Origin of the sequence: Lentzea sp. CA-135723, assembly GCF_050936595.1 — a bacterium.
Classification (GTDB): Bacteria; Actinomycetota; Actinomycetes; order Mycobacteriales; family Pseudonocardiaceae; genus Lentzea.
In genome coordinates this window covers 4,485,567-4,540,542 of the sequence record NZ_JBNJMK010000001.1, presented here as the reverse complement: position 1 = coordinate 4,540,542, position 54,976 = coordinate 4,485,567, and the positions used below count along the sequence as shown (strand labels likewise).

General features: G+C 69.4%; 58 protein-coding genes and 1 riboswitch (2 of these 59 only partly in view). Of the genes, 37 read left to right on the top strand and 21 right to left on the bottom strand.

The features are described from left to right. Positions 1-183 carry the beginning of a creatininase family protein gene (locus ACQEU1_RS20390; protein WP_433203879.1) on the bottom strand. Its footprint begins 510 nt before the window's first position, so the window shows 183 of its 693 coding nt (coding positions 1-183); it begins with the start codon at positions 181-183; its stop codon lies off the left edge, out of view. After that, a complete protein-coding gene (locus tag ACQEU1_RS20385) occupies positions 170-1,147 on the bottom strand; it encodes a zinc-dependent alcohol dehydrogenase (protein WP_433203876.1) in 978 nt (325 codons plus the stop codon). Before ACQEU1_RS20385 ends, ACQEU1_RS20390 begins: the two co-directional genes overlap by 14 nt. Positions 1,148-1,188: 41 nt before the next feature. Between ACQEU1_RS20385 and ACQEU1_RS20380 the strand changes: the two genes are divergently transcribed. Further along, a complete protein-coding gene (locus ACQEU1_RS20380) occupies positions 1,189-1,923 on the top strand; it encodes a CDP-alcohol phosphatidyltransferase family protein (RefSeq protein WP_433203873.1) in 735 nt (244 codons plus the stop codon). After that, entirely contained in the window at positions 1,916-2,317 is a 402-nt protein-coding gene (locus ACQEU1_RS20375; protein WP_433203870.1) for a DoxX family protein, read from the top strand. The genes ACQEU1_RS20380 and ACQEU1_RS20375 overlap by 8 nt, the downstream gene beginning before the upstream one ends. Here ACQEU1_RS20375 and ACQEU1_RS20370 read toward each other — a convergent pair. Continuing rightward, entirely contained in the window at positions 2,298-2,960 is a 663-nt protein-coding gene (locus tag ACQEU1_RS20370) for a RibD family protein (protein WP_433203867.1), read from the bottom strand. The two genes, ACQEU1_RS20375 and ACQEU1_RS20370, sit on opposite strands and share 20 nt — an antisense overlap. Positions 2,961-3,044: 84 nt before the next feature. Here ACQEU1_RS20370 and ACQEU1_RS20365 point away from each other — a divergent pair, with 84 nt between their 5' ends. Beyond that, positions 3,045-4,619, top strand: coding sequence for a sulfatase-like hydrolase/transferase (locus tag ACQEU1_RS20365; protein WP_433211614.1), 1,575 nt, complete (start codon positions 3,045-3,047; stop codon positions 4,617-4,619). Here ACQEU1_RS20365 and ACQEU1_RS20360 read toward each other — a convergent pair. Together ACQEU1_RS20360 and ACQEU1_RS20355 are read right to left on the bottom strand one after the other, a co-directional pair. Next, the gene (locus ACQEU1_RS20360) at positions 4,616-5,134 is read right to left on the bottom strand and encodes a DinB family protein (RefSeq protein ID WP_433203864.1); all 519 of its coding nucleotides are present in this window, start codon (positions 5,132-5,134) and stop codon (positions 4,616-4,618) included. The two genes, ACQEU1_RS20365 and ACQEU1_RS20360, sit on opposite strands and share 4 nt — an antisense overlap. A gap of 131 nt (positions 5,135-5,265) precedes the next feature. Further along, positions 5,266-6,234, bottom strand: a complete 969-nt coding sequence (locus ACQEU1_RS20355) for a peptidase (RefSeq protein WP_433203861.1) — start codon at positions 6,232-6,234, stop codon at positions 5,266-5,268. Between the two features lie 49 nt (positions 6,235-6,283). Here ACQEU1_RS20355 and ACQEU1_RS20350 point away from each other — a divergent pair, with 49 nt between their 5' ends. From ACQEU1_RS20350 to ACQEU1_RS20335, 4 genes are all read left to right on the top strand, one after another. After that, complete coding sequence (locus tag ACQEU1_RS20350) at positions 6,284-6,823, top strand: DinB family protein (RefSeq protein WP_433203858.1); 540 nt, start codon at positions 6,284-6,286, stop codon at positions 6,821-6,823. Positions 6,824-6,904: 81 nt separating this feature from the next. Further along, a complete protein-coding gene (locus ACQEU1_RS20345; protein WP_433203855.1) occupies positions 6,905-7,393 on the top strand; it encodes a phosphatase PAP2 family protein in 489 nt (162 codons plus the stop codon). After that, positions 7,390-8,871, top strand: coding sequence for a sensor histidine kinase (locus tag ACQEU1_RS20340; RefSeq protein ID WP_433203852.1), 1,482 nt, complete (start codon positions 7,390-7,392; stop codon positions 8,869-8,871). The genes ACQEU1_RS20345 and ACQEU1_RS20340 overlap by 4 nt, the downstream gene beginning before the upstream one ends. After that, a complete protein-coding gene (locus ACQEU1_RS20335) occupies positions 8,868-9,518 on the top strand; it encodes a response regulator (protein WP_433203849.1) in 651 nt (216 codons plus the stop codon). The genes ACQEU1_RS20340 and ACQEU1_RS20335 overlap by 4 nt, the downstream gene beginning before the upstream one ends. Positions 9,519-10,595: 1,077 nt before the next feature. On the opposite strand, the gene ACQEU1_RS20330 is transcribed toward ACQEU1_RS20335, so the two are convergent. Next, on the bottom strand, positions 10,596-12,176 hold the full coding sequence (locus ACQEU1_RS20330; RefSeq protein ID WP_433203846.1) for a solute symporter family protein: 1,581 nt from the start codon (positions 12,174-12,176) through the stop codon (positions 10,596-10,598). 3 nt (positions 12,177-12,179) lie between these two features. Beyond that, on the bottom strand, positions 12,180-12,596 hold the full coding sequence (locus ACQEU1_RS20325) for a DUF485 domain-containing protein (RefSeq protein ID WP_433203843.1): 417 nt from the start codon (positions 12,594-12,596) through the stop codon (positions 12,180-12,182). 299 nt (positions 12,597-12,895) lie between these two features. On the opposite strand from ACQEU1_RS20325, the gene ACQEU1_RS20320 reads away from it, so the two are divergent. The 11 genes from ACQEU1_RS20320 (at position 12,896) to ACQEU1_RS20270 (ending at position 27,489) form a co-directional block, all read left to right on the top strand. Next, on the top strand, positions 12,896-14,329 hold the full coding sequence (locus ACQEU1_RS20320) for an OFA family MFS transporter (RefSeq protein WP_433203840.1): 1,434 nt from the start codon (positions 12,896-12,898) through the stop codon (positions 14,327-14,329). Beyond that, positions 14,326-14,436 carry an MFS transporter small subunit gene (locus ACQEU1_RS20315; RefSeq protein ID WP_433203837.1) on the top strand — a complete coding sequence of 37 codons (111 nt, stop codon included), beginning with the start codon at positions 14,326-14,328 and terminating at the stop codon, positions 14,434-14,436. Before ACQEU1_RS20320 ends, ACQEU1_RS20315 begins: the two co-directional genes overlap by 4 nt. Beyond that, on the top strand, positions 14,436-16,523 hold the full coding sequence (locus tag ACQEU1_RS20310; RefSeq protein WP_433203834.1) for a sensor histidine kinase: 2,088 nt from the start codon (positions 14,436-14,438) through the stop codon (positions 16,521-16,523). Before ACQEU1_RS20315 ends, ACQEU1_RS20310 begins: the two co-directional genes overlap by 1 nt. Further along, positions 16,520-16,918, top strand: coding sequence for a roadblock/LC7 domain-containing protein (locus ACQEU1_RS20305; RefSeq protein ID WP_433203831.1), 399 nt, complete (start codon positions 16,520-16,522; stop codon positions 16,916-16,918). Before ACQEU1_RS20310 ends, ACQEU1_RS20305 begins: the two co-directional genes overlap by 4 nt. Continuing rightward, the gene (locus ACQEU1_RS20300) at positions 16,915-17,457 is read left to right on the top strand and encodes a DUF742 domain-containing protein (RefSeq protein ID WP_433203828.1); all 543 of its coding nucleotides are present in this window, start codon (positions 16,915-16,917) and stop codon (positions 17,455-17,457) included. The genes ACQEU1_RS20305 and ACQEU1_RS20300 overlap by 4 nt, the downstream gene beginning before the upstream one ends. A 64-nt stretch (positions 17,458-17,521) precedes the next feature. Then, positions 17,522-18,109 (top strand): nitroreductase family protein, encoded by a 588-nt coding sequence (locus ACQEU1_RS20295; RefSeq protein ID WP_433203825.1) that lies wholly within the window; start codon positions 17,522-17,524, stop codon positions 18,107-18,109. Next, the gene (locus ACQEU1_RS20290; RefSeq protein WP_433203822.1) at positions 18,106-21,015 is read left to right on the top strand and encodes a BTAD domain-containing putative transcriptional regulator; all 2,910 of its coding nucleotides are present in this window, start codon (positions 18,106-18,108) and stop codon (positions 21,013-21,015) included. The genes ACQEU1_RS20295 and ACQEU1_RS20290 overlap by 4 nt, the downstream gene beginning before the upstream one ends. Positions 21,016-21,425: 410 nt before the next feature. After that, a complete protein-coding gene (locus ACQEU1_RS20285; protein ID WP_433203819.1) occupies positions 21,426-23,105 on the top strand; it encodes a BTAD domain-containing putative transcriptional regulator in 1,680 nt (559 codons plus the stop codon). A 411-nt stretch (positions 23,106-23,516) separates the two neighbouring features. Continuing rightward, complete coding sequence (locus tag ACQEU1_RS20280) at positions 23,517-24,065, top strand: Uma2 family endonuclease (protein ID WP_433203816.1); 549 nt, start codon at positions 23,517-23,519, stop codon at positions 24,063-24,065. 129 nt (positions 24,066-24,194) lie between these two features. Beyond that, positions 24,195-26,327: a terpene synthase family protein gene (locus tag ACQEU1_RS20275; protein WP_433203813.1), complete on the top strand. Its 2,133-nt coding sequence runs from the start codon at positions 24,195-24,197 to the stop codon at positions 26,325-26,327. A gap of 73 nt (positions 26,328-26,400) precedes the next feature. Further along, positions 26,401-27,489: an FAD-dependent monooxygenase gene (locus tag ACQEU1_RS20270; RefSeq protein ID WP_433203810.1), complete on the top strand. Its 1,089-nt coding sequence runs from the start codon at positions 26,401-26,403 to the stop codon at positions 27,487-27,489. Here ACQEU1_RS20270 and ACQEU1_RS20265 read toward each other — a convergent pair. Then, entirely contained in the window at positions 27,483-29,033 is a 1,551-nt protein-coding gene (locus ACQEU1_RS20265; RefSeq protein ID WP_433203807.1) for a DUF6461 domain-containing protein, read from the bottom strand. The two genes, ACQEU1_RS20270 and ACQEU1_RS20265, sit on opposite strands and share 7 nt — an antisense overlap. A 99-nt stretch (positions 29,034-29,132) precedes the next feature. After that, a riboswitch (adenosylcobalamin-variant (AdoCbl-variant) riboswitch) is annotated at positions 29,133-29,204 on the top strand. A gap of 47 nt (positions 29,205-29,251) precedes the next feature. Here ACQEU1_RS20265 and ACQEU1_RS20260 point away from each other — a divergent pair. The 9 genes from ACQEU1_RS20260 (at position 29,252) to surE (ending at position 38,577) form a co-directional block, all read left to right on the top strand. Further along, positions 29,252-30,439 (top strand): LPXTG cell wall anchor domain-containing protein, encoded by a 1,188-nt coding sequence (locus ACQEU1_RS20260; protein WP_433203804.1) that lies wholly within the window; start codon positions 29,252-29,254, stop codon positions 30,437-30,439. Next, entirely contained in the window at positions 30,439-30,852 is a 414-nt protein-coding gene (locus ACQEU1_RS20255; protein ID WP_433203801.1) for a hypothetical protein, read from the top strand. Before ACQEU1_RS20260 ends, ACQEU1_RS20255 begins: the two co-directional genes overlap by 1 nt. Continuing rightward, the gene (locus ACQEU1_RS20250) at positions 30,849-31,613 is read left to right on the top strand and encodes a hypothetical protein (RefSeq protein ID WP_433203799.1); all 765 of its coding nucleotides are present in this window, start codon (positions 30,849-30,851) and stop codon (positions 31,611-31,613) included. Before ACQEU1_RS20255 ends, ACQEU1_RS20250 begins: the two co-directional genes overlap by 4 nt. A gap of 76 nt (positions 31,614-31,689) precedes the next feature. After that, entirely contained in the window at positions 31,690-32,721 is a 1,032-nt protein-coding gene (locus ACQEU1_RS20245; RefSeq protein ID WP_433203796.1) for a CbiQ family ECF transporter T component, read from the top strand. Further along, positions 32,718-34,274: an ABC transporter ATP-binding protein gene (locus ACQEU1_RS20240; RefSeq protein WP_433203793.1), complete on the top strand. Its 1,557-nt coding sequence runs from the start codon at positions 32,718-32,720 to the stop codon at positions 34,272-34,274. The genes ACQEU1_RS20245 and ACQEU1_RS20240 overlap by 4 nt, the downstream gene beginning before the upstream one ends. Further along, entirely contained in the window at positions 34,271-35,080 is an 810-nt protein-coding gene (locus ACQEU1_RS20235) for an ECF transporter S component (RefSeq protein WP_433203790.1), read from the top strand. The genes ACQEU1_RS20240 and ACQEU1_RS20235 overlap by 4 nt, the downstream gene beginning before the upstream one ends. A 46-nt stretch (positions 35,081-35,126) precedes the next feature. Then, the gene (locus ACQEU1_RS20230; protein ID WP_433203787.1) at positions 35,127-36,857 is read left to right on the top strand and encodes a family 20 glycosylhydrolase; all 1,731 of its coding nucleotides are present in this window, start codon (positions 35,127-35,129) and stop codon (positions 36,855-36,857) included. 54 nt (positions 36,858-36,911) lie between these two features. Next, positions 36,912-37,817: a 1-phosphofructokinase family hexose kinase gene (locus tag ACQEU1_RS20225; protein WP_433203784.1), complete on the top strand. Its 906-nt coding sequence runs from the start codon at positions 36,912-36,914 to the stop codon at positions 37,815-37,817. Positions 37,818-37,821: 4 nt separating this feature from the next. Further along, positions 37,822-38,577, top strand: coding sequence for a 5'/3'-nucleotidase SurE (surE, locus tag ACQEU1_RS20220; RefSeq protein ID WP_433203781.1), 756 nt, complete (start codon positions 37,822-37,824; stop codon positions 38,575-38,577). On the opposite strand, the gene ACQEU1_RS20215 is transcribed toward surE, so the two are convergent. From ACQEU1_RS20215 to ACQEU1_RS20180, 8 genes are all read right to left on the bottom strand, one after another. Continuing rightward, positions 38,540-38,869, bottom strand: coding sequence for a hypothetical protein (locus ACQEU1_RS20215; protein ID WP_433203778.1), 330 nt, complete (start codon positions 38,867-38,869; stop codon positions 38,540-38,542). The genes surE and ACQEU1_RS20215 overlap by 38 nt on opposite strands. 6 nt (positions 38,870-38,875) lie before the next feature. Next, entirely contained in the window at positions 38,876-39,277 is a 402-nt protein-coding gene (locus ACQEU1_RS20210) for a DUF5313 family protein (RefSeq protein ID WP_433203775.1), read from the bottom strand. Next, the gene (locus tag ACQEU1_RS20205; RefSeq protein WP_394613479.1) at positions 39,274-39,723 is read right to left on the bottom strand and encodes a MarR family winged helix-turn-helix transcriptional regulator; all 450 of its coding nucleotides are present in this window, start codon (positions 39,721-39,723) and stop codon (positions 39,274-39,276) included. The genes ACQEU1_RS20210 and ACQEU1_RS20205 overlap by 4 nt, the downstream gene beginning before the upstream one ends. Before the next feature lie 123 nt (positions 39,724-39,846). Next, positions 39,847-40,671 carry an alpha/beta fold hydrolase gene (locus ACQEU1_RS20200; protein WP_433203771.1) on the bottom strand — a complete coding sequence of 275 codons (825 nt, stop codon included), beginning with the start codon at positions 40,669-40,671 and terminating at the stop codon, positions 39,847-39,849. 11 nt (positions 40,672-40,682) lie between these two features. Beyond that, positions 40,683-42,005, bottom strand: coding sequence for an FAD-binding oxidoreductase (locus tag ACQEU1_RS20195; protein WP_433203768.1), 1,323 nt, complete (start codon positions 42,003-42,005; stop codon positions 40,683-40,685). A gap of 95 nt (positions 42,006-42,100) precedes the next feature. Further along, complete coding sequence (locus tag ACQEU1_RS20190) at positions 42,101-43,177, bottom strand: PLP-dependent aminotransferase family protein (protein ID WP_433203765.1); 1,077 nt, start codon at positions 43,175-43,177, stop codon at positions 42,101-42,103. 30 nt (positions 43,178-43,207) lie between these two features. Then, positions 43,208-44,404, bottom strand: a complete 1,197-nt coding sequence (locus ACQEU1_RS20185; protein WP_433203762.1) for a PI-PLC domain-containing protein — start codon at positions 44,402-44,404, stop codon at positions 43,208-43,210. An 812-nt stretch (positions 44,405-45,216) separates the two neighbouring features. Beyond that, the gene (locus ACQEU1_RS20180) at positions 45,217-45,441 is read right to left on the bottom strand and encodes a hypothetical protein (protein ID WP_433203759.1); all 225 of its coding nucleotides are present in this window, start codon (positions 45,439-45,441) and stop codon (positions 45,217-45,219) included. Between the two features lie 316 nt (positions 45,442-45,757). Here ACQEU1_RS20180 and ACQEU1_RS20175 point away from each other — a divergent pair, with 316 nt between their 5' ends. Next, positions 45,758-46,231: a hypothetical protein gene (locus ACQEU1_RS20175; protein ID WP_433203756.1), complete on the top strand. Its 474-nt coding sequence runs from the start codon at positions 45,758-45,760 to the stop codon at positions 46,229-46,231. Positions 46,232-46,237: 6 nt separating this feature from the next. On the opposite strand, the gene ACQEU1_RS20170 is transcribed toward ACQEU1_RS20175, so the two are convergent. Then, on the bottom strand, positions 46,238-46,441 hold the full coding sequence (locus tag ACQEU1_RS20170) for a cold-shock protein (RefSeq protein ID WP_285637992.1): 204 nt from the start codon (positions 46,439-46,441) through the stop codon (positions 46,238-46,240). A gap of 140 nt (positions 46,442-46,581) precedes the next feature. Here ACQEU1_RS20170 and ACQEU1_RS20165 point away from each other — a divergent pair, with 140 nt between their 5' ends. From ACQEU1_RS20165 to ACQEU1_RS20135, 7 genes are all read left to right on the top strand, one after another. Continuing rightward, positions 46,582-47,682 (top strand): acyl-CoA dehydrogenase family protein, encoded by a 1,101-nt coding sequence (locus ACQEU1_RS20165; RefSeq protein ID WP_433203752.1) that lies wholly within the window; start codon positions 46,582-46,584, stop codon positions 47,680-47,682. After that, positions 47,682-48,683: a s-methyl-5-thioribose-1-phosphate isomerase gene (locus ACQEU1_RS20160; RefSeq protein WP_433203749.1), complete on the top strand. Its 1,002-nt coding sequence runs from the start codon at positions 47,682-47,684 to the stop codon at positions 48,681-48,683. Before ACQEU1_RS20165 ends, ACQEU1_RS20160 begins: the two co-directional genes overlap by 1 nt. After that, entirely contained in the window at positions 48,680-49,336 is a 657-nt protein-coding gene (gene mtnC, locus ACQEU1_RS20155) for an acireductone synthase (protein WP_433203746.1), read from the top strand. Before ACQEU1_RS20160 ends, mtnC begins: the two co-directional genes overlap by 4 nt. Continuing rightward, the gene (gene mtnB / locus ACQEU1_RS20150) at positions 49,333-49,923 is read left to right on the top strand and encodes a methylthioribulose 1-phosphate dehydratase (protein WP_433203743.1); all 591 of its coding nucleotides are present in this window, start codon (positions 49,333-49,335) and stop codon (positions 49,921-49,923) included. The genes mtnC and mtnB overlap by 4 nt, the downstream gene beginning before the upstream one ends. Continuing rightward, complete coding sequence (locus tag ACQEU1_RS20145; protein WP_433203740.1) at positions 49,920-50,483, top strand: 1,2-dihydroxy-3-keto-5-methylthiopentene dioxygenase; 564 nt, start codon at positions 49,920-49,922, stop codon at positions 50,481-50,483. Before mtnB ends, ACQEU1_RS20145 begins: the two co-directional genes overlap by 4 nt. Before the next feature lie 143 nt (positions 50,484-50,626). Then, positions 50,627-51,271: a polysaccharide lyase family 7 protein gene (locus tag ACQEU1_RS20140; protein WP_433203737.1), complete on the top strand. Its 645-nt coding sequence runs from the start codon at positions 50,627-50,629 to the stop codon at positions 51,269-51,271. Between the two features lie 91 nt (positions 51,272-51,362). Beyond that, the gene (locus ACQEU1_RS20135) at positions 51,363-52,010 is read left to right on the top strand and encodes a hypothetical protein (protein WP_433203735.1); all 648 of its coding nucleotides are present in this window, start codon (positions 51,363-51,365) and stop codon (positions 52,008-52,010) included. On the opposite strand, the gene ACQEU1_RS20130 is transcribed toward ACQEU1_RS20135, so the two are convergent. Continuing rightward, a complete protein-coding gene (locus tag ACQEU1_RS20130) occupies positions 51,995-52,483 on the bottom strand; it encodes a GNAT family N-acetyltransferase (RefSeq protein ID WP_433203732.1) in 489 nt (162 codons plus the stop codon). The two genes, ACQEU1_RS20135 and ACQEU1_RS20130, sit on opposite strands and share 16 nt — an antisense overlap. 24 nt (positions 52,484-52,507) lie before the next feature. Here ACQEU1_RS20130 and ACQEU1_RS20125 point away from each other — a divergent pair, with 24 nt between their 5' ends. Then, positions 52,508-53,443: an asparaginase gene (locus ACQEU1_RS20125; RefSeq protein WP_433203730.1), complete on the top strand. Its 936-nt coding sequence runs from the start codon at positions 52,508-52,510 to the stop codon at positions 53,441-53,443. A gap of 25 nt (positions 53,444-53,468) precedes the next feature. Here ACQEU1_RS20125 and ACQEU1_RS20120 read toward each other — a convergent pair whose 3' ends face one another. After that, positions 53,469-53,633, bottom strand: coding sequence for a hypothetical protein (locus tag ACQEU1_RS20120; RefSeq protein WP_433203728.1), 165 nt, complete (start codon positions 53,631-53,633; stop codon positions 53,469-53,471). Between the two features lie 42 nt (positions 53,634-53,675). On the opposite strand from ACQEU1_RS20120, the gene ACQEU1_RS20115 reads away from it, so the two are divergent. Then, positions 53,676-53,963, top strand: coding sequence for a DUF397 domain-containing protein (locus tag ACQEU1_RS20115; protein ID WP_433203725.1), 288 nt, complete (start codon positions 53,676-53,678; stop codon positions 53,961-53,963). On the opposite strand, the gene ACQEU1_RS20110 is transcribed toward ACQEU1_RS20115, so the two are convergent. Continuing rightward, on the bottom strand, positions 53,950-54,495 hold the full coding sequence (locus ACQEU1_RS20110) for a hypothetical protein (protein WP_433203722.1): 546 nt from the start codon (positions 54,493-54,495) through the stop codon (positions 53,950-53,952). The two genes, ACQEU1_RS20115 and ACQEU1_RS20110, sit on opposite strands and share 14 nt — an antisense overlap. 71 nt (positions 54,496-54,566) lie before the next feature. Next, positions 54,567-54,976: the 3' portion of a response regulator gene (locus ACQEU1_RS20105; protein ID WP_433203719.1), read on the bottom strand. The gene runs 235 nt beyond the window's last position; only the last 410 of its 645 coding nucleotides appear in the window; its start codon lies off the right edge, out of view — the gene reads right to left on this strand; it ends in the stop codon at positions 54,567-54,569.

Genomic DNA, 54,976 nt, shown 5'->3' with positions numbered 1-54,976 from the left:
GAACTGGATCGGCGGCAGCAGCCGGACGGCCGGGTACCTCGCGGCGATCGCGGACGCGACGGTCCAGGCGATCACCGAGTCCGTCGCCAGCGGCAGGTGCGGGCCGTGCTGCTCGGTGCTGCCGACCGGGAGCACGGCCACGCGCTTACCGCGCACGTCGACGGTGGTGTCACTCGGGAACATGGGCCTGACCGTAGTCAACGCGGTGGCACAGCGCCGGGATCTCGCCGTCGGCCAGCTTCGGCATGACCTCTGGCAGGTCCTCGAACGGGCTGTGGCCGGTGATCAGCGCGTCGAACCTGGTGTCGGCCAGCAGGTCGAGCGCGACGGCCATGCGTTCGCCGTAGGTGCGGTCCGGGCGGCCGACCACGCCGACCTGGCTGCTGCGGATCGTGAGCCGCCGCGAGTGGAAGAACTCGCCCAGCGGCACGGAGATCAACCGGTCGCCGTACCAGCTCAGCTCGATCACCCTGCCCTCCGGCGCGAGCAGGTTCAGCGCGGTGGTGAGACCGGCCTCGGTCGCACTGGCGTGGAAGACCAGGTCGCATCCGTCCAGAGCGTTGCCCGGAAGCGCGAAGCCGACGCCGAGCTTTCGGGCAACCTCCTCGCGGGCGGGGTCGGCGTCCACGAGCTCGACGCGGGCTCCGGGGAACGTCGCCAGCACCGCCGCGATGCTCGACCCGACCATGCCGCCACCGACCACGGCGATCCGGTCACCGATCAACGGCCGTGCGTCCCACACGGCGTTCACCGCGGTCTCGATGGTGCCCGCCAGCACCGCGCGTTCGGCCGGAACCGCCTCCGGCACGAGTGTGACCGCCGCTTCCGGGACGACGTAACGGGTCTGATGTGGATAGAGGCAGAACACGGTGCGGCCCTTGAGGTCCCCGTTCTGCACGACGCCCACGTTGAGGTAGCCGTACTTCACCGGCCACGGGAAGTCGCCCTCCTGGAACGGCGCCCGCATCACCGCGTGCTGGTTCTCCGGCACGCCACCGCGGAACACGAGGGTCTCCGTGCCGCGGCTCACCCCCGAGAACAGTGTGCGCACCTCGACCTCGCCGGGACCGGGCTCGGCCAGCGCGACCTGCCGAACTTCCCCTTTTCCCGATTCATTGAGCCAAAAGGCACTCGCCGTACGTGTCACTCACAACACCTCCGCCGCACGAAGTTCGTTAGGGGCACCTGATGATCACACTTCAGCACACCAGGACGGCACCCGTCCTGCGGGAGCCTGCCATCTGGGCCGGGTTCCAGGTCCTCGCGCTGGCCGTGGTCGGTGCCACCGCCGGGCTCGGCCCGCTCGGCTGGGCCGCCGGTCTCGCCTACGGGTTCGCCACCTGGGCGTTCCTCGGCTACGGCATGCAACGGCACCGCACGTCTGCTTTGGGTCCCGCCGACCGCGTCACGCTCGCCCGCGGCCTGATGGTCGGCGCTGTGACGGCTCTGGTCGCCGATCGCGCAGGTCAGGACGTTCCGGTCGCGCTGGTCGTGACTCTTGCCGCCGTGGCGTTGTCACTCGACTGGGTGGATGGTCAGGTCGCTCGCCGCACGGGCACCTCGACCGCGTTGGGCGCGCGGTTCGACATGGAGGTCGACGCGTTCCTGATCCTCGTGCTGAGCGCGTACGTGGCCGTCCACCTGGGCCCGTGGGTGCTCGCGATCGGCTTGATGCGGTACGTGTTCGTGGCCGCGTCGTGGCGTCTGCGCTGGATGAACGCTCCGCTGCCGGCCAGCTACGCGCGCAAGGTCGTCGCCGCGGTGCAAGGGATCTTCCTCGTCGTGGCGGCGTCCGGGCTGCTGCCGTTCGCGGGCGTGCTCGTTGGTCTCGCGTTGGCATCGTTGGTGTGGTCGTTCGGTCGCGATGTGTTGTGGCTCTACAACAACGCGCCCGTTTCGGTGGGAGGATCCCGCCATGTCTGAGCAGACCTCAACCGCGGCGAAGATCGGCAACGTCGTCGTCTGGATCCTGCAGATCGTGCTCGCCGTGGAGTTCGTGCGGAACGGCTACTCGCTGTTCACCGACCAGTTCGTCGCGAAGTTCGACGACATCGGGTTCGGCCAGTGGTTCCGCTACCTCACCGGCACGCTGGAGATCGCGGCCGCGATCGGCCTGCTCATCCCGCGCATCTGCGGGCTGGCGGCGCTGGCGCTCGCGGGCATCATGGCCGGCGCGGCGTTCACCGAGGTGTTCCTGGTGACCAACGGCGGCTTCAAGGGCGCGATGATGCCGTTGATCTACGTCGTGTGGGCGCTGGTGATCGCCGTGTACCGCCGCGAGCAGATCCTCGGGGTGCTCAAGCTGGTGCGGAAGTGACTTTCGGGAAGTAGCGGAGCACCGCGACGTCCCCGACTTTCGTGACGTCCTCCAGGTGGAATCGGCGTGCCGGTCCACCGGGGAATTCGGCGGGATTCACGAAACGCGGGGCCGTCGCCTGTCCGATCAGCATCGGCGCCACCGCGACCCTGATCTCGTCGGCCAGTCCGGCCTTGAGGAACGCCGTGTGAATGCTGGTGCCGCCTTCGACCATGAGCTTTCGCACGCCGCGTGCGCCGAGGTCGTCGAGAATCTCTGAGAATTCGCTGAAGGTTCTGGTTTCGGTGAGGTGGTCGACGGTCGTCCGCTGGCTCTTCGAGTAGACGAGACTGGCGCCACCGCAGTGCCAAAACCGCAGCTCAGGGTCGAAGTCACCACTCCTGGTGACGGTGACCCGCAGCGGGAGTTCCGGTTTGCCGTCGGCTATTCTCCGCGCACGCCGTTCGTCGCTGTAGACGAGCAGTCGCGCGTTGTCGCGGCGCAACGTCTCGGCCCCGGCCAGAATCGCGTCCGACTCCGCACGCATCCGGTCTACGTGGTCGAAGTCCTCCGCGTTCGAAAGCGGAAACCTCTCGGTGCCGCGGTCGTCGATGTGGCCGTCGAGGCTGACGGCGACGCTCAGCAGAACGTGCGGGCGGGTCACGAACCCGATGGTAGAGCAGTTGAACCGGTCACGGGCCGAGCCGCGTTTACCTCATAGGGTCCGGAAAGGGGAGTCTCGGTGAGGATGTTGCTGCGGCGAGCGGTCACGGTGCTGGCGGGGCTGTTCGTGTTGTTCGTGCTCATCGCGCCGAGCGACCTGGAGAAGTTCTCGTTCGAGGCGTTCCTCCGCGTACCGCTCGAAGGCCTCGTCGGCGTGATGCTGCTGGTGCTGCTGCCGGACCGGTTCCGCAAGCCGTTCGCCATCGCCGGCGGTGTCGCGCTGGGCGTGTTCACCGTCGTGAAGATCATGGACATCGGCTTCGACATGGTGCTGTACCGGCCGTTCGACCTCGTGCTGGACTGGCCGTTGCTGGTGCCCGCCATCGACTTCGTGGACGTCACCTTCGGCCGCTTCGCCTCCGTGCTGGCCGTGGGCCTCGCCGTCGCCCTGGTCGTCGGCATCGTGTGGCTGGCCGCGCTTTCCGTGCTGCGCCTCAGTTCCGTTGCCGCCGGTCGTCGTCCCGTCGCGATCCGCGCGGTGGCCCTCGTCGCCGTGGCGTGCGTTTCCCTTGCCGTTCCCGGGATCCCTGTCTACTCCGACGCGGCCGCGACCTCGTTGGTCGACCACGCGCGCCGGGTTCAGGCCGGCCTGCACGACCAGGAGGCGTTCGCGGCGGAGGCCTCGGTCGACGCGTTCCGCGGGCACTCCGGCCTGCTGTCCTCGTTGCAGGGCAAGGACGTCGTCTTCACGTTCGTGGAGAGCTACGGCAAGTCCGCGCTCGACATGCCCGGCGTGGCCGCGAAACTGGCCGCCGGCGACGACCGGCTGAAGGCGGCAGGCTACTCGTCCCGCTCGGCCTACCTGACCTCGCCGACCGCCGGTGGTGGCAGCTGGATGGCACAGGCGACGTTGCTGTCCGGCCTGTGGATCGACAACCAGCAGCGCTACCGCAACCTGGTGGCCTCCGACCGGCTCACGCTGCCGCGCGCGTTCCGCGAGGCCTCCTGGCGTTCGGTGGGCGTCGTGCCCGGCATCACGCAGGCGTGGCCGGAGGGCGACTTCTTCCACTACGACAAGATCTACGCCGCCCAGGACCTCGGCTACCAGGGCCCGCGCTTCGGTTACGCGACGACGCCCGACCAGTTCACCTTGGAGTCGTTCCAACGCAACGAGCGCTCGAAGGCGGCCGGTCCCGTGATGGCCGCGATCCCGATGGTGTCCTCGCACGCGCCGTGGTCGCCGACGCCGGACTCCGTCGACTGGGACCAGCTGGGTGACGGCTCGATCTACTCGAAGATGCCCGCCTCGAACGACCCGCCGGAGTCCATCTTCGGCCGCGACCCCAACGCCGTCCGCGCCGACTACGCGCACTCGATCTCGTACTCGCTGGAGTCGGTGATCTCGTACCTGGAGAAGTACGGCGACGAGAACCTCGTGATGGTGTTCCTGGGCGACCACCAGCCGGCGCAGATGGTGACCGGCGAGGGAGCCTCGCGGGACGTGCCGATCACCATCGTCGCCAAGGACCCGGCCGTGATGGAGCGGGTCGCCGACTGGAAGTGGGACGACGGCATCAAGCCGGGAGGGACGGCCCCGGTGTCGCGGATGAGCGACTTCCGGGACCAGTTCCTCTCGGCCTTCTCGCCCCCGAAGCCCTAGCCCATCGTCTTCTGGCCGTCGATGGTCTCGCGGATGATGTCCGCGTGCCCGGCGTGCTGCGACGTCTCCGCGACGATGTGCACGAACACCCGCCGAGCCGACCACGTCTTGCCCTCGGGGAACCAGGGCGCGGACGGCAGCGCGTGCGAGAGGTCCATGTCGACCGTCTCGACCAGCTTGTCGGTGTAGGCCGCGACCTCGTTGTACCGGGCGATGATGCTCTCCAGCGTCTCGCCCGGCTCCATCCGGAAGTTCGCCTCGTGGTTCTCGTAGTCCTTCGACTCGGGGTCGGACTCCATCGCCGACGTGCCCTGCTCGATGAACTTGACCCAGTTCTCCTCGACCGACGCGACGTGCTTGATCAGGCCGCCGATGCACAGCGCGCTCGCCGTCGGGCTCGACGCCGCCTGCTCGTCGCTCAGGCCCTGCGCGGTGAACGTCAGGAACCAGCGGTGCTGCCGGAGCGTCTCGAGGAGGTCCGCGCGCTCGCCGGTGAGGATCTCGGTGGTGGTCATCGCTTCTGTCCTTCGTTCGTTTGTCCCGACATGAAGGACTCTAGGACCACTTGAGGTCAGCTAGTGTCCTAGACGAACGGTCGCTCCAGCGGAACTTGAGCGGGATTCGAGCGATTCGGCGTTGACCTGGATCAGCACGAAAGAGTGGGTGCGCCGTCCGGTCCGCCGCTGCGCAGCGTGGTGAGGTTGGCGCCCGTCAGACCCAGCACGGCCTGAGCCGTCGCGCGCGGTGCGTTGGCGGGGTCGAAGCCGGACGCGTCGAACGCGATCGCACCCTTGTTCGTCGCGTCGGAGCACCCGACCTGCACCGACTTCAGGTACCTGCGCGCCTTCAACTGGGCACTGCCGTGCACGACCTGGGCCACCAGACCCGTGCTGTTGGCGTTCGAGACACCGGCGGCACTCGGGAACCCGCCGTCGGCCTGCTGCTTGGACGTCAACCAGGTCACCGCACGGCCCGCTGGCTTGCCTTGCGCGCGTAGTGCCTGCACGGCGATAGCGGTCGCATCGACGTCGCTCACGCACGGCGAGGTCTCGAACGTCACGGGGAAGCCGCCGTCCGCGCACTGGCTCGCGGCGAGGTAGCCGGCGCCCTTCGCGTCGCGGCCGAGCGCGACCAGGGCGTAGGACTGCGTGAACGCGTTGGAGAAGTCGCCGAACGCCGAGCGGTCGGAGAAGCGGCCGGACGGCGCCTGCAACGCCTTGAGGCCCGCGATCAGGTCGATGCCGCCGAACGCGCGTGGGTTCTTGCCCTTCACCCGCGCGGCCACGGCCAGTTTCGCGTGCGCGCCCGCGTACGACTCGCCGTCGGCACCCAGGTAGCCGCTGGAGATCTCGGGCTTCGCGAGCCACGCGATGGCGCGGTCGGAGTAGTCGTCGGCGGTGCGGGCCGCGGCGAACGCGAAGATCGCGTCGATGGTCAGGCCCTGGTCGGGGTACTTGACGCCGCCGAACTCGGTCTCCAGGCGTTCGCCGTCCGCCATCTGTCTGGCGAGCCACCCGGCGGCGGCGTCGGCGCGGTCGACCCCACCGGCTGAGGCGGGGACGGCGGTGGTCACGAGGGAAGCGCCGAGCAGGGCGGCGACGAGGAGTTTCTGCACGGGATCGAGGCTCTCAGAACTGTCAGACCCCGGCGCTAGGGTCGGAAGAATGATTGCCGATGACCTCCGCCACTACCTCCAGGAGTGCCGCGACTCGGTGGTCGGCTCGCTGGAGGGGCTCAGCGAGTTCGACGCCCGCCGCCCGCTCGTGCCCAGCGGTACCAACCTGCTGGGGCTGGTCAAACACCTCGCCGGGATCGAGTTCGGCTACCTCGGCGCCAGCGCGGGGCGTCCGGCGCCACTGCTGCCCTGGGTCGAGGACGGTTCGATCTGGCAGAACGGCGATCTGTGGGCCAAGCCGGAGGAGAGCCGGGAGTACCTATTAGGCCTCTACCGGGCAGCGTGGAAGCACTCGGACGAGTCGATCGCGGAGTTACCGCTCGACGCGCCGGCCTCGGTGGCGTGGTGGCCGGAGCACCGCAGGGTGACCACGTTCGGGCACCTGCTCGCGCGGGTCACGGCCGAAACGGCGCAGCACGCGGGCCACTGCGACCTCGTGCGGGAACTGATCGACGGCCGCTCGGGCGCGGACAACCCGGAGGGTTATTACGACCTCGTGCTGAGCATGGCGAGCGCGGTGCCGGAATAGCGCATTCCTTGTCGAAAGTAAGGAGGAACCGGTTCCGATGGGCAGGGGCGCTCACGCCGCCGCCTTCGTAGTTTCGGCTGGGTGACTTGGCTGACTGTGGGCACCGACGCGGTGCTCGGTGTGTTCGCGGTGATGTTCCTGGTGCTCTGGTTCCGGCACAAGCTGCGGGCGTTCCTCGCCGGCGCCGGGGTGGTGGTGGCGTACGCGGTCAGCGAGGTGATCAAGCTGGTCGTGCAGGAGGACAGGCCGTGCCGGACCAGGCCGTCGATCGCGGTGTGCCCCGAGCCGGGTGACTGGTCGTTCCCCAGCAACCACTCGGTGATCGCGGGCGCGTCCGCGATGGCGATCTGGTTGCTGCACAGGACTTACGGCTGGATCGCTGCGGTGTGTGCGATCGCGGCGGCTGCCTCGCGCGTCGTCGTGGGTGTCCACTACGTGCACGACGTGCTGGCCGGGCTCGCGCTCGGAGCGGTGGTGTCGTGGGGAATCGCGTTGCTGCTCAAGAAGAAGCTGGAGGTGGAGGTGCCGGCGGCGGAGGCACCGACCGTGGTGATGCAGCGACTGCGATGATGAACGCCGTGTGGGTGCGGCTGGTTCTGTGGGGGAGCTCGGGTCTGCTGGTCGTCGCCGCGGCGGTGACGTCCAGGGCGGGACGGCTGGCCGTGTGGGAAGTCCTGCTGTACCTGGCGATCTTCGCGGCCGCGTTCCTGGTCGTGCCGCGCAGGCCCGCGGTGGCGTTGGCGCTCGGGCTGGGCGCGTGGCTCGTCTGCTACCTGATGCGGGTCGAGTTCGACAGCGCCACCGGAGTGCTCGCGCCGGCACCGGCCTTGGCCCTGGTGAGCTTCCTGGCCGGACGGCACGCGCACGACCCGCGCGCGACCGCGATCACGCTGACCCTGGTGGAGATCGCCGGAGTGGTCGTGGCGCTGACCGAACGCGGCGGCTCGGACACCGCGCTGGCCGTCACGTCCGGCATCGGTGTGCTGGGCGTGGTGCCGTGGGCGATCGGCCGCTTCCGCCGCCGTTACGCGGAACTCCAGGGCGTCGGCTGGGAACATGCCGCCCTGCTGGAACGCAGCGTGGACAACGCCCGCAACGCCGAACGCGCCCGCCTGGCAGGAGAAATGCACGACCTGGTGGGCCACGAACTCGCACGCGCCGCGCTGCTGACCGGCGCCCTCGAACTGGAACCCACCCTCACCGCCGACCAACGCGAGGCCGCGAAGACTGCCCGCGCGAGCGTCACGGCCGCAGCCGAACGCCTGGCCGACGTCATGCAGGTGCTGCGCGCCGACGAGGACGAACCGGTGGCCACGCTGGAAGAACTGGTGGCCAGGAGCGGCCTGAACGTGGCGCTGACCAACAACCGCAAGACCGCGATCGACGGCATCATCGCCAGAACCGTGCACCGCGTCACCGCCGAAGCCCTGACGAACGTCATCAAGCACGCCCCCGGCGCCGAGGTGACCGTGACCCTCACCGCCAACCTGGAACTCCGCATCACCAACGGCCCGGCCCCGAGAACACCTGCGGTGGGCAGCGGCAAGGGCCTGATGGGCCTGGCCGAACGAGTGGCCCTGGTAGGCGGCTGGTTCGAAGCGGCCCCGTCCGACGACGGAGGCTTCGAGGTGAGAGCCAAACTCCCAGAGCGCCCACGCGCCAGCACCACCCCCACCCACGTGCGCCGAGAACGAACAGAAGAAGAGATCCGCAAGAGCGCGCGCAGAACAGTCCTCATCACCACAGCCGTGTGCGCGGGAATCGCCATCGGCGTCCCGGGCTACATGGTCTTCGACGCCGCGACGTCCGTCCTGACCCCGACCCAGTTCGAACGGGCACAACTCGGGCAGGACGAGGACACCCTGGACCTCCCGCTCCGCACCAGAGTGGACAACCCGCTGGGCGTCACCGCACCCCCGAACACCGAGTGCCACTACTACAGCACGCACCCCAACCCGTTCGACGGCGACCGCCACGACCTGCACCAACTCTGCTTCCAACGCGACCGCCTGGTGTTCAAGCAGTGGCTGGCCAGGAGGAGCGCATGATCAGGGTCGTACTGGCAGACGACGAACCAGTCGTCAGGTTCGGCGTAAAAGCAGTACTGGCCACAGCAGCAGACGTAGAAGTGGTGGCGGAAGCAGAGAACGGCAGCAAAGCCGTAGACCTGGTAGCCCGCCACCGCCCCGACGTAGCAGTGCTGGACATCCGCATGCCCGTCTTCGACGGCCTGGACGCCGCCAAGGTGATCCGCGAATGCCACCCGAGCACCAAAACCCTGATGCTCACCACCTTCGCCGACGACGCCTACATCACCAGAGCCCTGGGCGAGGGAGCAGCAGGCTTCGTCCTGAAAACGGGCGACCCGCAGGAAATCATCACGGGAGTCCGAGCCGTAGCGACCGGCGGCGCCTTCCTCTCCCCGCTGGTGGCCAAGCGAGTGGTCGACCAACTCTCCAGAACCCACCCACGTCCACAAGCGACACAACGAATCGAAGTCCTGACCTACCGAGAACGCGAAGTGCTGGGCCTGGTAGGCGCAGGCCTCTCGAACGCGGAGATTGCAGCACGCCTCTACGTGGTGGAGGGCACCGTGAAGGTGTACGTGAGCACGATCTTCCGCCAGCTGGGCGTCCGAAACAGGGTGCAGGCGGCGATCATCGCCCACGAGTCGGGCATCATCCCGACCCCCTAGCCCCGCGACGGCAGGCTGACGCAGGGGTCCCCTCGGAAGTCGGCTCCCCCGCGACCCAACGTACCGAGAGGGTCTGACAGTCCGGCTAGGTGAGGAAAGCGGCAGAGAGTGGCGGCGTGTGAGGGCGGGGCAGAGACGAGGCGGGGAAGAAGCGGGCGGGGGCGAGGCGGGGGAAGGCGAGGCTGGGGGAGAGGCGGGCGGGAGAGAAGCGGGCGGAGGGGAAGGCCGGCTGGGGAGAGGCGGGGGAAGGCGAGACGGGGGAAGGCGAGACGGGGGAAGGCGAGACGGGGGGAGAGGCGGGTTGAGGGAGAGGCGGGGGCTGAGGGAGAGGCGGGCTGAGGGAGAGGCGGGCTGAGGGGAAGGCGGGCTGGGGAGAGGCGGGGGGAGAAGGCGAGGCGGGGGAAGGCGAGGCTGGGGGAGAGGCAGACGGGGAAGAGGCGGGCTGGGGAGAGGCGGGCTGGGGAGAGGCGGGCTGAGGGATAGGCGGGCTGAGGGATAGGCGGGCCGAGGGGAAGGCGAGGAGGAAGCGGGCGAGGAGAAGGGGAAGCGCGCCCGCAACCGCAGTCGTCAACGCAGGCCGACCACGCACACAGGCCCGGCGCGCGCCCGCCACCGCAGTCGTCAACACAGCCCCACCACGCAGGCAGGTCCAGCGCGCTCTCTCAACTGCAGTCGTCAACGCAGCCCAACCACCGTCTCGGCCCGGCGCGCGGTGCCAACCGGACAGCCGTCGACGCACCCCAACCACCTACGAGGCCTGGTACGCGATGCCGCAGGCGAGCCCGAACGGGCTGATGCCCGGCTGGTCAGCGGTACAACCCACCGACTGCGATTGGGGCTTGACTTTGGGTGCGAGGTGCTACCACTAGTGGCTCGGCCGGGCCTCTTCTCAGCCCGGCCTTTTCCGGTCCGACAAGCGCCTCGCAAGGGCCCCGAAGTCAAGCCCCAATCGCCACCCCGCTCTTCGGCAGGACCCGCGCGAACACCCTCGCAACCGCAGCCCAACCAACAAAACGCGACCCACCCCGCTGGAACGCGACGCACCTACGGAACAGGAACCAGCGAACCAGCCAGAAACTAGGTACGGGCACCGATCCCGGAGATCGCCCGAACCTCCATCTCAGCCGCCCGCCCGTCCAACTCCGGCTCCCGCTTGGACAACACAGTCGCCAGGAACCCGCAGAGGAACGAGAACGGGATGGAAACCAGCCCGGGGTTCCCCAACGGGAACCAGGCGAAGTCGACGTCGGGGAAGATCGAGGTGGAAGCCCCGGACATCACCGGCGAGAAGATGATCAGCACCAGGCAGGACCCCAGCCCGCCGTAGATGCTCCACAACGTCCCGAGGGTGTTGAACCGCCGCCAGAAGATCGTGTACAGGATCGTCGACAGGTTGGCGGAAGCCGCCAACGCCAGTGCCAGCGAAACCAGGAACGCCACGTTCTGCCCGTTGGCCGCGATCCCGCCGATGATCGACAGAACACCGACCACCACGGCGGTCAACCGGGCCACCCGGATCTCCCGCCGGGGTTCGGCGTTCCCGCGCTTGATCACGTTCGCGTACACGTCGTGCGCGAACGAAGCGGACGCGGCAAGGGTCAGACCCGCCACCACGGCGAGGATCGTCGCGAACGCCACCGCCGACACGATGCCGAGCAATACCGCCCCGCCGATCTCGAACGCCAGCAGCGGCGCGGCGGAGTTCTCGCCGCCGGGCGCGGCGGCGATCTTGTCGGTGCCGACCAGGGCCATCGCGCCGAAACCGATGACCAGCGTGCACAGGTAGAAGATGACCATCGTCCAGGTGGCCCACACCACGGACCGGCGGGCCTCGGACGCGTTCGGCACGGTGTAGAAGCGCATCAACACGTGCGGCAGGGATGCGATGCCCAGCACCAAGGACAAAGCCAGCGACACGAAGTCCAGTTTGGACATGGCGCTGAAGCCGTACTTGGCGCCAGGGTCCAGGACCGCGTCGCCGAGCTTGTTGTTGTCGGTGGCCTGGTCCATGATCGCCGACAGCGAGAAGCCGAACTTGCCCAGCAGGAAGACGCTCATCAGCGTCACGCAGAGCAGCAGCAGGACGGCCTTGATGATCTGCACCCAGGTGGTGCCCTTCATGCCGCCGACCAGCACGTAGAGCACCATGACCATGCCGACGACGGCGATCAGGATCGCCTGGCCCCACTTCGAGGTCACGTTCAGCAGCAACGCGATCAGGCCGCCGGCGCCCGCCATCTGCGCGATCATGTAGAAGAACGAGATCACCAGGGTGGCGTTGGCCGCGGCGGCGCGGACCGGGCGCTGGCGCATGCGGAACGCCAGGACGTCGCCGACGGTGAAGCGGCCCGTGTTGCGCAGGCCCTCGGCGATCAGCAGCAGGCCGACCAGCCAGGCGACGACCCAGCCGACCGAGTACAGGAAGCCGTCGTAGCCGTGAGCCGCGATGCCGCCGGAGATGCCCAGGAACGACGCTGCGGACAGGAAGTCGCCGGACAGGGCCACGCCGTTCTGGGCGCCGGTGAAGGAGCTGCCCGCGGCGTAGTAGTCCGAGGCCGTCACGTTGCGGCTGGAGGCGCGGTAGACGATGTAGAGGGTGATCAGGACGAACACCGCGAAGACGCTGAGGTTCAGCACCGGGTTGCCGGTGGTGGGCATGCCTTACTCCTCGACGCCTGTCTTCTCTGCCAGCAATTTCCGCTGCGGGTCCAGCCGTCGCTTTGCGTAACGGGCATAACCGAGCGTGATGATGATCGATGTCACAAACTGTCCGAGACCCAGCAGGATGCCGAGGTTGATCACGCCGATCACCTTGGTGCTGACGAAGTCTTTCGCGTACGCGGACAGCAGTACGAAGGTCAGGTAGGACGCGAGGAAAAGCGCCGTCATCGGGAAGATGAACGTCGTGAGACGGCGTCGGAGAGTCCGGAATTCGTCGGTCTCGCGAATCGCGGCGTACTTCGGGTTGCCGTCGGAATCGACGTACGACAAAGTCTCGGGGTCGTCGAACGACGCGAAACCCCGGATTTCCCGGTACTCGTGCTGCGCTTCGCCAGGCGACCTCATCGCCTTGGTCATGTACCCCTGCCCCTCGTGTGCGGGGCTCACTGTAGCGCTCTCACGTGTGCAGTCAACGCGACAGAGGGCCGGGAACCGGGCGAAACCGGACCAATGCCGGACCAGGACCGGACCGAAACCGGACTGAAAACCGGTGAGCTCATTCGTCTCAAATGGTTCGAACCAGGCTTTGTGTCAAGTGGACGGTCGGGAGTTGCGCCGTGTGCAACACCTGAAGTCTTCGTCAAGGCCGTTGTCGCACGTGTGCACCTGTCCTAGGATCGATCGGTCCGCATTAAGTGGTGACGGTTGGGGATAAAGTGGGGTTCTTAGCGCGCGAACGCCAAGTCGCGCCTCCCGGATGGAACCGCTGGCTCGTTCCGCCCGCGGCTCTGGCGATTCATCTCTCCATTGGTCAGGCCTACGCCTGGAGCGTCTTCAAGACGCCGTTGGAGAAATCGCTCGGCATCACGGGAACGCAGTCCGCGCTGCCGTTCCAGCTCGGCATCGTCATGCTCGGGCTCTCGGCCGCCGTGCTCGGCACGACGGTGGAACGCAGGGGTCCGCGCTGGGCCATGCTGATGTCCACGATCGCCTTCTGCTCCGGTCTGCTGATCTCCGCGCTCGGTGTCTGGGCCGGCCAGTACTGGGTCGTCGTGCTGGGCTACGGCCTCGTCGGCGGCATCGGTCTCGGCATCGGCTACATCTCGCCGGTCTCGACGCTGATCAAGTGGTTCCCCGACCGGCCGGGCATGGCGACCGGCATCGCGATCATGGGCTTCGGCGGTGGTGCGCTGATCGCGTCCCCGTGGTCGACCTCGATGCTGACGGCGTTCGGCTCCACCACGTCCGGCATCGGCCAGGCCTTCCTCGTGCACGGCATCGCGTACGCGGTCTTCATGAGCCTCGGCGTGCTGCTGATCCGCCTGCCCTCCCCGGAGTTCACGGCGGAGAAGGAGGCGCTGCTCAAGGACAAGCCGAAGGCCACCGTCACGCACAACGTCTCCGCGAACAACGCGATCAGGACGCCGCAGTTCTGGCTGCTGTGGGTCGTGCTCTGCTTCAACGTCACCGCGGGCATCGGCATCCTGGAGAAGGCCGCCCCGATGCTGGTCGACTTCTTCAAGGAGTCCTCGACGCCGGTCGCCGCGACCGCCGCCACCGGCTTCGTCGCGCTGCTGTCCGCCGCGAACATGGCCGGCCGGTTCGTCTGGTCGTCCACTTCGGACATCGTCGGCCGCAAGAACATCTACCGCCTCTACCTCGGTGTCGGCGCGCTGCTCTACCTGGTGCTGCTGACGGTCGGCTCGACCAGCACCCCGCTGTTCGTGGTCGCGGCGATGGTGATCCTGTCGTTCTACGGCGCGGGCTTCGCGACCGTCCCCGCGTACCTGCGGGACCTGTTCGGCACCTACCAGGTCGGCGCGATCCACGGCCGCCTGCTCACGGCCTGGTCCGTGGCCGGTGTCCTGGGGCCGCTGATCGTCAACGCCATCGCGGACGCCGGCAAGAGGGCCGGGCACACCGGGCCTGACTTGTACGCGACGTCGTTCTACATCATGATCTCGCTGCTGGTCGTCGGTTTCGTCGCGAACGAGTTGATCCGCCCGGTCAACCCGAAGTTCCACGAGCCGAAGGCGGAGCAGACCGAGAACCCCGCTCCGCAGGACGACGACACCGTCGCCAAGTGGAACGAAGCCGAGGCCGCTGACGCTGCCGAGAAGCAGGACGCGGAAGGCGTGGTGAAGAAGTGAGCTCCCAGCAGCGGTTGTTGCTCATCGGTGCCTGGCTGTGGGTGGGGCTGCCCCTCGCCTACGGCCTGTACCGGCTCTTCCTGAACGCGGCCAAGCTCTTCGTCTGATGTTCACCACGCTCGCCAACTGGCGCAACTGGCGCCTGCCGGTGAAGCTCGCCGCGGTGCTGATCGTTCCGGTCACCATCGCGGTGGGCGCCGGCGTCGTGCTCATCAACACCCAGATCGAGCGCGCGGACTCCTACGCGGAACTGCAACGACTCGTGAAGGTGCGCGCCGCCCTCATCCCCGTGATCGAGGGCGTGCAGGCGGAACGGCGGATCGTCGCCGAGGGCGTCGGCCCGGAGCTCCTCGTCGAGCAGAGCAAGCGCACCGACGACGCCCGCGCGGTGCTGCGCGACCAGATCGGCGGGACCTCTCTCAGCGAGGTCGTGACCGCCCGCATCACCGAGGTCCAGAACCGCATCGGCGACCTGGCGGTGTTGCGCGACCGCAGCAGCAACGACATCCCCGCGGTGATCAAGATCTACTCCGAGCTCACCGACTCGCTGCTCGACGTCGACGAGGTGATGGCCAGCGAGTTCGGCGACGCCGCCCTGCTGCGCACCGCGATGGGCCTGCACCACGTGGTGCACGTCCGCGACCAGGTGCTCTACCAGCAGGCCGTCGTGCTGTCCGGGCTCACCCGCGGCCAGCTCACCACCGCCGAGGTCCGCGCGCTGGTCGAGTCGAACGTCAAGCTCGGCTACATCGCGGACGAGTTCGCCGCCCTGGCGACGCCCGACCAGATGAAGGTCTACGGCAAGAACTTCAACGGCCCGGACATCGAGGCCCAGCGCACGATGCTGGCCGCCGCCGTGCTGCACCCGACCTCGGACGCACCGGCCACCGGGAACAACGCCAACCGGCCCAAGCAGCCGCTGCCGATCGCGACGCAGGACTGGACCAGGGCCACCGGCGCTGTCGCCACGTCGATGGGCAGCGTCGTCACGGGTCTGCAGGACGACCTGCGGAACACGGCCAACCGCCTGCGCGACGAGTCCAGCGACGCCGCCGGCGCCGCGTCCGCGATCCTGTTCGCCAGCCTGATCCTGGCGGCCACGGTCGGGTTCGTCGTCGGCCGCTACCTGCTGCGCTCGCTGAACGCGCTGCGCCGCTCCGCTCTCGACGTGGCGTGGACCAAGCTGCCGGAGATGGTCGCGACCGGCCGCGGCAGCACCGAGATCGAGGCCGTCCCGGTCGACACGACCGAGGAGTTCGGCCAGGTGGCCCGCGCGTTCGACGAGGTGCACCAGCAGGCCGTGAAGTCGGTCATCGAACAGGCCGGCATGCGCGCCAACATGCGCAACATCTTCGTCAACCTGTCGCGCCGCAGCCAGAGCCTCGTCGAACGCCAGCTCAAGCTGATGGAGGAGCTGGAGAAGTTCGAGGAGGACCCGGACCAGCTCGCGAACCTCTTCAAGCTCGACCACCTCGCCACCCGCATGCGCCGCAACAACGAGAACCTGATGGTGCTCTCCGGCGGCGACGTGGCCCGGCGGTTCCACCAGGCCATCCCGCTCACCGACGTGCTGCGCGCGGCGGCGGCGGAGATCGAGCAGTACCAACGGGTGATGGTGCACACCGCGCCCAGCGCCGAGGTGGTCGGCTACGTGGCGAGCGACCTGGTCCGCCTGCTCGCCGAGCTGCTCGACAACGCGACGGCGTTCTCGCCGCCGAACTCGCAGGTCGCGATCAGCGCGTCCATCGAGGCGGGCGACATCGTCCAGATCGACGTGGTCGACCAGGGCATCGGCATCGACCCCGAGGCGCTCGCCGCGGTGAACCACCGCCTCGAGGCGGCGGGCGAGGGCGTGGACGTCCAGGTCTCCCGCGAAATGGGACTTTTCGTCGTCGGCAGGCTCGCCGCCCGCCACCAGATCGTGGTACGTCTGGACGCGAAACCAGGTAAGGGGACTCGCGCGATCGTGTTGGTTCCTGCGGAACTGGCACCACGACGGGAAGAGTCCTGGGAGTCTTTCCGAGGGGAGGCGATCGAACGACAGCAGGCGTCGTGGTTCCAGCAGACGCGTGCCGCCGCACCGCCGCCGCCCCCCGCACCCGCACGCCAGTCGCCGGAGTCGGCCCGAGGTTTCCTCAACGCCTTCCAGCGGGGTGTGCAACGCGGCCTTCCCGAAAACCAGGAGAGTCGATGAGCACGCAGGTGGACCAGTTCGGCTGGCTGGTCACCAACTTCGCCGAACGCACCCCCGGCATCGAGCACGCCGTGGTGATCTCGGCGGACGGCTTGGTGTTGATCTCGTCGTCGAAGCTGCCCGCGCACGTCGCACCGCAGTTCGCGGCGATCGTGGCCGGGGTGGTGTCCCTCGCCGAGTCGGCGTCGTACGTCTTCGCGGGCGAGGCGGTCGTCCGCACGGTCGTGCAGATGGACAGGGGCGTCATGCTGCTGTCCTCGATCAGCGACGGCTCGGTCCTCGCGGTGCTGGCGTCGTCGTCCGCCGACGTCGCCCAGATCGCGTACGAGATGACCGTGGTGACCCGCCAGGTGGGCCAGCTGCTCACGCCGGAACTGCGGGCTGAGCTCGCATGAGCAGAGAGCCTGACGATCAGGTCAACTTCGGTGACCTGATCAGCGGTTTCAGCTTCGACAGCGAACGGATCCGCAAGCGCGGCAAGAAGAAGGCGCAGCGCGCGCCCGAACCGCCGCCGGAGCAGCCGGACCCGTACGCGACGGCCCCGTTCCAGCCGTTCCCCGCGGTCCCGCCGCTGCCGTCGGTGGAGACCGGCTTCGACGCGTCGTCGTCGATCGTGCGCGCCTACGCGTGGACCGGCGGCCGCACCACGTCCGACGTGCACCTGGAGATCGAGACCCTGGTGTCGGTGAACGAGTTCTCGTCCACCGCGGTCCGGCCGGAGCACCAGGACGTGCTGGCGTTGTGCGCGCAGCCCCGGTCGGTGGCGGAGATCGCCGCTCTGCGCGGGCTGCCGCTCGGTGTCACGAAGGTGCTGCTCGGCGACATGGCCGGGCACGGGCTGATCGACGTGCACCGCACGGCGTCGTCGTTCGGCGGCGACCGGCCGGACGGCATGCTGCTGGAACGCGTTCTCGCAGGTCTGCGCAGGCTGTAGACGTCCCAGGTGAGCGACCCCGGCCGCTGATACGGTCGGGGTCGACTCAACTCCGGGGGTAGACGTGGAGTTCCAGGACGTGGTCCGCTGCAGGCGGATGGTGCGCAAGTTCACCGACGAACCGGTCAGTGAGGAGAGCGTCCAGCGGATCATGCGCAACGCCGTGCGCGGTCCGTCGGCCGGTTTCTCCCAGGGCCAGAGCTTCCTGGTGCTGCGGGGAGAGTCGCTGAAGAAGTTCTCCGAGATGTTCGAGTGGTGGAGCGGCGAGGAGGCGAAGACCGCGCCGCTCGTCGTCATCCCGTTCTCCGCCAAGAAGGTCTACCTCGACCGGTACGCCGAACCGGACAAGGCCGAGGCCGAGCTCACCGAGGACAGGTGGCCGGTGCCGTACTGGGACATCGACACGGGCATGGCCTCGTTGCTGATCCTGCAGACCGCCGTCGACGAGGGCCTCGGCGCGGTGTTCTTCGGGACCGACAGGGACACGTGGCCCGCGTTGCGCGAGGCGTTCGGGGTGCCCGAGATGTACACGCCGATCGGCGTCATCGCGATCGGGCACTCCGCGGAGGAGGGCATCTCCGAGGGCGCCTCGCCGTTGCGGCGCAAGCGCAAGCCGCACGGCGAGATGGTGCACTGGGACCAGTGGGCGTGAGATCGTTCGGCCTGCTCGGGCCGCTGGACGTGGTGCTCGACGGGCGCCACGTCCACATCCCGGCGGGCAAGCGGCGCGTGGTGCTCGCGGCGCTGCTGATGCGCGCGGGCCAGGTGGTGGGCGTCGACGAACTGGCCGAGCTCGCCGGCGGGTCCCGCAACGCCCTGCAGACCACGGTCGGGCGCCTGCGCGAGGCGTTGCCCGGCATCGTGCTCACCAAGCCGGGCGGGTACCTGCTCGACGTGCGGCCCGACGAGGTGGACGTCCACCGGTTCGGCGCGCTTCCGCCGCGCGAGGCGCTGAAGCTCTGGCGGGGGCGGCCGTTCGCGGACATCGGCAGCGACGCGCTGGAACGCGACCACGTGCCCGCGTTGACGGAGAAGCACCTCGCGGTGCTGGAGGCGCGGATCGAGGCCGACCTGCGGGACGGCGCGCACGAACGGCTGGTGCCCGAACTGCGGTCGCTGACGGGCCGGCACCCCACCAGGGAACGGATGTGGGCGCAGCTGATCGTGGCGCTGCACCGCTGCGACCGGCAGACCGAGGCGCTGCAGGCCTACGACGACATCCGCGGCAGGCTCGCCGAGGAGCTCGGCCTCGATCCCGGCAAGGACCTGCAGAACGCGCACCGGCAGGTGCTGACGGCGGACAACAGGCCGAGGGCGCGCAACGACCTGCCCGGCGACATCGCCGACTTCGCGGGCCGCGGCGACGCCCTGCACGAGATCATCGCCGCCGTGCCGTCCGGGTGCGTCGCGATCACCGCCATCGACGGGATGGCGGGCATCGGCAAGACGACGCTCGCGGTCAGGGCCGCGCACCGGCTCGCGGAGCGGTTCCCGGACGCGCAGCTGTTCGTGGACCTGCACTCCTACACCGAGGGCGTCGAGCCGCGCACGCCGTCGGACGCGCTGCTGGCGTTGCTGACCGCGCTCGGCGTGCCCGCGCAGGACGTCCCGGACGGACTGGACGAGCGTTCGGCCCGGTGGCGCGCGGAAATGGCGCACCGCAAGGCACTCGTGGTGCTCGACAACGCGGGCAGCGCGTCCCAGGTCCGTCCGCTGCTGCCCGGCACCGGACTCGTGCTGGTGACGAGCCGCCGCCGGCTCGTCGACCTCGACGCGGCGCACACGATCTCGCTGGACGTGCTGTCCGAAGAGGACTCGCTGAAGCTGCTGGCGACCATCGCCGGACGCGGACAGCTCGACGCGGCCTCGGCGCGCGAGATCGTCCGGCTGTGCGGTCATCTGCCGCTGGCGGTCCGGATCGTCGGTTCCCGCTGGCGCACCCGTCCTGCGTGGTCGGCGCGAGACCTCGTGCGGCGCCTGTCCGAGCACCGGCTCACCGAGCTGGCCGCGGGCGAACGCAGCGTCGCGGGCGCGTTCTCGTTGTCCTACCGGCAACTCACCGCCTCGCAGCAACGGCTGTTCCGGCTGCTCGGCCTGCACACCGGTGAGGACTGGGACGCGCACCTCGCGGCGGCGGTGATCGACACGACGCGTGCCGAGGCCGAACGGCTGCTCGAAGAACTCCTCGACGCGCACCTGGTGCAGCAGAAGGAGAACGGCCGCTACCACTTCCACGACCTGCTGGCGGACCACGCGAAGGCGCTGGTCGAGCCGGAGGAACGGACCGAGGCGATCGTCCGGGTCCTCGACCACTACCTGCTCGGCGCGGAGAACTCGGCCAGGCAGATCGCCCCCGGCCGGCCGAAGTTCCACTCCGCCGTCACCCGCGAACCGGTCGACCCGCCGGTGTTCACCACCCCGGTCGAGGCCCTCGCGTGGCAGGAGGCGGAACGGCGCAACCTCAAGGCCGCCGTGTACCTGGCCGCCTACGAAGGGCACTACCAGCACGCCTGGCAGCTGCCGAGCAACTTCGCGCACTACCTGTGGATGGGCGGATCCGGACGCGAACGCGTCGAGGTGCAGAGCGTGGCGCTCGCGGCCGCGCACGCGCTCGGTGACCTGAAGGCGCGGGCGGAAGCGCTGCGGGGCCTGGGGTCGGCGCACATGGACGACGGCAACCCGAAGGCCGAGGAGCACCTGCGCGCGGCGATCGTCCTCATGAGGCAGATCGGTGACCTGCGCGGCGAGGCGTCGGCAACGGGGATGCTCGGCATGATCGCGCGCGAACGGCACGAGTACGACGAGTCGATGGAGCACTTCCAACGTGGTCTCGTGCTCATGCGACAGGCGGACGCGCCCACCGGAGTGGCCAACGCGCTGCACAACATCGGCATCAACCACGCGGAGCTGGGGCAGACCGAGCAGGCCCTGGCGCACATGCTGGAAGCAGCCGAGCTGGTGTCGGAACGCGGTGACGTCCGCGAGCTCGCGGTGACGTTGAACAACATCGCCCACGTCCACTTCGACGCCTACCGGGACGACGAGTGCCTGGCCTGCATGGAACGGTCGCTCGCGGGCTACCGGGAGTGCGGCGACCGGCGGGGCGAGGCGCTCGCCCTGGCCGACTTCGCCCGGTGGCGCTACGAGATGGGCCACCACACCGTCGCGGGCGCGCTGGCCCGCGACGTCGCGAGGCTCTGCCGGGAGTACACGAACCTGCCGGACGACGAAGCCGTGCTGGCGGCGATGAGGGAGGGCCGCGACCACGTCGGGCAGATGACGCTGTACTTCTCGCTGTCCCTCGAAGCCCTGACCGGCGGGCGGCCCGCCGAGTCGATCGGCTACCTCAGGCGGTTCCGGGAGCTGAAGAACGTGCGCCGCTGGTGGAGCGAGGAACGCGTGCTCGACCAGTTCGCCGCCGCGCACCTCGCGCTGGGCGACCGGGAAGCGGCCGTCCGCTACGCGAAGCAGGCGGTGGAGGCGGCGGAGCGCCGCCACCAGCCCCGCGTCCTCGCCCTCACACGCGAGACCCTGGCCAGGGCCTGTGCCGGAGTCTGATCCGCGACAGCCGGGCCTGAGGCGGCCCCCGGCGGCACGGCCGGGCTGCCCACGTACAACACCGGTACGCGGGCAGCCCGGCCGCACCACCAGGAACCACCTCAGGCTCGACTCTCATCGGACCAGACTCCGGCACAGGCCCTAGAGCGTCAGCCCCAGCACCACCAGCGTGAGCACGGCCGCCGCCAGCACGGCGAACGCCACCCACTGCCCGACCCTGTCCCCGGTCCTGCGCATCTCGAGCTCCCCTCGGTGGTGAACACCACCGAGGGTCGGGAACGCCGCCCACACCTCGTCCCCACCGCGAGCACACGGCCGAATTCCGGAGACGGCCCGCGATGCTCGGAAACGACCGGGAACGCTCCCCGCGAGGCCGGTGAGCCCGGAAAGCTGCCCTACCGTGGCCGCCCGTGGACTTCGGGATTCTGGGGCCGGTGGAGGCTCGTGACGGCGCGGTGCGGCTCGACCTCGGTGGCGTGCGCGGGCAGAAGGTGCTCGCCGCGTTGCTGCTCGCGCCCGACCGCGTGGTGCCGCTGACGCACCTCGTCGACGTCGTGTGGGACGGCGAGCCGCCCTCCACGGCCAAGCACCAGATCCAGAAGTCCGTCGGCGACCTGCGGGTGGTGCTCGGGTCGCCGGCCGCGATCGCCACGGACGGGGCCGGCTACCGGCTCGTGCTCGGGTCGGCTGGGCTCGACGTGGTGACGTTCGAACGGCACGTGGCCGCGGCGCAGGACGCCGAGCCCGCGGAGGCCGTGCGGGTGCTGCGGACGGCACTGGGGTTGTGGCGCGGGCCCGCGATGGAGGGGCTCGCGAGCAGGGCGCTGCGGGCCGACGCGGAACGGCTCGACGAACGCCGGATCGCGGTGGCGCAGCAGTGCTTCGCCTTGCAGCTCGAACTCGGGCAACACGCGCAGGTGCTCACCGACCTGTCCGCGCTCGTGGCCGCGAACCCGTTGCGCGAACAGCTCGTCGAGCAGCTGATGACGGCGCTGCACCGGTCCGACCGGCAGGCCGACGCGCTGGAGCTCTACGACCGGACGCGCCGGCTGCTCGCGAGCGGCCCCGGCGTCGAACCGGGGCACGGCCTGCGCAAGGCGCACCAGGCGATCCTGATCCGGCGCCGTTCGCCCGCGCCGGACGCGCCCGCGCAGCTGCCGGCGGGCCCGGCCGCGTTCACCGGCCGCCAGTCCTCTGTGGACGAACTGGACGCGTGCGCGTTCGCGGTCGTCACCGGCGGGCCCGGCGTGGGCAAGACGGCGCTGGCCGTGCACTGGGCGCACCGGGTGCGGGACAGGTTCCCCGACGGCCAGCTCTACGTGGACCTGCGGGCGCACGACGACGGTCCGGCCACGACGGCGGCGGACGCGCTGGCCCAGTGCCTGCGCGCGCTCGGCGCGCCCAGGATCCCCGTCGACCCCGGTGAACGGGCCGGGCTCTTCCGGTCCGTCCTCGCGGACCGCCGGGTGCTGCTCGTGCTGGACGACGCGGCGAGCGAGGACCAGGTCAGGCCGTTGCTGCCGGGCACGCCGGGGTGCGCGGTGGTCGTCACGAGCCGCAACCACCTGCGCGGGCTCGTCGCCCTCGACGACGCCCACCCGGTCGGCCTCGGCCCGCTGCCGGCGGACGAGGCGCACGCGTTGATCACCAGGATCGCCGGGGGAGAACCGGACGCCGTCGCCGGTCTCGCGGCCGCGTGCGGGTACCTGCCGCTCGCGATCCGCATCGCCGTCGCGAACCTCGGTCCTGATCGGATCGCCGACGCCGCAACGGATCTCGCGCGCGGCGACCGGCTGGCGCTGCTCACGATCAACGGCGACCGGCGCGCGGCGGTGACGGGCGCGTTCGAACGGTCGGTGCGAGCGCTCCCGGAAGCAGCGGCGAGGCTCTTCCGGCGGCTGGGATCGTTGCCCGGCAACGACTTCACCGCGCACGTCGCGTCCGGTCTGGTGGGTGTGGACGACGCGCGCGGTCTGCTGTCGTCGTTGGAGAGCGCGAGCCTGATCGAGGCGCACGGCCGCGGCCGGTTCCGGGTTCCGGACCTCCTGCACGCGTACGCGAGGTCGTTGTGCGAGAGTGAGAACGGCTGAAGCCGGGTACTCCGGAAATGGGTGCGACCTTTTTTGATCTTGCGGAAGTGAGCTTCGTGTGAGCTATTGCTCCAACCGAGTGCTTGGCTCCCCCGTAAGATTCCGTTAGGGTCGCATTCGCGAGCAATTGGCAGGGTGGATGACGTTATCGAAAATCGCCCAAAAATTGATCAAAAATTAGCCACTTGTTCGATTGAAACCATCACGCTGCTCCGACCGGGTGATGCACTCCACGGCAGGACCATTCGCCGCTCACCCTGCGGGACGGTGTTGACGTGGACGTGTGCGTGCAGTGGTGTTGAGGCGGCCAAAAGGGGCTTGCGAGTCGTGAGAATCGGACCAGTCTTGTCTAATGGCATCGCCGGGACCCGTCCGGCGGACAGTGGCCTCGACACGGGGGTGGAACGCACCATGGGTGGTGTCCCGACATTTCCCCACGGCAGACCGCTGACGTGGGCGGACTTGGAGGCGATGCCTGATGATGGGCACCGTTTCGAACTCGTCGACGGGGTGCTCGTCATGAGCCCCTCACCCCGCCCCGTGCACCAGCGGGTCGTTGCCCGCCTGCTGGTGGCACTGACCGCTGCCTGCCCACCGGAGCTGGAGGTCCTCCCGGCTCCGGTCGACGTCGTGCTCGCCGACGACACGGTCTTCATCCCCGACCTGGTCGTGGGCAGGCGTGAGCAGTTCTCGAAACAAGCGCTCATCGGACCGCCGGTGCTGGCGGTCGAGGTCCTGTCGCCCAGGACGCGACACGTCGACCTCGAACTCAAGCGGGCGAAGTTCCAGGAAGTCGGCTGTGCGAACTACTGGATGATCGACTACGACAAGCCGTGGCTGCGGTGCCTGCACCTCGAGAACGGCCTGTACGTCGAACAGGGCCGTTCCGACGGCGAGGAGATCATCGAACTGCAGTTCCCGTTCCCGGTGAAGCTGAGCGCCCAGTCACTGGTGCGCTGAGCCCCGCTGGGCTGAACGGGCGAGCTTGATCCACGCTCGTGTGGATCAAGGTGTCACCATCTGGCGCCCCCGTGCGCCGGGCTGGTTGCGTGCAGTGCGTCCAGCCCGACGCGCGGAGGTCCAACGCACATGCAGCCGTTCCAGCTGCCGGAGTTCTACACGCCCCACCCGGCCAGGCTGAACCCGAACCTCGACCGCGCCCGCAGCCACACCAGGGCGTGGGCGCGCGAGATGGACATGATCGACGTGCCGCAGCACGGGACGGTCGTCTGGAGCGCCGAGGACCTGGAGGCGCACGACTACGCGTTGCTCTGCGCCTACACGCACCCCGACTGCGACGGGGAGACGCTCGACCTGATCGCCGACTGGTACGTGTGGGTCTTCTACTTCGACGACCACTTCGTCGAGCTGTACAAGCGCAGCCCCGACATCGCCGGGGCACAGGCCCACCTCGACCGGTTGCCGTTGTTCATGCCCGTCAACGGCGTCGTCACGGCCACCCCGGAGAACCCCGTCGAGAAGGGCCTCGCGGACCTCTGGCGCCGCACGGTCGGCAGGCACTCGCTCGACTGGCGCGAGCGGTTCGCCGCCAACACGAAGCACCTGCTGGACGAGTCGATGTGGGAGCTGCACAACATCAGCTCGAAGCGCCTCGCCAACCCCGTCGAGTACGTCGAGATGCGGCGCAAGGTCGGCGGCGCGCCGTGGAGCGCGAACCTCGTCGAGCACGCGGTGGGCCTCGAGGTGCCGGCCTCGATCGCCGGCTCACGGCCGATCGGGGTACTCCGCGACACCTTCAGCGACGCCGTGCACCTGCGCAACGACCTGTTCTCCTACGAACGCGAGGTGTGCGACGAGGGCGAGCTGTCCAACGGCGTGCTGGTGTTCGAGAAGTTCCTCGGCCTGCCCACCCAGCAGGCCGCGGACGCCGTCAACGACCTGCTGACGTCCCGGCTGCACCAGTTCGAGCACACGGCGCTCACGGAGGTGCCTCTGCTGCTCGACGAGCGCGCGATCGACCCCATCGGGCGCGCGGCCGTGCTCGGCTACGTGAAGGGACTGCAGGACTGGCAGGCGGGCGGGCACGAGTGGCACCTCCGGTCGTCCCGCTACATGAACGCCGCCCCTCGGCCGCAGCCCGGCGTGCCCGGGTCGTTCGCGAGGACGTTGCCGCAACGGCTGAAGCAGTTCTCCAGCACGCCGAAGGTCGTCGAGCCGTACACGGTGCCCCGCTTCGAGGTGCCGTTCCCGCTGACCCTCGCGCCACACCTCGACCAGGCCCGCGACGAGGTCGTGGCGTGGGCCGTCGAACACGGCATGACCAGCGAGGGCGTCTGGACCGAGGCCAAGATCCGCGGGTACGACTTCCCGTTGTGCTCGGCGGGCATCGACCCGGACGCGACGCCGCAGGAGCTGTTCCTGTCCGGCTGCTGGCTCACCTGGGGCACGTACGCCGACGACGTCTACCCCCTCTGGTACGGCACCAGCCGCAACCTCGCCGGCGTGAAAGCGCAGACGGCGCGGTTGAAGGCCTGCATGCCGCTGGACCTGGTGCCCGTCGTCGTTCCCGCGAACGCGATGGAGCTGTCTCTCGCCGATCTCTGGCAGCGGACCGCGGGCCCGATGACCTCGGGGTTCCGGGCCACGTTCCGCGAGACCGTCGACGCGATGCTCGACGCGTGGGTGTGGGAAGTGATCAACATGCACTTCAACCGCATCCCCGATCCGATCGACTACGTGGAAATGCGGCGCAGCACGTTCGGTTCCGAGCTGACGACCTCGCTGTCGCGCTTCTCGCATTCCGCGACGGTGCCGGCGGAGCTGTGGGAGACGCGGGTCGTGCAGACCGCGGAACGGTCGGCGATGGATTACTGCACCATGCTGAACGACGTCTTCTCCTACTCGAAGGAGATTCAGCACGAGGGCGAAGTGCACAACATCGTGAGGGTGGTCGAGAACTTCCTCGGCGTTCCCCAGGCACGGGCTTTCGAGATCACCTACGCGTTGATGGACGCCCGGCTGGACCAGTTCGTCAGGTCCGTGGAGATCGACCTGCCGCGGCTGTTCGACGATCTTCGGCTCGACCCGGCGGCGCGGTCGGGGCTGACCCGGTACGCCGACGAGCTGAAGGACTGGATCGTCGGGATCATCCACTGGCACCAGGAGACCAGCCGCTACGACGACACCGGCGGGCACCCGGTGTTCCACCGGGGACCGTCCGGCCTCGGCACGTCGGCCCTGCGGGTCGCTGTCCACCGCTGACGGCCGATGGTCAGCGGACGGTCAGCGCTGGTCGGCACCTTGTGAGCGCACACCGACTCACAGGGGGAACACCATGAAGAACGTCCTGATCTCCGGCGCCAGCATCGGCGGACCCGCCCTCGCGTACTGGCTGCGCGAGCACGGGTTCGACGTCACCGTGGTCGAGCGGTACCGGGGGATGCGGCCCGGCGGCCAGGCCATCGACGTGCGCGGCCCGGCGCTGGAGGTCGTCGAGCGCATGGGCCTCGGCGACCGGCTGCGGTCGTTCAGCACCAACATGCGCGGCATGAACGTCGTGGGCGCGGACGGCAACGAGCTGTTCAGCTCCACCACGCACACCCTGAGCGGCGGCGACCTGTCGAGCCCCGACGTCGAGCTGCTGCGCGACGACCTCGCCCGGATGCTGTTCGACGCCGCCGAGGGCGTGGAGTACCTGTTCGACGACAGCATCACCTCGATCGACGGCACCCGCGTGACGTTCGAGAAGGCGGCGCCGCGCGACTTCGACGTGATCGTCGGCGCGGACGGCCTGCACTCCAACGTCCGGCGGCTCGCGTTCGGCCCCGAGTCGGACTTCATCACGCACCTCGGCCTGAACCTCGCCGTCTTCACCGCGCCGAACTTCCTCGGCCTCGACCACTGGCAGACGTTCCAGCAGGGCGAGGTCGTCGGTGGCGGCATCATGAGCGCCCGCTCGAACTCGGAATGCCGCGTGTACATGGGTTTCAACGGCGAGGTGGACTTCGACTACCGCGACGTCGACGCCCAGCGCGCGTTGCTGGCCGAGAAGTTCGAGGGTGCCGGCTGGGTGTGGCCGACCGCGGTCAAGCACATGTGGGAGGCGCCGGACTTCCACTTCGACTCGATGAGCCAGATCCGGATGGAGTCGTGGTCCACCGGGCGCGTCGTGCTGCTCGGTGACGCCGGGTACTGCGGGTCGCCGCTGTCCGGGCAGGGCACCAGCATGGCGCTGGTCGGCGCGTACGTGCTCGCCCACGAGCTCGCGCTGAACCCGTCGACCGCGTTCGCCCGCTACGAGGAGATCCTGCGGCCGTACGTGCTCGCGAACCAGGAGATGGCGCTGAAGAACCAGATCAACGGCGGCGCGCCCACGGAGGAGTTCGCCGCCGTCGTCAACAGCCTCAGCCTGCCGAGCTACTGATGCAGCTCCTGGAGCGCCAGGCGGACGTCCGCCTCGGGGATCGCGGTGCCGGTGAACCTCACCGCCGCCGTGATCCCCTTGGAGTCGATGTGCCGCAGGTCCGTGAAGCTGATGTCCCGCAACGCTTCCAGCACCTCGGGGTCGTCACCGAAGTCGGTCTCGCCGATCGCCTCGCACGCGCCCAGCAGGCGGCCGTCGCGGGCGAACGACAACCTCGTGAGCGCGTTGATGTTCCAGAAGTGGCTGGCGGCCTTCCCGTTGCGGGACAGGTGTTCCAGCAGGTGCTCGCCCGATCCCAGGTAGTTGTTGAACTCGATGACCAGCACGCCGCCGCCGATCTCGACCGCGATCGAGTCGTCCTCGAAGTGGTGCGCCACGTCGTCCACGCCGAGCCCGGTGACGATCGTGACGGTGGCGGCCTCGCCGAGCGCGTCCTCCAGCCACCGGAGTTCCTTCTCGGGCCTCGGAATCGGCGGTGGGAGCGGTTCGCCCCGCAGCAGGTGCCCGACGCGGTCGGTCGTCTTGAGCAGCGCCGGTTCCTGGTGCGGCGCCTGCCAGATCGTGAGCTCGTAGTGCTCCTCGTCCTCGTCCCTGCCGTTCGCGCAGACCCTGGCGCGGAACTCTCCCGGCCACGGCGCGGTGTGCCCGTGACCGAGCTTCGCGTCTCCGTCGACCGCGGTGTAGCTGATCTCGACGACCTCGTCCCAGTCCTCCAGGTCCTGCGGCTCCGGCGGTTGCATCAGCGCCCGCACCGACACGTCGACCACGCCCTCCTCGATGCCGGTGCGCACGGCGAACCCGGTCTCGACGGGCGTGGCGAGCCCGGTGGCGCTGAAGTCCGTCGCCTCGCAGGGTTCCTCGGCGAGCACGAACTGGTGGTTCGACACGGTCGCCTTGGTGGGCCAGGACATCCCGATGTACTCACGGCGCCGCTTCTCCAGCAACGCACGGGTGTACGCGTCCGGCATCGGCACGTCCGGGATGATCTCGGCGGTCGCCGCGATGCCGAACCCGATGGCCGCCACCGGGTCCTTCGCGAACGGGGTGCCGACGGCGTTGAGGATCGCCCGCGCCACCACCACGGCCGTGGCCAGGTGGGCCCGGCCGCGCTGGACGACGATCTGTTCCTCGTCGCCGGTGAGGCCGCTCTGGTCGGGCACGGCCGCGCGCACGTGCCGGATGACCAGGTCACTGATGCCGTGGTGCAGCGCCAGCACGAGCCTCGTCGGCGAGGACAGAGCGCTCTGCCCCTCGATGGTCAGGAAGCCGAAGGCGCCGTCGTGCGGTGGTGCAAGGCCGGCGATCGTGTCGGCGGGCGCGACCAGGTCGAGCTTCGCGACCGCGAGTTCCAGCGCGCCCAGCAGCCGTTCGGCGGGCAGGCTCGGGAACCGTTCCAGCGCCTGCTGCACGACCGTGGCACCGGGATGGCCGACGTGCTCGGGTCTGCGGGTGGTGTAGCGGCCGATGAGCGCGGCCGGGTCGGCTGGAATCAAGGTCTCCAGCGACGGCACGGCGTCTTCGATCAGTTTCTGAAAGTCCCCCATGCCCACGATTGTGGTGGTGCGGTGATCAATGGTCCAGCTCACAGCCATTTGACTACGTCTGATCCCTCCCGCACGATCCATGGTTGACAACAGCATCCGCACGCCGCGGGGGAAGCCGGTGCAACTCCGGCACTGACCCGCAACGGTGATAGTCCGACTGCCCGTGGCGTGTGGTGGCTCCAAGGACCCGTCGAGGACAGCGGGCTAGGGGAGGCGCAGTGATCAGGAGATCGGCGTTGGCCGCCGTGGTGGCGGCAGCGCTCGTGGTGACACCGCAGGCGCGGGCGGCGGAGACGCCGTCGGCCGGCACGTGGCTGGCCGCTCAGTTCGTCGGCGGTTCCCACCTGCTCAAGGGGCCTGACCTCGTCGATCCAGGGCTGACCGCGGACGGCGTGTACGCGCTGGCGGCCGCCGGGGTGGGCAGGTCGACGGCCGCGCAGGCGGCGGCGTGGCTCGGGGAGCCCGACCAGATGCTCGCGCTGGTCGGCGACGGTGACGCGGAGTCGTACGTCGGCGGGCTGGTGAAGCTCGCGCTGGTGGCGCAGACGCTCGGCACCGATCCGCACTCCTTCGCGGGCGTCGACCTGCTGGAGCGGCTCGGGCCGTTGCAGGAGGAGTCCGGGCGATTCCGCGACAGGACCGATCCCGAGTGGGACCAGACCAACGCGTTCACGCAGGCGTTGGCGATCATCGTGCTGAAGCGGGCCGGCGAGTCGTTCGAGAAGCCGTTGGCGTACCAGGTCTCCACGCAGTGCCCGGACGGCGGGTTCCCGATCGCGTTCGGGCAGGCGACCTGCAAGTCCGATGTGGACGGTACGGCGATGGTGCTCCAGGCGTTGCTGGCGGCGGGGGAGAAGTCGGCGGCGCCCAAAGCGCTGACGTGGCTCGTCGGGCAGCAGCAGGCCGACGGTGGCTTTCCGGCGGCGACGGCGGGGTCCAACGCCAACAGCACGGGCCTCGCGGTCGGCGCGCTCGTCGCGGGTGAACGCGGTGCCGCCGCGGACAAGGCCGTCGCGTACCTGAAGTCGTTGCAGGTCGGGTGTTCCGGGCCGGACGCGCAACGCGGTGGCGTCGCCTACGACGCGGCCGGGTTCGAGCTGTACCCGGCGATCCGGGCGACCACGCAGGCGATGCTGGGTCTCGCGCGGGTCAGCCTCGCGGACGTGTCGGCGGCGTCCGCCACGCCCGGCGTCCCCGCGATCGACTGCGCTGTCACGCCTCCTTCGTCTTCGGCGCCGCCGGTCTCCCCGGTGCCTGCTCCGGCCGGGCCCGAGGCGCCGGTGGATCCGCCGCTCGCCGTCACCGGGCCCGACCAGGCCGTGCCGCTGACGCTGTTCGGTTCGTTCGCCGTGCTCGCCGGTGCCGCCCTGCTGTTCGTCTCCCGTCGTCGGAAGGTTGGTGCGTGATGCGCCGCATGCTTGCTGTCCTCGCCCTGCTCGCGAGCACGTTAGTCGTCGCGTCCCCGGCCTCCGCCGCCCCGTGCGCGGGCGTCAAGGTCGTGGTGGACTTCGCCGCCCTGGGTGGTGGCGCCCAGACGGGCTGCGCCGCAGGCGACCCGGCGACCGGCCTCGCCGCGCTGACCGGCGCGGGCTTCACCTACTCGTTCGTGCCGCGCCAGCCCGGCTTCGTGTGCCGGATCAACTCGCTGCCGAATCCGTGCACCGCGCCCACGACCAGCGCGTACTGGTCGTACTGGCACGCCACCCCCGGCGACAGCTGGACCTACAGCACCTCGGGCGCCGGCAGCTACGACCCGGCTCCCGGCACGGTCGAGGGCTGGGCGTTCGGCGCCGGCACCGCCCCGAGCACCGCCCCGTGAAACGGTTCTTCCTCGCGCTGGCACTGGTAGCGGCGTTCGCACCGGTGCCGGCGCACGCGGCGGGCTGCGACGGCGTGACCGTCGTCGTGGACTACCGGGGGCTGGGCGGCGGCGTGCAGCAGGGCTGCGCGCCAGGCAGCCCGTCGTCCGGCATCGCCGCACTGACCGCGGCCGGCTTCGGCTACACCTACGCGCAACGGCAGCAGGGTTTCGTCTGCCGCATCAACGGAAAGCCGGGCACGGACTCCGACAAGTGCGTCAACACCCCGCCCGCCACGGCCTACTGGTCGTACTGGCACGCACCGGCCGGCGGCTCGTGGACCTACAGCAACCAGGGGGCGGCGACCTACGTCCCGGCGCGCGGCACCGTGCAGGGGTGGGCGTTCGGAGCCGGCGAACAACCCGGCATCGCCCCGCCGGCCGCACCGGCGCCACCCCCGCCTCCACCACCGGTGCAACAGCCTCCCGCACAACAACCGCCTGCGCAGCAACCGCCGGCGGTGACCACGACCACCGCGCCTTCCACGACAACGTCCGCGACGGCGCCGCCTTCGTCGGTCGCGTCGTCTTCGGCAGCGGTGACAGGGGAGTCGTCGACGTCGGTCGCGGTGGAGACCGTGCGGCCGGTGGAGGAGAAGGCCCTGGAGGAGAAGTCGGGCCTCGGCTGGTCGTGGACGCTGCTGGGTGTGCTGGTGATCGCCGCGCTCGCCGGGGTGGGGCTGGTCGTGGCGCGGCGTCGGCGCGCGGTGGAAGAGGAATGAGGCTGCTGCCCGGCGCGCGGTGGCGGCGTGAGGCTGCTGCCCGTGCGCGGTCGCGATGGTGCGTGGTGAGCGTGGCGTGAGGCTGCACTCCGGCGCCTGGTGGTTGTGGGCCCTCGGCCTCGCCACCGCCGCCAGCCGCACCACCAACCCCTTGCTGCTGGGCCTGGTCCTGGCCGTGGCGGGCGTGGTCGTCGTGACGTGCCGCGCCAACACGCCGTGGGCCGGCACCTACGGCGTGTTCCTCAAGTTCGGCCTGCTGATCATCGGCATCAGGGTGCTCGTGCACGCGCTGCTCGGCGGCGTCACGGGCCCGACCGTCCTGTTCACGCTGCCGCAGGTCCCGCTGCCCGACTGGGCCCAGGGCATCCGCGTCGGCGGCCCGGTCAGCGCGGAGGGCCTGGTCTTCGCGCTGTACCAGGGGTTGTTGCTCGCGACGATCCTCGGCTGCGTCGGCGCCGCCAACGCCCTCGCCAACCCCAAGCGCCTGCTGCGGTCGTTGCCGGCGGCGCTGTACGAGGTGAGCGTGGCGGTGGTGGTGGCGTTGACGGTGGCGCCGCAGCTGGTGGCGTCGGCACGGGCCGTGCGCAAGGCACGGCAGCTTCGTGGCGACACGGCCAAAGGCGTGCGGGCGGTGCGCACGATGCTGGTGCCGGTGCTGGAGGACGCGCTCGACAGGTCGTTGGTGCTGGCCGCCTCGATGGACTCGCGCGGCTACGGGCGCACGGCCGGCATCTCGCGCCGGGACCGGACGCTCACCGGGGCGTTGGTGCTGGCCGGGCTCTTCGGGATGTGCATCGGCACGTACGGGTTGCTGGCCGGCGCGTACACCGGGTGGCCGTTGGTCGCGGCCGGTGGTGTGCTGGCGGTCGCCGGGCTGAAGGTCGGCGCCCGCCGCGTGCCGCGCACCCGGTACCGGCCGGACCGGTGGAACGCCACGGCGATCGGGGTGGCGGTGAGCGGAGTCGTGGGGGCGGTGGTGCTGGTGTTCTCGGGAGATCCGGCGCTCTCGCCGTCGACCGTGCCGCTGCAGGCGCCGGAACTGCCGCTCCTGCCTGCTGCCGGGGTGCTGCTGGCACTCGCGCCAGTCGCGTTGGTGAGGGAAAAATGATCAGGTTCGAGGACGTCACCATCACCTACGCCGAGCGGCCCGTGCTGGCGGAACTCTCCCTGGAGATCCCGGAAGGCGAGCTCTGCCTCGTCGTCGGCCGCACCGGCAGCGGCAAGTCGACCTTCCTGCGCGCCATCAACGGCCTCGTGCCCCACTTCAGCGGCGGCACCCTCGCCGGGCGCGTGCTGGTCGACGGCCGGGACACCGCCACGCACCCGCCGCGTGAGCTGGCGGACGTCGTCGGCTTCGTCGGCCAGGACCCGCTGGCCGGGTTCGTCGCGGACAACGTCGAGGACGAGCTCGCCTACTCCATGGAGTCGCTGGGGCTCGCGCACGACGTCATGCGCAAGCGCGTCGAGGAGACCCTCGACCTGCTGGGCATCGCGCAGCTCCGCGACCGTCCACTCGCGACGCTCAGCGGCGGCCAGCAGCAGCGGGTCGCGATCGGCGCGGCGCTCACCGCCCATCCGAAGGTCCTCGTCCTCGACGAACCGACGTCGGCGCTCGACCCCGGCGCCGCCGAGGACGTTCTCGCTGCCGTGCAACGACTCGTGCACGACCTCGGGATGACCGTCGTGATCGCCGAACACCGCCTCGAACGGGTCGCGCAGTACGCGGACCGGGCACTGCTGTTGCCACGGGGAGTCGTCGGCGAGGTCGGCGAGGTCCTCGCCGAGGCACCCGTCGCGCCGCCCGTCGTCCGGCTCGCCCAGGTCGCCGGCTGGCGACCGATCCCCGTGTCGGTCCGCGACGCCCGCCGCCGCGCCGCACCGCTGCGCGCCCGCCTCGCCGAACCGGCCACCGAAGCCATGCGGACCACCGAAACCATCCTGGCGGCACGCGATGTCGTGGTCCGGTACGGAGAAGTCCAGGCCGTCCGCAACGTCACCCTCGTCGTCGGCGCGGGGGAACGGGTCGCGCTCATGGGCCGCAACGGCTCCGGCAAGTCGTCGCTGCTCTGGGCCGTCCAGGGCAGCGGCAGGCGCACCGCGGGCACGGTTACCGTCCACGACGTCGACCCCAGGACCCTGAAGCCGGCGGCACGGCGCAAGACCGTCGCCCTTGTGCCGCAACAACCCTCGGACCTGCTGTACCTGGAGACCGTCGCCCAGGAGTGCGCCCAGGCGGACCAGGAGACCGGCAACCCGGAAGGCACCTGCCGCAAGCTCCTCGACGGCCTCGCCACGCTCGACCCGGACGTCCATCCGCGAGACCTCTCCGAAGGCCAGCGGCTCGCGCTCGTGCTCGCCGTCATGCTCACCGGCGCGCCGGACGTGCTGCTGCTCGACGAACCGACCCGAGGCCTCGACTACCCGGCCAAGGCGGCCCTGGCGCGCACCCTCAAGGCCCTCGACAGCGCGGTTGTCCTGGCCACGCACGACGTCGAGTTCGTCGCCGAGTTCGCCACCCGCGTCACGGTCATGGCCGAGGGCGAGGTCGTGGCGGACGGCCCGGCCAGGGAGGTCGTGACGTCGTCGCCGATCTTCGCCCCGCAGGTCAGCAAGATCCTCGGCCCGTGGCTGACGGTCGCCGACGTCGAGGCCGCCCTGTGATCGCGATCAGGAAGCGGTCGGCCTTCGCGCTCACGATCGCGAGCGTGATCGGGCTGGCCGCGTTCACCTGGCCGTTGATCGTCACCCCGGACAGCGACATCGCCGGAGGCGGCGACGCCCCGTGGACGTTCGCGCTCCTGCTGCCCCTGGTGCTGGCCGTCGTGCTGGCCGAGCTGAGCGACAAGGGCATGGACTCCAAGGCGATCGCGATGCTCGGCGTGCTGTCCGCGCTCGGCGCCGCGATCCGCCCGCTCGGGCCGGGCACAGCGGGCATCGAGACGGTGTTCTTCCTGATGGTGCTGGGCGGCCGCGTCTTCGGGCCTGGCTTCGGGTTCGTGCTCGGCAACACCACGCTCTTCGCGTCGGCCCTGCTCACCGGCGGCGTCGGGCCGTGGCTGCCGTACCAGATGCTCGGCGCCGCCTGGGTCGCGCTCGGCGCCGGACTGCTGCCGCAGTGGCGTGGGAAGGCCGAGATCGCCCTGCTCGCGGCGTACGGCGTCGCCAGCAGCCTCGTCTACGGGTTCCTGCTCAACCTGTCGTTCTGGCCGTTCGCCGTCGGCGAGGGCACGTCCGTCAGCTTCGATCCGACCTCCTCTCCGGGCACCAACCTCCTCAGGCTGGCCGCGTTCACGCTCGCCACCTCGCTCGGCTGGGACCTCATGCGGGCCGTGACCACCGCCGTTCTCGTTGCGGTGACTGGACCTGTGCTGCTCCGGACGCTGCGCCGAGCCGCGCGGAAGGCCGCATTCGAGCAGGTCCCGAACAAAGAATTGGCCCAGACCATTGACGACAAAAGGGATGTTTGAGCACGCTGGGAGCAGGGTCGCCGCCCCCGACTCGTGAGGAGGAGTCGTGAGAACTCGCGTTCTCGCCGCGGTCATCGCTGTCACAGCGGCGCTGTCCGTGAGCGCGCAGTCGCAAGCCGCAGAACCACTGAACAGCCTGGTGCCCGTCCCGGTCTCGGTACAGGCCCGCTCCGGTGTCACGCACACCCTGACGGCCGGCACGAAGATCTACACCGCTCCGGCCGCACGGGACGCCGGCACCTTCCTGGCCGGTCTGCTGCGGCCCTCGACCGGCTTCGCGCTGCCGGTGTCCGACACGACCGGCACGCCGTCCGACGGCATCTCGCTGCTGCTCTCCGGCGCGCCGGGCACCGTCGGCCAGCAGGGCTACCAGCTCGACGTGGCGGCGGGCGGCATCGTCCTGCGCGCCAACACCTCGGAAGGCCTGTTCGCCGGCGTGCAGACGCTGCGGCAGCTGTTGCCCGCCAAGGTGGAGGCCACGACCGCGCAGGCCGGGCCGTGGACCGTGCCGGGCACCCTGATCGTCGACTACCCGCGGTTCTCCTACCGCGGCGCGATGCTCGACGTGGCCCGCCACTTCCACCCGGTCTCGACGGTCAAGCGCTACATCGACCAGCTGGCGCTCTACAAGATCAACTACTTCCACCTGCACCTGAGTGACGACCAGGGCTGGCGGATCGTCATCGACAGCTGGCCGCGGCTCGCCACGTACGGCGGCAGCACGCAGGTCGGCGGCGGCCCCGGCGGTTACTACACGAAGGCGCAGTACAGCGAGATCGTGCAGTACGCGGCGTCGCGCAAGATCACCGTGATCCCCGAGATCGACCTGCCCGGCCACACCAACGCCGCGCTGGCGTCGTACGCGGAGCTCAACTGCAACGGCCAGGCCCCGCCGCTGCGCACGGACATCGAGGTCGGCTACTCCTCGCTGTGCGTGAGCAAGGAGATCACCTACACGTTCGTCGAGGACGTGATCCGCGAGATCGCCGCGCTCACGCCCGGTCCGTACTTCCACATCGGCGGCGACGAGGCGCACTCGACGCCCGACGCGGACTACCAGACGTTCATGGACCGCACGCTGCCGCTCGTGAAGAAGTACGGCAAGACCGCGCTCGGCTGGCACGAGTTCGTGAAGACGACGACCGACACCACCGCGATGCCGCAGTACTGGGGCACCTCGACGTCCAACGCCGTGGTGCAGGCAGCGGCGGCGCGCGGCCACAAGGTCATCATGTCGCCCGCGAACAAGGCGTACCTGGACATGAAGTACAACTCCAGCACGCCGTTGGGCCTGTCCTGGGCGGGCCTGATCGAGGTCCAGACCGCCTACGACTGGAACCCCGGCACGCACGTGAGCGGGGTGCCCGAGTCCGCCGTCCGCGGCGTCGAAGCTCCACTGTGGAGCGAGACGCTGGTGACGGGCAAGGACATCGAGTTCATGGCGTTCCCGAGGCTCGGCGCCATCGCCGAACTGGGCTGGTCGCCGTGGTCGACGCACAACTGGGACCAGTTCAAGGTCAGGCTGGGCGCCCAGGGGCCGCGCTGGACCACCATGGGCATCAACTTCTACAAGTCCACGCAGGTCCCGTGGGACACCGGCGGCGGCCCCGGGCCCGGCCCGTGCACGCAGCCGGCGTGGGAGCGCGACAAGGTCTACACCGGCGGCAACGTCGTGACGCACAACAGCAAGAAGTGGACCGCGCAGTGGTGGACGCGGGGCGAGGAGCCCGGCACCACCGGCCAGTGGGGCGTCTGGCGTGATGGCGGCGCCTGCTGATTCCTGAGTGATCCGGTGCGGGTGAACTCCGCCCGCACCGGGTACCAGAAAGTCGTGGATGACCGAGTTGCCGTATTTGCCCCGTCCCCTCAGCTGACCGTCACCGTCGAGGACCTCGACGGTGAGCCGGACGTGCACCTGCACGCCGGCGGCCAGGGTTTCTGGCAGTCCAGGATGATCGCCGCGCTGGGCGTCGAGGCCGTCGTGTGCGCGACGTTCGGCGGCGAGACCGGCCGTGTGCTGCACACGTTGCTGGAAGGCGAGCACGTCGAGCTGAAGTCACGTCTGGTCGCCGCCCGCAACGGCGCCTACGTGCACGACCGCCGCGACGGCAGCCGGTCCGAGATGGTCGAGATGCTGCCCGACGCGTTGTCCCGGCACGAGCTGGACGACGTCTACGAGCTCGCCCTGGTGGAGGGCATGCGGGCCGGTACGGCGGTGCTGAGCGGGCCGTCCGACGACCGCGTGCTGCCCCACGAGACGTACTTCCGGCTCACCTCCGACCTGACCTCGAACGGCTGCCGCGTGATCGTCGACCTGGCCGGCGAACGGCTGGCAGAGGCCGTCCGCGGCGGCCCGCACGTCGTGAAGGTCTCCCACGAGGAACTGGGGGAGGAGGACCTGGCCAAGCTCGTCGAAAAGGCCCGCGAGATCGCTTCCTCGTGCGTGCACGGCGTGGTGGTGTCCCGTGCCGACGAACCGGCGTTGGCGCTGCTCGAAGACCGGCTCTACCTCGTGCGGATGCCGAAGCTGGAGCCCGTCGACACGCGCGGCGCCGGTGACTCGATGACCGCGGGGATTTCGGCGGGCCTCGCACTGGGTATGTCGTTGACGGACGCGGTGAAGCTCGGCGCCGCCGCCGGAGCGGTGAACGTGACCCGGCACGGCCTGGGCAGCGGCAGCGGCGACGCCGTGCGGGAGCTGAGTCGCCGCGTGGAACTGGAGCCGATCGAGGAATGAGCGGATGCGCGCGCTGATCACGAACGACGACGGAATCGACTCTCCCGGCCTGCACGTGCTCGCCGCGGCGGCCCGGGCCTGCGGGCTGGACGTGGTGGTGGCGGCACCGGTCTCGCAGGCCAGCGGCACCAGCGCGTCGGTCGCGGCGCTGAGCGACGACGGCCGTGTCGTCAGCAGCAGGCGGGAGTTGCCGGGGCTCGACGTGGAGGCCTACGCCGTGGCCGCGCACCCCGGGCTGATCTCGTTGATCGCGTGCCGCGGCGGGTTCGGCGGCAAGCCCGACGTGGTGCTGTCCGGCATCAACCTGGGCGCGAACGTGGGCCGCGCGATCCTGCACTCCGGCACCGTCGGCGCCGCGCTGACCGCGCACCTGAACGACGTCACGGCGCTCGCCGTGTCGCTCGACGTCGGTTTGGACGGGCCCGAACCGTTGTGGGACAAGGCAGGCGAGGTGGTGCGCGTCGTGCTGCCGTTCCTGCTGGACCTGCCCGCCGCAGCGGTGCTCTCGCTGAACGTGCCCAATGTCGTTGACGTGCAAGGACTTCGCTGGGCCGAGCTGGCGCGGTTCGGCGCCGTGCAGAGCAGGGTGGACGACGTCGGCGACGGCGAGGTGGAGCTCGTGCACGTCTACGCCGAGGAGTCGCTGGTGCCCGGAACGGACACCGCGCTGCTGGCGGACGGCTACGCGACCTTGACCGCGTTGCGCTCCGTGGACCGCGACGTCAGCGCGGAGCGCGCTTTGCCGGCCTGGCCAGCGTGATGATGAGCCCGATCAACGCCGTGCGAACTTCGAGGAAGCTCTCGGTCGTCACGTCGTTGAGCGAGAACGCCAGCATGCCAAAGCCGAGCATCAGCGCGAGTCCGTACATCCGCGCGAGGTCGTGCCTCCACGCCATCGCGATCCCCAACGCACCGACACCCAACTGGATCACATGGTAGTTGGGGTCCAAACCGAACACGTCGAACCAGCCCAGCGCGAACTGCAGGACGCCGGCGGTGAGGGTCAGCGCCTGTGGCCTCGTGAACTCGAACTGATCGCTCAACAAGGCCATAGGTGTCTACCCTTCGGATCGCCGCCAGACAGCGTCGTACTTCGCCTGTCGTTCGCTGTCCTTCGCGGCGTTTCGCTCCCGGCGCCCCTGAGTCGCCGAACCTCTCGGGTACCCGTACTTCGTCAGCCGGTAGTCCACACTTTCAGGTGCATACGACAACGCGAAGTACAGTCCTACAACGAAACCGAGCGCACCGCACGCGATTGCCAGCGGCCACGGCGAGCCGAGTCCGAACACGAGCGCCAGCGTGATGGCCGTCGTGAGTGGCGTGACCTGCACCAGGCTGCGCACGGTGAAGCGCAGCAGCCACTTCGGACCGGTCACGTCGTCGTGCACGAACTCCCGGTACTGCTGCGGCAACCGGCCGCCCGCGTAGTACCAGACCTTGAGCGCGAGGTTCGGCGTCATCGGGTGGCCTTCGCGATCACCTTGTGCAGCACCTGGTTCAGCTGCGCGAGCTCTTCGAACGTCATGTCGAGCTGCTCCACGACCTTGAAGGGAATCTTGAGCGCCTCGTTCCGCAGCTCCTGACCCGTCTCGGTCAGGGTGAGGGCGAGCGCGCGTTCGTCCGTCTTGTCCCGCTGCCGCTCGACGTACCCGATCGCCTCCAGCCGCTTGAGCAGCGGGCTGAGCGTGCCGGGGTCGAGCTGCAACGCGTTGCTCAGGTCCTTGACGGTCCGCGGCGACCGTTCCCAGAGCGCCAGCATCACCAGGTACTGGGGGTGCGTGAGGTTCAGCGGCTCCAGGATCGGCCGGTACACGGCGATCACCGTCCGGCTGGCGACGGCCAGCGCGAAGCAGACCTGCCGCTCGAGCTCGAGCGGGTTCTCCGGGATGCTTGGTGTACTAATCATTGGTGTACACACTAACTCGCGGGCAGGCTCGGGGGAAGCGGGGTGTGGTGCAGGAGACTCCGGCCGGCCGTGGGGAGTCGGTGAGGTGCGGTCGCCTCGGTCAGGCGTGGCCGAGGCGGTAGGTCACTTCAGCGCTTCCGCCAGCACTTCCGCTGTCACGGCGGCGCCCGCCCTGGTCATCACGGTGCCGCCGTGGTCGACCTCGTTGATCAGCACCGGTTCGCGCAGCACCCCGAGGCCGGTGCGGAACTCGGCGGCCTGCTCGACCGTGTACGCGGGCGGCGTGTCCGGGCCGGTGCTCCACTCGGCGTGCACGAACCACGTCGGCACGGTCAGCTCGCGCCAGCGGGACGTGCCGAAGATGACGTCCTTCGCGTCCGCCACCAGGGTCTCCGCCGGGAGCCGGAGGTGGCCGTCCTCGGTCAGGTCGTGGGCGTAGTAGGCGCGGATCAACGGGTCGCTCGCGTCGACCAACGGGTTCAGCGCCGCCTGGGTCTCCAGGTACTCGTCGACGGTCCAGGTGCGTTCGCGTGCGGCCACCTGTGGTGCGAAGGCTGCTTGGAGCAGTTCGGGAGTCATGTGCGCGTGCGCGGGCATCGGGAAGCCGCCGTCCACCAGGACGAGCGCGCGCACTCGGTCCGGATGGCGCACGGCGAGGTCCACGGCCACGTAGCCGCCCATGGACATGCCGATCACGGTCGTCCTGGGGAGTTCCAGCGCGTCGAGGACCTTGGTCATGTCGTCCGCGTGCCGGGAGATCCCGTGGCCGGGGACGTCCGCGCTGTCGCCGCGTCCGCGCAGGTCGGGGGCGATCAGGGAGAACGAGTGGGCGGCCACCCAGTTCCACAGCTTGCGGCTGCCGCTCACGCCGTGCAGCGCGAGCACCGGAGCGGTGTCGCCGTCGTGGATCTCCACGGCCAGGTCTCCGCCTTCGACCGGAACTCGCATGGCTGCCTCCTTCAGGCCTTGCCCGGGTTGAAGAGGTTCAGGGGGTCGAGCGTGTGCTTGACGGCCTGGTGGACGGCGTGGGCGGCCGGGCCCAGCTCGCGGATCATGCCGTCGCGTTTGAGCAGGCCCACGCCGTGTTCGCCGGTGACCGTGCCGCCGAGTTCCAGCGCCGCGCTGATGATGTCCTCGAACGCGGCCTGGGCGGCGATCCGCGCGGTGTCGTCGCCGGGCGGGGTGATCAGCAACGGGTGCAGGTTGCCGTCCCCCGCGTGCGCGATGGTCGCGATCCTGACGCCGTGACGTGCGCCGATCTCGACGATCCTGCCGAGCATGGCCGGGATCGCCGACCTCGGGACGCACACGTCCTCGGTGAGCAGCGGGCCGAGCCGTTCCAGCGCCGGGTAGGTGAGGCGGCGGGCGGCGAAGAGGGCCTCGGCCTCCGCCGAGTCGGTCGAGCGTTCCGTCCACACCGCGCCCGCGTCGGTGAACGCCGTGGTCAGGCCGTCGGCGTCCGCCGCGGTGTCGGCCTGGGCCAGCAGCATCGCCTCGGTGGTGGGGTCGATGCCGAGGTGCTTCCAGTCCTCGACGGCCTGCAGGCACGCGCGGTCGATCAGCTCCAGGGCGGCGGGTTGCAGGCCTCGGGCGGTGGCCAGGGCGACGGCCCTGCCCGCGGTGACGAGGCTGTCGAAGGCGCCGACGACGGTGGCGGGCGGGCGTGGGGCCGGGCGCAGGCGGACGGTGACCTCGGTGATCACGCCCAGCGTGCCCTCGGACCCGACGAGCAGGCTGGTCAGGTCGTAGCCCGCGACGCCCTTGGTGGTGCGCCTGCCCAGCCGCACCGCGGTGCCGTACGGGACGGGGCCGCCCATGACGGCTTCGAGGCCGAGGACGTAGTCGCGCGTCACGCCGTACTTGAGGCAGCAGAGGCCGCCCGCGTTCGTGGCGACGTTGCCGCCGATGGTGGACCACGGTGAGCTCGCCGGGTCCGGCGGGTACCAGAGTCCTTGCGCGGCAACGGCTTTCTTGAGGTCGTCGTTCACGACGCCCGGTTGCACGACGGCGAGCAGGTTGTCCTGGTCGATCTCGACGATGCCGCTCATCCGGCTGAGGTCGAGGACCAGACAGCCGTCGACGGCGTTGGCCCCACCGGACAGACCGGTCCCCGCGCCGCGCGGCACGATCGGGATCTCGTTGGCGGCGCAGTGCCGCACGGCCTCCTGGACGTCCTCAGAGGACTCCGGCCGGAACGCGGCGTGCGGGGTGCCCGCCGGTGCCCACTCGGCCTCGTCGTGGCTGAGGTTCGCCAGCGTGTTCGGGTCCGTGATGAGCTTCATGGCCGCTTCAACGTACCCGCGTGCGGCCTTTCGCACCCGAGAAGCGACGGCTGCTGCCCTGACGTACGGCAGCAACCGTCACTTTCGGTACGTCGTCAAAGCGCGCGGACCGCCGCGGCGAGACGCGTGATGCCCTCGTCGATCTGCTCCGGCGTGACGCCCGAGAACGCGAGGCGGATGGCGTTGTCGCCGCCCTCCAGCAGGAAGTCGGAGCCCTTCACGAACTCGACGCCGTGCTCCTTGGCGACCGGCACCAGCTTGTCGATCGAGACGCCGGGCAGTTCGACCCACATGAAGTAACCGCCCTGCGGCGCGGTGAAGACCGCCTCCGGCAGCTCGCGCTGAAGAGCCGCGACCAGGGCGTCCTTGCGGGCGCGCAGTGCCTCGCGGACGTTCTTCACCGACTCCTCGAGACGGCCGGAGCGGCAGTACGAGTTCACGATCGACTGCGCGACCATGTTCGGCGAGATGTACGTGGTGGTCGCGATGTCCTGGACCGCCTTGATCACGGCCTTCGGGCCGACCAGGTACCCGCAGCGGATGCCGGGCGCCATCGTCTTCGAGAACGAGGACGCGTAGACGACCTTCTCGTTCTGGTCCTGCGACAGCATCGTCGGCAGCGGCTCGCCCTCGAACCGCACCTTGACGTACGGGTCGTCCTCGAACAGCACGAAGTCGTACTTGGCCGCGAGGTCGAGCAGCCGCGCGCGCTTCGCCTCGGACAGCGTGTAGCCGGCCGGGTTGTGGAAGTTCGGGATGATGTGCGCGAGCTTCGGGCGCACCCCGCTCTCCAGCAGCTTCTCCAGCGCGTCGACGTTGATGCCGTCCGTCTCCAGCTCGACCGCGTGGACGTTCGCGCCGCGCTGACGCAGGTTCAGCAGCGTGCGGTCGTAGGTCGGCGCCTCGACCACCACGTCGTCGCCCTTGCCGACCAGCAGCTCGAACAGGAACGCGTCGGCCTGCATCGAGCCGTTGGTGACGAGCACCTGCTCCGGCTCGACACCGTGCTGCTCGGCGAGCCAGGTGCGCAGCGGCACGTAGCCGACGCTCGTGCCGTACGCGAAGGTGCCGCCGGGGTCGTCCGTGAAGGCTTTCTGCGCTGCTTCGCGCAGACCTTCCTGGTCGATGATGTCGAGAGAGGGCGCTCCGCGCGTGAACAGGATCGAGGCCATGCGCGGAGCGTACAACTCTCACGATTTGGGCTACGGCCTATATACGTATGCGTTGAGTTGCTGGACGGCCTGGGCCGCGTTTCCGAGGTGGTAGAGATCGACCGCGAGGAAGTTCGGCTTCTTCCTCGCCGCGGGCTGGCAGAACTGCTGCGCGCGGTTGCCGAGCTTGCCGTTGTCCGTCGTCGCCGTGCTCGTGAACGGAACGTCGCGGAAGTGGTTCATCACGAACAACGGCTGGAAGCTGCCCGTGGCCGTGAGCGGTTTTTCATCCCATCGGCTGTAACAGGACCAGTCGGAACTGCCGAGCCCAGAACCCATCGACCAGTAGTTCTCGACGGTCCAGTCCTTCTGGTACAGCACGCCCGAGTCCTCGCGCCCGTCCTTGCCGTGGTCGGTGAAGATGAGCAACCGCTTGCCGCTGCTCTGCATCTGGCTCCGCGTCGGCCATCCGTTCTGCTGCACGCCTTCCGCCCGGTACAGGACGTCGTTCAACCCCTGCACCTTGCGCAGCTCGTTCCTGAGCGTGTTCGCGTCGACGTAGTCCTCCAGGAACACCGTGACGATCTCGCTCCGGTTGTTCTTCAGGAAGTCCACGATCCGCTGGACGTCGACGTTGAGCGCCACCGGCCTGCTCACCAGCGTGCAGCTGTTGTGGCACAGGATCGCGCCGTCCGGCGTCTGGTGGATGTCCAGCATGAACCCGCGCACGCCATCTTGGAGCTGCTGCACGATGCCGCGCGTCTGGTTCTTCGCGAGGTTCACGAACGGCGGCGCGAACCCACCGTCCACCCCGTTCGCATAGGCGTTGTGGGCGGTCAGGAACGTCATCTGGTCAAGGCGCGGATCCTGCGGCATCGGGCTCGTCTGGTTCTGGACGGGCGTCAGGTACCACCGCGTCTCACCGCCGAGGCCGAAGAATTCCCATTGATCACCGAACTGACGAGGCTCGTGAACCGTATCCCCTTGTGAACACGAACCCATGGTGAGCTGACGGGTGATGCACTGACCCGGCGAGTCGGTGTTCTCGAACCTCCCGTCGCTCAGCCGCCACTGCTGGCGGTCCTCGTTGCCCTTCGGACGGCGCAGTTCCACTCCACCGCCGCTCTGGGCGACGTTGAGGCCGGTCCTGACACTGGTGACGTAGAACGTGCCCGCGGGAGCCGCCTCGGCGGTCGCCGGCACCACAGGTAGTAGGAGCAGGGCTGCGATGGCAGGGAGGAGTCGCACGGTGACCAGGGTCACCCATCCGAGTGAAACATGAAACGCCTTCAAGCGTTTGGACGTTTAACACTTCGGGTATCCCACACAACGCGGGCCGCTCTTGATTGGTGAGAGCGAAGGTCAGGACCGCGGTCCTGACGAGCTGGAACACCCGTACAACTCCATGGCAGCCGTCGCCCAGCCGAAGGGTTCGGGCCGGTACTTGAGCGCCGCCTTCACAAGCCGCGCAGGGTTCGACTCCCTCGGTTGCCACGTGCTCGCAGGGGACTTGCGAGCCTTCTTCGTCGACATCCCGCGGCGGGAAGTAGGGGCGTCGTGACCGACGGGTCGCGGCGCCTTTCTCGTGCGCGGGAGTGGTGGGAGAAGCGGGAACCGCCACGAGATGCGAAACCAGCACGGCCTACGGAACCAGCGCGGCATGCGGAACCGCCACGGACGCGGAACCAGCGCGGGATGCGGAACCGCCACGGATGGGGAACCAGCGCGGGATGCGGACCGGCGGGGATGCGGGAACCGCCACGAGATGCGAAACCAGCACGGCCTACGGAACCAGCGCGGCATGCGGACCGCCACGAGATGCGGAACCAGAGGCATGCGGACCGCCACGGCATGCGGACCGCCACGAGATGCGGAACCAGAGGCATGCGGACCGCCACGGCATGCGGACCGCCACGGGATGCAGAACCAGCGCGGCACGCGGAACCGGCGGGGATGCGGGACCGCTGGATGCGGACAGCACAGGCGACACCGCAGGAGCTCGGCGTCGAATGGTGCCGCCGGGGCTCCGCACCCGGTGGAAGCGGCATCCAGCGCCGGTGTCAGAACGGCGGGTCACCCCGCGACGGCGTGCTCGCGTCCCTCGCCCTGTCCAAGGCTCTGAGCTGATCGCCCACGTGCCTCAACCCGCGGCGCAGCTGCTCCCTGCTCGCCTCGGCCCGTCGCTCCACCCCCATCACGCGGTTCACCTCCACGTTCACCGACCCCGGATGGCGCCCGGTCTCCGCGGCCAGCAGGAAGGCCGCCTTGTTGAGCGACGTCCGCATGCGGTGTGAGGCAGGAGCCTCCTGGACGAGCGCACGCTCGGAAGCGGTCAGGTGCGGCCAGCACGAACGAGGGTCCGGGACCGACGTGACAGACCACTTCATCGCGCCGGCGTCGCACGGGCGACCGTCCTCGCGCAGTCGGGAACAGGGGCGAAACGTGTGCGGCACAGGACACCTTCCGATCATCGTGGCTACCCAAACGAGCTGACCAGATCACGATGACAGACGGGTGTGACAATTTCGGAAGCCCAGTTCAGGGGTGGTTTCAGGGGCTTTCCGGATCCCACGCCGCCGGCGGGCCGAGACCATCGGACGCATGCGGAACCTGGGGCCGGCGCTGCTCAGAACCACCGGCATCGCGTCGATCGTCTTCACCATCGGCACGGCGCTGCACGCGTTCGTGATCATCAACGACCAGACGCTGCACCGGATGTTCGAGCTGGCGGGAGCGGAACCCCAGCCGGGGTTCCTCACCGCGTTCAGGGCGGTCGGCTGCGTCTACGTGGTGGGCAACGCGATCGGCGTCCTCGCGCTCACGGCCAAGCCGAGGACCTGGCTCTTCTGGGTCGTGCTCGCCGTCAACGCGACACAGGCCGCGGGCGTCGGGATGGTGCCACCCGAGATGTGGACCGCCGTGCGAGAGGAGTTCGGCGTACCGGGCATGCTGCCGTCGCTCGTCACCGACGGCGGGGCGCTGGTCCTGGTGGTGGTCCTCGTCACGGCGTCGATCGCCGCGAAATCAGTATGGGCACAAAGAAGCCCGCTCGGCACGAAGCCGAGCGGGCCCTGAGAAAAATCAGATGGCGCGGACGTCCTGCGCCTGCGGTCCCTTCTGACCCTGACCGATCTCGAACTCCACGCGCTGCTGCTCTTCCAGCGACTTGAAGCCGGTGCCGGAGATCTGCGAGTAGTGCACGAACACGTCCGGACCGCCGCCGTCCTGCGCGATGAATCCGAAGCCCTTCTCGCCGTTGAACCACTTCACGGTGCCCTGCGCCATACCGATTGCTCCCTAGATGTTGGACCCCCGCCAGAGCGAGGTTCGCGCGCAGTCTGCCAGGCGAACGTCTCTCTCACATCGTGGTTAGCCCATCGGTGTGAAGAAGTAAGTTGGAGCAGGTATCACCGAGAGGAGCAGGGATGACGAACTGGCTGGACGTCGCGCACGAGGTGGCGGCGACGCTCAGGTCCGACGCGGCGGACAGGGACCGGGCCAACCAGCCACCCACCAAAGAGGTGGAACTGCTCCGGCAGAGCGGCCTGCTGAACGTCCGCGAGTGGTCGCTTCAGCAGTGGATCGGCCGGATCGTCGGCGCCGCCGACGCCAACGCCGGACACCTCCTCGGGTACCACTACCTGCAGATCTGGCGCAGCGGCCTGTTCGACACCCAGTTCAGCGTCCAGCCCGACCAGTTCTGGGCCGGCGTCAGCAACCCGCTCGACGCCGCGCTCGAGCTCACGCCCAACGGCTCCGGGTTCACGCTCAACGGCCGCAAGACGTTCGCCACCGGTGCCGCCGTCGCCGACCGGCTCGTGGTCAGCGCCACCCGCGCGGACAACGGCGAGAAGCTCACGTTCCTGCTCGACGGCAAGGCCCCCGGAATCACCTACCTGGACGACTGGGACAACATCGGCCAGCGGCTCACCGCGTCCGGCGGGGTGAACTTCGAGAACGTCGAGGTCACCGAGATCCTCGGCGTGCAGCCCGCGAACGAGGACCCGCGGCTCAGCCTCGCCGCCATCGGCTTCCAGCTCGTGCTGGCCCAGATCTACGTGGCCATCGCGGAAGGCGCGCTCACCGAGGCCGCCGACTACACCCGCACCAAGACCCGCCCGTGGTTCGTCAGCGGCGTCGAGGCGGCGACCGAGGACCCGTACATCGTCGTGGCGTACGGCGAGATGGTGTCCCAGACGAAGGCCGCGGGCCTGCTCGCCGACGAGGCCGCCCGCCAGCTCTGGGAGGCGAGCGAGCTGGGCAGGCACCTCACGCCGGCCAAGCGCGCCGAGGTCGCCGTCGTCATCTCCGAGGCCAAGGTCGTCAGCACCAAGCTCGTCAACGAGGTCACCAGCCGCATCTTCGAGCAGGTCGGCGCACGCGGCACGGCGGGCAAGTACGCCGTGGACCGCTTCTGGCGCAACGCCCGCACGCTGACGCTGCACGACCCGGTCGTCTACAAGGCCCGCGAGGTCGGCGAGCACTTCCTGACCGGCGCGCGCCCCGCCTACACCGGGTACAGCTGATGCAGCCGGTGCTCGCCGACTCGGTCAGGCTCACCGACGACGGCGTGCTCGTCCTCGACCGCCGCAGGTTCCCGTTCGAACGCGAGTGGGTGCTGTGCCGCACGGCCGAGGACGTCGCGCGGGCCATCGAGGACATGGTCACCCAGTCCTCCGGCCCGTACTTCGCGGTCCTGTTCGGCATGGTCCTCAAGGCGCGCACGCTGGAGGACCAGCCGTTCGAGCAGGCCCGTGCACAGCTGGGTGAAACCGCTGCGCTGCTGGAGAACACGCGGCGCACCAACAACGCCCTGCGCAAGGCGACTCGCGTCGTCCTGGAGCACGTGGACGCCGCACAGGACGTCACGCACGCCCTCCAAGGCGCGCTGGAGGGCGACCGCCGGTACCGGGCCAAGAGCCAGGCGCTGGGGGAGCACACGGCGAACCTGCTGCCCGACGACGCCACGGTCATGACGCACTGCTGGGCCGACCTGTACCTCACCGAGACGGTCAGGGCGGCCCAGAACCAGGGCAAGCGGCTGAGGTTCTTCTGCACCGAGACCAGGCCCTACCTGCAGGGCGCGCGGCTCACCGCGGAGACGTTGATCGAGATGGGCGTCGACACCACGCTCATCACGGACGGCATGGGCGCCGCCGTCCTGCAAAGCGGTGTGGTGAACGCGTTGGTCACGGCGGCCGACCGCGTCACCATGGACGGGCACGTCATCAACAAGGTCGGCACACTGGGCTTGGCGGTCGCGGCGCACGCGTTCGGCGTGCCGTTCCACGCGCAGGTGCAGGCGCCCGACCTGCAGGCGCCGACGGCGGAGCACGTGGAGATCGAGTACCGCGACGGCGCCGAGGTGTTGCAGGTGCTCGGCAGGCCGAGCGCCACGCCGAGGGTGAAAGGGCACTATCCGGCGTTCGACGTGACGCCACCCCGCTTCGTCACCACCGTGGTGACGGACCGGGGGGTGTACGACGCCGGTCAGCTCGACGAGTACTACGAGGGAGAACAGCGGTGAGCAAGTGGGTCGTGCTCGACATCGAGGGCACGCTGAGCGCGACGGACCAGGTGCTGGTCGTCCTCTACGACTACGCGCGCCCGCGCCTCGGGCCGTGGATCGAGCAGCACGGTGACGACCCGGTGGTCGCCGACGCCGTGCGGCAGATCAAGGAGCTCAGCGGCCACGACGACGTCGTGAAGGCGTTGCACGACTGGATGGACGCCGACCAGAAGGTCACGCCCCTCAAGACGTTGCAGGGCCTCATCTGGCAGCAGGGCTACGCGCAGGGCGACCTGGTGGCGGAGTTCTTCCCGGACGTCGTCCCCGCGATCCGCAAGTGGCACGACGACGGCATCAAGCTCGCGATCTTCTCCAGCGGCTCGGTCGCGGGCCAGGTCGCGTTCTTCCAGCACACCACGGACGGCGACCTGACCCCGTTGCTGGAGCACCACTTCGACACGGTCAACGCCGGCCCGAAGCGCGAAGCCGCGTCGTACCACAAGATCGCCGAGACGCTGCAGAGCGACGACATCACGTTCTACAGCGACGTTCCGGCCGAGCTGCACGCCGCGCAGGAGGCGGGCTGGAAGACGGTCGGCGTCGCGCGCGCGGGCGAGCCGTACGGCAACGCGGACTTCACGCCCCACCCGACCGTGTGGGAGCTCTCGTGACGGCGGAGCTCGCGCGCGAGTGCGTCCGCTACGCGCAGATGGGCTGGATGCGTGGCACGTCCGGCAACCTCTCCGTGGTCCTGCAACGTGATCCGCTCCGCCTCGCGGTGACGGTCAGCGGCGTCGACAAGGGCGAGATCACCGCCGAGGACAGCGTTGTCATCGACGTGCGCGGCAACGCGGTGGACAGCGACAAGGTCCCGTCCGCCGAAGCGGGCCTGCACGCGCGGATCGCCGACGTGGCCGGAGCGGGCGCCGTCGTGCACGTCCACGCGCTCGCACCCGTCGTGGCGGCGGAGCACTGGCCGGAGGGCGTGGTGCTGAAGGACCTGGAGATGCTGAAGGGCTTCGGGCGCTACGACCACGAGGAGGTCGTGATCCCGGTCGTGCGCAACTCCCAGGACATGGTCGAGCTGGGCGACGCGTTCGAGAAGGGCTTCGACCCCAAGGTGCCCGCGCTGATCGTGGCACGGCACGGCGTGTACGTGTGGGGCGACGACCTGGTGCAGGCACGGCACCGCCTGGAATGCCTGGAGTGGTTGCTGCGCTTCAAGGTGGAGACACGACTGACGGGGAGCAACTCATGACGCTGCTGACGGTGTGGCCGGAGACCGGCCCCGAGGAGACCGTGCTGCGCACGACCGACGCCGAGGAGATCGCCACCGCGCTCAAGGAGCACGGCGTGCGGTTCAGCCGTTGGTCCGTTGTGGACGGTGTTACCGCCGAGAACGCCTTGCAGGCCTACGAGTCCGACATCGCGCGCGTCAGCGAGACGGAGGGCTACACCTACGTCGACGCGATGGAGATGGCCCCGGCCGACACGGACGAGTACCGCGCGAAGGCCGTGGAGTTCCGCAACAAGTTCCTCGCCGAGCACACGCACGACGACGACGAGGACCGCTACTTCGCCCGTGGCGCAGGCGTTTTCTACCTGCACATCGGCGACAAGGTGTACGCGGTGTTCTGCACCGAGGGCGACCTGCTGAGCGTTCCGGCGAACACGACGCACTGGTTCGACATGGGCACCGAACCCGACTACGTGTCGGTGCGGTTCTTCCACGACGACGACGGCTGGATCGGCAACTTCACCGGAAGCGACATCGCGACGAAGTTCCCGACCTTCGACGAGATCCGTTCAGGAATGTGAAAAGTTCGCCCATCTGAACATTGTTCCGGAAAATGAAATAGGTATTGATCCCTCCGCCTTCTGACCCCAAAGTGGTACAGACCACTTATCGAAGGTCGGAGGGATTCACCGTGGAAACCCCTGCACTCCACACACGCCGCTCCGTGCTGGCACTCGCCCTGACCGCACCGCTGATCGTGGCCCCGGCGGCTCAGGCCCTCGCTCAGCCGCCGTCCGCGCAATGGGTGTCGGCGCCGTACACGTACACCGTGCAGAAGCCGTACAACCTCGCGCTGAGCAGCCGTTACAAGTTCGAGGGCGGCGTCCACACGATGTGGGTGTACGACTACGACCAGCCGCACACCCAGGGCAGCCCGACCGATCCGCGCACCGAGATGCGCTTCAACCAGGAGTACTCGAGCGGCTCGCGCGCCTGGGAGGGCGAGATCTACATCCCGGCCGGCGTCAGCGGCCCGACCGTCGTGCAGATCCTGCGCGGCAGCCGTCCGGACGGAACCCGCGCCACCGACGTGATGCTCAACGTCGCGAACATCAACGGCGGCACCCTGCGCAAGGACAGCAATCAGGTCATCGCGACGGGTATTTACAACAAATGGTTCAAGATTCGTGTCGAACACACCGCGGTCGCCGGTGGCCGGGGCACGGTGAAGACCTACTACAACGGCGCTCTGAAACTGACGCACCAGGACGAAGGGCCGGCGACGCGGTACTTCAAGAACGGCGTCTACCACCACGGCAGCGGACGCGCCGAGGCCCGTTTCCGCAACATCACCTACTGGCGTCAGTGACCGGAATTCCGGTCAGCTCCTGACGTTGCGGAGCCCCGGCCCCGGCGTGGACATTCTGTTCGGAGTCCACAAACCGAGGCCGGAGGCTTCCGTGACCCTGCCCCGACGTTCCCTGCTCGCCCTGCCCGCCGTGCTGCTGGTGTCCCCACCGGCGCACGCGGCACCGGCGTGGACGCAGACGCCGTTCACGTACAAGATCCAGAAGCCGTACGACCTCGCTCAGAGCGCGCGCTACAAGCACGAGGGCGGCGTCCACTCCATGTGGGTCTACGACACCGACAAGCCCATGAGCGAGGGCAGCAACACCGACCCGCGCACCGAGATGCGGTGGGAGCAGGAGTACTCCAGCGGCCAGCACGCCTGGCAGGGCGAGATCTACGTGCCCAGCGGCGTCAACGGCCCCACGGTCATGCAGATCCTGCGCGTGCGCGGCGGCGACCCGGGCACCCCGGCCACGGACTTCATGCTCAACGCCACCAACGCCAACGGCGGCACGCTGCGCTACTACACCAGCACCGTCATCGCGTCCGGCATCTACAACCGGTGGGTGCGCATCCGCGTCGAGCACTCGGCCGTCGCGGGCGGCACCGGCAAGATCAAGGTCTACGCCGACGGCGTGCTCAAGGCGACGGTCAACGACCGCGGCCGAGCCACCCGCCACTTCAAGAACGGCGTCTACCACCACGGCAGCGGACGCGCGGAGGCCCGTTTCCGCAACATCACCTACTGGCGCCAGTGACACTGCTCGGCGCCGTACGCCTCGTAGCGCGCACCCTCGGTGAAGCCGAGCTTCGCCAGGAGGCGCATCGAGGCGGTGTTGGCGACCTGTGTGTCGCTCGTCAGCGGCACATCGGGGTGTGCGGCGGCGTACCAGTCAAGCGCCGCCGCACACGCCTCGAAGGCGTAGCCCAAGCCCCAAGCCGACGGCAGGAACAGGAACCCGAGCTCGCGACCGTCGTCGGTGGTGTCGAACGTGATCATGCCGATCATCGCGCCGTCCAGCGCGACGACGAAGAAACCGTGACGCCTGCCCGGGACGTCGGGCACGGCGCGTTCGAGCTCGTAGCGCGGCTTGGCGCCACCGACGTACTTGCCCACCTCCGGCGACGAGAACAGGTCGAGGAACGCCTCGCGGTCGCGTGCCTCGGACTCGCGGAGCACGAGTCGTCCGGTCGTGATCGGCGCGGGCGGCCACGCGGCAGGTCCGGTCATGACAGCCACCCTAGAGTGGCCCGCATGGACTCACGAGTGGCGGTGGCCTCGCTCGGCGGCACGATCACGATGACCGGATCGGGCGCGGTGGCGCCGACGCTCGGCGCGCAGGACCTGGTCGGCGGCCTCGAAGTCGGCGAGATCGCGACGCTCGCCACGATCCCCGGCGCCTCGCTCACGTTCGCGACCCTGCTCGAAGCCTTCGACTGGGCCAGCGGCCAGGTCGCCGGCGGCGCACGGGGCGTCGTGATCATCCAAGGCACCGACACCCTCGAAGAGACCGCGTACTTCTTTGACTGCCTGTGGCCGCACGACGAACCCGTCGTCGTCACCGGCGCGATGCGGCACCCCGGACTGCCCGGCGCGGACGGCCCCGCCAACCTCGCCGCCGCCGTCTCCGTTGCGGCGAGCCAGAACTCACGCGGACGCGGCGCTTTGCTCGTGCTGAACGACGAGGTCCACGCCGCGCGCTGGGTGCGGAAGGCGCACAGCAGCCTGATGAACGCCTTCCAGTCGTTCCCCGGACCGGCGGGCCTCGTCGTCGAGGGCGCGCCGCAGTACTTCCACCCCGCACACCGGTTCCCCGCCCTGCCACGGCCTCACGAAGCGCCGGCCGTGCCGCTCATCGAGGCCACTGTGGACGATGACGGCTCGATCCTCGACTGGCTCAACGTCGAGGGAGTGGTGGTCGCGGCGACGGGCGTGGGGCACGTGTCGGCGGGCATGGCCGAGGCGATCTCCCGCGCCCGGTTCCCGGTCGTGGTGGCGAGCCGAACCGGTGCCGGGACGACGTTCCGCGGCACCTACGGGTTCGTCGGCTCCGAGTCGGACCCGATCAAGCGCGGCGCGGTCATGGCCGGCTGGTTGTGTCCCCGCAAAGCCCGCGTGCTGCTGCGGCTCGCTATCGGCGCTATGCAACCTATCGAGGACGTTTTCGCTGCTCGCGGCGGTGTTTTCTAGCTCTTCAACGACCGCGAGATGGCCGTCACCTGGGCTGGGACCCGAGCAAGGTGTCGAGCACAGAGCACTTCGCCCCGCGGATCGACAACCTGCGCACGCTCGCGATGGCAGAGGCCACGGCCACGACGATCTTCACCGATGCCGAGGTCGAGGCACCGGACGACATCGAGAGATCGGTCCAGGCGCGCATCGAGCGGCAACGGTTCTGGCGCGGCCGAACCGGCCAGAGTTCGTGTTCAACGTGCACGAACTGGCTTTGCGCACCAAGTGGGGCGACGTCGGGTTGATGAAGGAGCAGTATCGGCGGCTTCTCTTCCGCACCCACGTCCTCCAGATCGTGTCGGCGGACATCAGCACCTTCCGCTCACCCCTGACGCTGTTCGAGTTCGAGAAAGCGCCGCTGGCGGCGTTCACCGAGACCGACCTGCTTCAGTGGTGGGTGCGGGACACGAAGAACGCGAGCGGTCCCGTTCTCGCGTTCTCCACCTCTGCCTGGCGAGCCCTGCTCAGCTCGCTCTGACCACCGACGTGTCGGCGGTCTCCACCGTCACCCGCACCGACTGCGGCGCCAGCGACTGCAGGTACTGCGCGTGGTCCGAGCCGAGCGTGTCGCTGAACGCGATGAACGCCAGCCGCGGCATCTCGAACGCGGTGGTGGCGCAGAACTCCTCCAGCCGGTCGAACCCGCGCCGGATGCCGGTGGCGTCCAGCCCGAACACGGCGTGCGACGGGAGCTTCTCGGCGCCGATGTCGAGCAGGTGCAACGCGTGCATGGCGTGCGTGAACGCCATGGCGCACACCTCGATGCGTGAGCACGAAAGCAGGAGTGTGCGCACCATCGACGGGTGCAGGGACTTGCCGGACGTGCGGAGGACGACGTCGATGCCGGCGGCGCGGAACTGCTCGACGATCTCGAACAGGCCGGGCACGCCGAGCGGTTCGCCGCCGCCCAGGGTGACGGTCTCCGGGCGCATCGAGATGAGCGCCTTGGCGATGTGCAGCATGCGGTCGTGGCTGAGTCGCGCGTGTGCGACGTCCCAGGTGATGTCCATCGGGCCCCCTTCGGCGGAAAGCCGATCCAATCGGGGGCGTGGTCCCGTCGTCAGGTGACCGGTGTCCCGAATCAGGAGGGACTTCCGAGGCCTGCCTCGCGGGCGCGCACGATGGCCTGGGCGCGGTCGGCCACCTGGAGCTTGGTGAAGATCGCGGACACGCGGTTGCGGACGGTCTTGCCGGACAACGAGAGCCGGAACGCGATCGACGGGTTGTCCATGCCCGTCGCCATCAGCTCCAGCACGTCCCGTTCGCGGTCGGTGAGCTGCGGGAACGCCACGACCTTCGACGACGAGATCGCGGTGAAGTAGCCCATCATCCGCTGGGCGATGGTGGCGCTGAAGATCGCCTCGCCGGCTCCTATGGCCTGCACGGCGCGCACGATCTCGTCGTCGTCGGTCGTCTTCACGAGGTACCCGCGCGCGCCCGCCTTCATCGCGGCGAACACCAGTTCGTCGTCCTCGTGCATGGTCAGGACGA

What these genes read in the sequence shown, in the direction of transcription:
- ACQEU1_RS20205 (WP_394613479.1), bottom strand. Translation starts at nt 39,723, where the DNA reads ATGATTAGTACACCAAGCATCCCGGAGAACCCGCTCGAGCTCGAGCGG.
- ACQEU1_RS20175 (WP_433203756.1), top strand. Translation starts at nt 45,758, where the DNA reads ATGCGGAACCTGGGGCCGGCGCTGCTCAGAACCACCGGCATCGCGTCG.
- ACQEU1_RS20210 (WP_433203775.1), bottom strand. Translation starts at nt 39,277, where the DNA reads ATGACGCCGAACCTCGCGCTCAAGGTCTGGTACTACGCGGGCGGCCGG.
- ACQEU1_RS20190 (WP_433203765.1), bottom strand. Translation starts at nt 43,177, where the DNA reads ATGGCCTCGATCCTGTTCACGCGCGGAGCGCCCTCTCTCGACATCATC.
- ACQEU1_RS20325 (WP_433203843.1), bottom strand. Translation starts at nt 12,596, where the DNA reads ATGACCAAGGCGATGAGGTCGCCTGGCGAAGCGCAGCACGAGTACCGG.
- ACQEU1_RS20330 (WP_433203846.1), bottom strand. Translation starts at nt 12,176, where the DNA reads ATGCCCACCACCGGCAACCCGGTGCTGAACCTCAGCGTCTTCGCGGTG.
- ACQEU1_RS20280 (WP_433203816.1), top strand. Translation starts at nt 23,517, where the DNA reads ATGGGTGGTGTCCCGACATTTCCCCACGGCAGACCGCTGACGTGGGCG.
- ACQEU1_RS20145 (WP_433203740.1), top strand. Translation starts at nt 49,920, where the DNA reads ATGACGCTGCTGACGGTGTGGCCGGAGACCGGCCCCGAGGAGACCGTG.
- ACQEU1_RS20120 (WP_433203728.1), bottom strand. Translation starts at nt 53,633, where the DNA reads ATGCGCGCCTGGACCGATCTCTCGATGTCGTCCGGTGCCTCGACCTCG.
- ACQEU1_RS20215 (WP_433203778.1), bottom strand. Translation starts at nt 38,869, where the DNA reads ATGGCCTTGTTGAGCGATCAGTTCGAGTTCACGAGGCCACAGGCGCTG.
- ACQEU1_RS20265 (WP_433203807.1), bottom strand. Translation starts at nt 29,033, where the DNA reads ATGGGGGACTTTCAGAAACTGATCGAAGACGCCGTGCCGTCGCTGGAG.
- ACQEU1_RS20125 (WP_433203730.1), top strand. Translation starts at nt 52,508, where the DNA reads ATGGACTCACGAGTGGCGGTGGCCTCGCTCGGCGGCACGATCACGATG.
- ACQEU1_RS20110 (WP_433203722.1), bottom strand. Translation starts at nt 54,495, where the DNA reads ATGGACATCACCTGGGACGTCGCACACGCGCGACTCAGCCACGACCGC.
- ACQEU1_RS20375 (WP_433203870.1), top strand. Translation starts at nt 1,916, where the DNA reads ATGTCTGAGCAGACCTCAACCGCGGCGAAGATCGGCAACGTCGTCGTC.
- ACQEU1_RS20365 (WP_433211614.1), top strand. Translation starts at nt 3,045, where the DNA reads ATGTTGCTGCGGCGAGCGGTCACGGTGCTGGCGGGGCTGTTCGTGTTG.
- ACQEU1_RS20240 (WP_433203793.1), top strand. Translation starts at nt 32,718, where the DNA reads ATGATCAGGTTCGAGGACGTCACCATCACCTACGCCGAGCGGCCCGTG.
- ACQEU1_RS20170 (WP_285637992.1), bottom strand. Translation starts at nt 46,441, where the DNA reads ATGGCGCAGGGCACCGTGAAGTGGTTCAACGGCGAGAAGGGCTTCGGA.
- ACQEU1_RS20340 (WP_433203852.1), top strand. Translation starts at nt 7,390, where the DNA reads ATGATGAACGCCGTGTGGGTGCGGCTGGTTCTGTGGGGGAGCTCGGGT.
- ACQEU1_RS20300 (WP_433203828.1), top strand. Translation starts at nt 16,915, where the DNA reads ATGAGCAGAGAGCCTGACGATCAGGTCAACTTCGGTGACCTGATCAGC.
- ACQEU1_RS20160 (WP_433203749.1), top strand. Translation starts at nt 47,682, where the DNA reads ATGCAGCCGGTGCTCGCCGACTCGGTCAGGCTCACCGACGACGGCGTG.
- ACQEU1_RS20270 (WP_433203810.1), top strand. Translation starts at nt 26,401, where the DNA reads ATGAAGAACGTCCTGATCTCCGGCGCCAGCATCGGCGGACCCGCCCTC.
- ACQEU1_RS20335 (WP_433203849.1), top strand. Translation starts at nt 8,868, where the DNA reads ATGATCAGGGTCGTACTGGCAGACGACGAACCAGTCGTCAGGTTCGGC.
- ACQEU1_RS20305 (WP_433203831.1), top strand. Translation starts at nt 16,520, where the DNA reads ATGAGCACGCAGGTGGACCAGTTCGGCTGGCTGGTCACCAACTTCGCC.
- ACQEU1_RS20165 (WP_433203752.1), top strand. Translation starts at nt 46,582, where the DNA reads ATGACGAACTGGCTGGACGTCGCGCACGAGGTGGCGGCGACGCTCAGG.
- ACQEU1_RS20180 (WP_433203759.1), bottom strand. Translation starts at nt 45,441, where the DNA reads ATGCGGACGTCGCTCAACAAGGCGGCCTTCCTGCTGGCCGCGGAGACC.
- surE (WP_433203781.1), top strand. Translation starts at nt 37,822, where the DNA reads ATGCGCGCGCTGATCACGAACGACGACGGAATCGACTCTCCCGGCCTG.
- ACQEU1_RS20275 (WP_433203813.1), top strand. Translation starts at nt 24,195, where the DNA reads ATGCAGCCGTTCCAGCTGCCGGAGTTCTACACGCCCCACCCGGCCAGG.
- ACQEU1_RS20255 (WP_433203801.1), top strand. Translation starts at nt 30,439, where the DNA reads ATGCGCCGCATGCTTGCTGTCCTCGCCCTGCTCGCGAGCACGTTAGTC.
- ACQEU1_RS20195 (WP_433203768.1), bottom strand. Translation starts at nt 42,005, where the DNA reads ATGAAGCTCATCACGGACCCGAACACGCTGGCGAACCTCAGCCACGAC.
- ACQEU1_RS20350 (WP_433203858.1), top strand. Translation starts at nt 6,284, where the DNA reads ATGATTGCCGATGACCTCCGCCACTACCTCCAGGAGTGCCGCGACTCG.
- ACQEU1_RS20200 (WP_433203771.1), bottom strand. Translation starts at nt 40,671, where the DNA reads ATGCGAGTTCCGGTCGAAGGCGGAGACCTGGCCGTGGAGATCCACGAC.
- ACQEU1_RS20360 (WP_433203864.1), bottom strand. Translation starts at nt 5,134, where the DNA reads ATGACCACCACCGAGATCCTCACCGGCGAGCGCGCGGACCTCCTCGAG.
- ACQEU1_RS20310 (WP_433203834.1), top strand. Translation starts at nt 14,436, where the DNA reads ATGTTCACCACGCTCGCCAACTGGCGCAACTGGCGCCTGCCGGTGAAG.
- ACQEU1_RS20130 (WP_433203732.1), bottom strand. Translation starts at nt 52,483, where the DNA reads ATGACCGGACCTGCCGCGTGGCCGCCCGCGCCGATCACGACCGGACGA.
- ACQEU1_RS20380 (WP_433203873.1), top strand. Translation starts at nt 1,189, where the DNA reads ATGATCACACTTCAGCACACCAGGACGGCACCCGTCCTGCGGGAGCCT.